At 72.3% G+C, this 46,739-nt stretch carries 50 protein-coding genes and 2 pseudogenes; 24 read left to right on the forward strand and 28 right to left on the reverse strand.

All coding sequences use genetic code 11. The features are described 5' to 3' along the window. The 3 genes from ACIGFK_RS40710 to ACIGFK_RS40720 form a co-directional block, all read left to right on the forward strand. On the forward strand, positions 1-222 hold a 222-nt coding region (locus tag ACIGFK_RS40710), incomplete at its 5' end, for a transglycosylase SLT domain-containing protein (RefSeq protein WP_400055887.1). A 199-nt stretch (positions 223-421) separates the two neighbouring features. After that, on the forward strand, positions 422-1,573 hold the full coding sequence (locus tag ACIGFK_RS40715) for an amidase (protein WP_376657239.1): 1,152 nt from the start codon (positions 422-424) through the stop codon (positions 1,571-1,573). 105 nt (positions 1,574-1,678) lie between these two features. Beyond that, positions 1,679-2,032 carry a PRC-barrel domain containing protein gene (locus tag ACIGFK_RS40720; RefSeq protein WP_376657240.1) on the forward strand — a complete coding sequence of 118 codons (354 nt, stop codon included), beginning with the start codon at positions 1,679-1,681 and terminating at the stop codon, positions 2,030-2,032. A 21-nt stretch (positions 2,033-2,053) separates the two neighbouring features. Here the strand turns inward: ACIGFK_RS40720 and ACIGFK_RS40725 are convergent, their stop codons facing one another. From ACIGFK_RS40725 to ACIGFK_RS40740, 4 genes are all read right to left on the reverse strand, one after another. Continuing rightward, positions 2,054-2,983, reverse strand: a complete 930-nt coding sequence (locus tag ACIGFK_RS40725; RefSeq protein ID WP_400055889.1) for a hypothetical protein — start codon at positions 2,981-2,983, stop codon at positions 2,054-2,056. 231 nt (positions 2,984-3,214) lie between these two features. Next, positions 3,215-4,105, reverse strand: coding sequence for an oxygenase MpaB family protein (locus tag ACIGFK_RS40730; RefSeq protein WP_400055891.1), 891 nt, complete (start codon positions 4,103-4,105; stop codon positions 3,215-3,217). A 91-nt stretch (positions 4,106-4,196) separates the two neighbouring features. Further along, positions 4,197-4,409 carry a hypothetical protein gene (locus ACIGFK_RS40735; protein ID WP_376657243.1) on the reverse strand — a complete coding sequence of 71 codons (213 nt, stop codon included), beginning with the start codon at positions 4,407-4,409 and terminating at the stop codon, positions 4,197-4,199. 99 nt (positions 4,410-4,508) lie between these two features. Continuing rightward, complete coding sequence (locus ACIGFK_RS40740; RefSeq protein ID WP_376657284.1) at positions 4,509-4,907, reverse strand: helix-turn-helix transcriptional regulator; 399 nt, start codon at positions 4,905-4,907, stop codon at positions 4,509-4,511. A 166-nt stretch (positions 4,908-5,073) separates the two neighbouring features. Here ACIGFK_RS40740 and ACIGFK_RS40745 point away from each other — a divergent pair, with 166 nt between their 5' ends. The 4 genes from ACIGFK_RS40745 to ACIGFK_RS40760 all read left to right on the forward strand — a co-directional run bounded on the left by ACIGFK_RS40745 (position 5,074) and on the right by ACIGFK_RS40760 (position 8,393). After that, a complete protein-coding gene (locus tag ACIGFK_RS40745; RefSeq protein WP_376657244.1) occupies positions 5,074-5,982 on the forward strand; it encodes a SigB/SigF/SigG family RNA polymerase sigma factor in 909 nt (302 codons plus the stop codon). A gap of 80 nt (positions 5,983-6,062) precedes the next feature. Next, entirely contained in the window at positions 6,063-6,554 is a 492-nt protein-coding gene (locus ACIGFK_RS40750) for an NUDIX hydrolase (protein WP_400055893.1), read from the forward strand. Further along, positions 6,551-7,030, forward strand: a complete 480-nt coding sequence (locus tag ACIGFK_RS40755) for an NUDIX domain-containing protein (protein WP_376657246.1) — start codon at positions 6,551-6,553, stop codon at positions 7,028-7,030. The genes ACIGFK_RS40750 and ACIGFK_RS40755 overlap by 4 nt, the downstream gene beginning before the upstream one ends. A 64-nt stretch (positions 7,031-7,094) precedes the next feature. Continuing rightward, entirely contained in the window at positions 7,095-8,393 is a 1,299-nt protein-coding gene (locus ACIGFK_RS40760; RefSeq protein ID WP_400055895.1) for a competence protein CoiA, read from the forward strand. Between the two features lie 97 nt (positions 8,394-8,490). Here ACIGFK_RS40760 and ACIGFK_RS40765 read toward each other — a convergent pair whose 3' ends face one another. Further along, entirely contained in the window at positions 8,491-8,955 is a 465-nt protein-coding gene (locus tag ACIGFK_RS40765; RefSeq protein ID WP_376657248.1) for an ATP-binding protein, read from the reverse strand. Positions 8,956-9,362: 407 nt separating this feature from the next. On the opposite strand from ACIGFK_RS40765, the gene ACIGFK_RS40770 reads away from it, so the two are divergent. After that, a complete protein-coding gene (locus ACIGFK_RS40770) occupies positions 9,363-9,710 on the forward strand; it encodes an STAS domain-containing protein (protein ID WP_400055897.1) in 348 nt (115 codons plus the stop codon). Here the strand turns inward: ACIGFK_RS40770 and ACIGFK_RS40775 are convergent. Next, positions 9,705-10,163, reverse strand: coding sequence for an ATP-binding protein (locus ACIGFK_RS40775; RefSeq protein WP_386472279.1), 459 nt, complete (start codon positions 10,161-10,163; stop codon positions 9,705-9,707). The two genes, ACIGFK_RS40770 and ACIGFK_RS40775, sit on opposite strands and share 6 nt — an antisense overlap. A 620-nt stretch (positions 10,164-10,783) precedes the next feature. Further along, positions 10,784-11,197 carry a C40 family peptidase gene (locus ACIGFK_RS40780; protein WP_400055927.1) on the reverse strand — a complete coding sequence of 138 codons (414 nt, stop codon included), beginning with the start codon at positions 11,195-11,197 and terminating at the stop codon, positions 10,784-10,786. 343 nt (positions 11,198-11,540) lie between these two features. On the opposite strand from ACIGFK_RS40780, the gene ACIGFK_RS40785 reads away from it, so the two are divergent. Both ACIGFK_RS40785 and ACIGFK_RS40790 read left to right on the forward strand, forming a co-directional pair. Further along, complete coding sequence (locus ACIGFK_RS40785; protein ID WP_400055899.1) at positions 11,541-12,506, forward strand: LLM class F420-dependent oxidoreductase; 966 nt, start codon at positions 11,541-11,543, stop codon at positions 12,504-12,506. Positions 12,507-12,595: 89 nt separating this feature from the next. Next, positions 12,596-13,681 (forward strand): mechanosensitive ion channel family protein, encoded by a 1,086-nt coding sequence (locus ACIGFK_RS40790; RefSeq protein ID WP_400055900.1) that lies wholly within the window; start codon positions 12,596-12,598, stop codon positions 13,679-13,681. A 267-nt stretch (positions 13,682-13,948) separates the two neighbouring features. Here the strand turns inward: ACIGFK_RS40790 and ACIGFK_RS40795 are convergent, their stop codons facing one another. After that, positions 13,949-14,398: an SRPBCC family protein gene (locus ACIGFK_RS40795; protein ID WP_376657253.1), complete on the reverse strand. Its 450-nt coding sequence runs from the start codon at positions 14,396-14,398 to the stop codon at positions 13,949-13,951. Positions 14,399-14,638: 240 nt separating this feature from the next. Here ACIGFK_RS40795 and ACIGFK_RS40800 point away from each other — a divergent pair, with 240 nt between their 5' ends. Further along, a complete protein-coding gene (locus ACIGFK_RS40800; protein WP_376657254.1) occupies positions 14,639-15,211 on the forward strand; it encodes a hemerythrin domain-containing protein in 573 nt (190 codons plus the stop codon). A gap of 103 nt (positions 15,212-15,314) precedes the next feature. Here ACIGFK_RS40800 and ACIGFK_RS40805 read toward each other — a convergent pair. The 5 genes and pseudogenes from ACIGFK_RS40805 to ACIGFK_RS40825 all read right to left on the reverse strand — a co-directional run. Then, positions 15,315-15,545 (reverse strand): annotated as a pseudogene (locus tag ACIGFK_RS40805) (DUF5958 family protein); the annotation flags it as partial. Between the two features lie 4 nt (positions 15,546-15,549). Beyond that, the gene (locus tag ACIGFK_RS40810; protein WP_376657255.1) at positions 15,550-16,149 is read right to left on the reverse strand and encodes an SMI1/KNR4 family protein; all 600 of its coding nucleotides are present in this window, start codon (positions 16,147-16,149) and stop codon (positions 15,550-15,552) included. A gap of 153 nt (positions 16,150-16,302) precedes the next feature. After that, entirely contained in the window at positions 16,303-16,716 is a 414-nt protein-coding gene (locus ACIGFK_RS40815; protein ID WP_400055903.1) for a hypothetical protein, read from the reverse strand. Positions 16,717-16,892: 176 nt separating this feature from the next. Next, positions 16,893-17,510 (reverse strand): hypothetical protein, encoded by a 618-nt coding sequence (locus ACIGFK_RS40820; RefSeq protein ID WP_386472267.1) that lies wholly within the window; start codon positions 17,508-17,510, stop codon positions 16,893-16,895. 81 nt (positions 17,511-17,591) lie between these two features. Continuing rightward, positions 17,592-17,996 (reverse strand): PPOX class F420-dependent oxidoreductase, encoded by a 405-nt coding sequence (locus tag ACIGFK_RS40825; RefSeq protein ID WP_376657258.1) that lies wholly within the window; start codon positions 17,994-17,996, stop codon positions 17,592-17,594. A 130-nt stretch (positions 17,997-18,126) separates the two neighbouring features. On the opposite strand from ACIGFK_RS40825, the gene ACIGFK_RS40830 reads away from it, so the two are divergent. From ACIGFK_RS40830 to ACIGFK_RS40840, 3 genes are all read left to right on the forward strand, one after another. Continuing rightward, complete coding sequence (locus ACIGFK_RS40830; protein WP_376657259.1) at positions 18,127-18,321, forward strand: hypothetical protein; 195 nt, start codon at positions 18,127-18,129, stop codon at positions 18,319-18,321. A 31-nt stretch (positions 18,322-18,352) separates the two neighbouring features. Then, positions 18,353-18,973: an SMI1/KNR4 family protein gene (locus ACIGFK_RS40835; protein ID WP_376657260.1), complete on the forward strand. Its 621-nt coding sequence runs from the start codon at positions 18,353-18,355 to the stop codon at positions 18,971-18,973. 76 nt (positions 18,974-19,049) lie between these two features. Continuing rightward, positions 19,050-20,303 carry an MFS transporter gene (locus ACIGFK_RS40840; RefSeq protein ID WP_400055905.1) on the forward strand — a complete coding sequence of 418 codons (1,254 nt, stop codon included), beginning with the start codon at positions 19,050-19,052 and terminating at the stop codon, positions 20,301-20,303. A 491-nt stretch (positions 20,304-20,794) separates the two neighbouring features. Here the strand turns inward: ACIGFK_RS40840 and ACIGFK_RS40845 are convergent, their stop codons facing one another. Further along, positions 20,795-23,263 (reverse strand): SpoIIE family protein phosphatase, encoded by a 2,469-nt coding sequence (locus tag ACIGFK_RS40845; protein ID WP_376657262.1) that lies wholly within the window; start codon positions 23,261-23,263, stop codon positions 20,795-20,797. A gap of 122 nt (positions 23,264-23,385) precedes the next feature. After that, positions 23,386-24,243 carry a class I SAM-dependent methyltransferase gene (locus ACIGFK_RS40850; protein WP_376657263.1) on the reverse strand — a complete coding sequence of 286 codons (858 nt, stop codon included), beginning with the start codon at positions 24,241-24,243 and terminating at the stop codon, positions 23,386-23,388. A gap of 116 nt (positions 24,244-24,359) precedes the next feature. On the opposite strand from ACIGFK_RS40850, the gene ACIGFK_RS40855 reads away from it, so the two are divergent. Together ACIGFK_RS40855 and ACIGFK_RS40860 are read left to right on the forward strand one after the other, a co-directional pair. Then, positions 24,360-24,944 (forward strand): TetR family transcriptional regulator, encoded by a 585-nt coding sequence (locus ACIGFK_RS40855; protein ID WP_376657264.1) that lies wholly within the window; start codon positions 24,360-24,362, stop codon positions 24,942-24,944. A gap of 38 nt (positions 24,945-24,982) precedes the next feature. Further along, positions 24,983-25,351, forward strand: coding sequence for a hypothetical protein (locus ACIGFK_RS40860; RefSeq protein ID WP_376657265.1), 369 nt, complete (start codon positions 24,983-24,985; stop codon positions 25,349-25,351). Between the two features lie 861 nt (positions 25,352-26,212). Here the strand turns inward: ACIGFK_RS40860 and ACIGFK_RS40865 are convergent. Continuing rightward, on the reverse strand, positions 26,213-26,650 hold the full coding sequence (locus tag ACIGFK_RS40865) for a glutaredoxin domain-containing protein (protein ID WP_376657266.1): 438 nt from the start codon (positions 26,648-26,650) through the stop codon (positions 26,213-26,215). A gap of 75 nt (positions 26,651-26,725) precedes the next feature. Next, entirely contained in the window at positions 26,726-27,649 is a 924-nt protein-coding gene (locus tag ACIGFK_RS40870) for a zinc-binding alcohol dehydrogenase family protein (RefSeq protein WP_376657267.1), read from the reverse strand. 88 nt (positions 27,650-27,737) lie between these two features. On the opposite strand from ACIGFK_RS40870, the gene ACIGFK_RS40875 reads away from it, so the two are divergent. Beyond that, a complete protein-coding gene (locus ACIGFK_RS40875; RefSeq protein ID WP_376657268.1) occupies positions 27,738-28,178 on the forward strand; it encodes a MarR family winged helix-turn-helix transcriptional regulator in 441 nt (146 codons plus the stop codon). Positions 28,179-28,288: 110 nt separating this feature from the next. Here ACIGFK_RS40875 and ACIGFK_RS40880 read toward each other — a convergent pair whose 3' ends face one another. From ACIGFK_RS40880 to ACIGFK_RS40895, 4 genes and pseudogenes are all read right to left on the reverse strand, one after another. Beyond that, a complete protein-coding gene (locus ACIGFK_RS40880) occupies positions 28,289-28,819 on the reverse strand; it encodes a hypothetical protein (RefSeq protein WP_376657269.1) in 531 nt (176 codons plus the stop codon). A gap of 148 nt (positions 28,820-28,967) precedes the next feature. Next, entirely contained in the window at positions 28,968-29,252 is a 285-nt protein-coding gene (locus ACIGFK_RS40885) for a hypothetical protein (protein ID WP_400055910.1), read from the reverse strand. Further along, positions 29,249-29,713, reverse strand: a pseudogene (locus ACIGFK_RS40890) (sporulation protein); the annotation flags it as partial. The pseudogene ACIGFK_RS40890 and the gene ACIGFK_RS40885, both read right to left, overlap by 4 nt. Before the next feature lie 178 nt (positions 29,714-29,891). After that, complete coding sequence (locus ACIGFK_RS40895; protein WP_376657271.1) at positions 29,892-31,022, reverse strand: NADH:flavin oxidoreductase; 1,131 nt, start codon at positions 31,020-31,022, stop codon at positions 29,892-29,894. A 179-nt stretch (positions 31,023-31,201) separates the two neighbouring features. Here ACIGFK_RS40895 and ACIGFK_RS40900 point away from each other — a divergent pair, with 179 nt between their 5' ends. Then, a complete protein-coding gene (locus ACIGFK_RS40900) occupies positions 31,202-31,720 on the forward strand; it encodes a MarR family winged helix-turn-helix transcriptional regulator (RefSeq protein WP_376657286.1) in 519 nt (172 codons plus the stop codon). Positions 31,721-32,306: 586 nt separating this feature from the next. On the opposite strand, the gene ACIGFK_RS40905 is transcribed toward ACIGFK_RS40900, so the two are convergent. From ACIGFK_RS40905 to ACIGFK_RS40915, 3 genes are all read right to left on the reverse strand, one after another. After that, positions 32,307-32,897 (reverse strand): hypothetical protein, encoded by a 591-nt coding sequence (locus ACIGFK_RS40905; protein WP_400055911.1) that lies wholly within the window; start codon positions 32,895-32,897, stop codon positions 32,307-32,309. After that, a complete protein-coding gene (locus ACIGFK_RS40910; protein ID WP_376657273.1) occupies positions 32,894-33,178 on the reverse strand; it encodes a hypothetical protein in 285 nt (94 codons plus the stop codon). Before ACIGFK_RS40910 ends, ACIGFK_RS40905 begins: the two co-directional genes overlap by 4 nt. Before the next feature lie 85 nt (positions 33,179-33,263). Further along, the gene (locus ACIGFK_RS40915; protein ID WP_400055929.1) at positions 33,264-34,997 is read right to left on the reverse strand and encodes an immunity 49 family protein; all 1,734 of its coding nucleotides are present in this window, start codon (positions 34,995-34,997) and stop codon (positions 33,264-33,266) included. Between the two features lie 185 nt (positions 34,998-35,182). Here ACIGFK_RS40915 and ACIGFK_RS40920 point away from each other — a divergent pair, with 185 nt between their 5' ends. The 5 genes from ACIGFK_RS40920 (at position 35,183) to ACIGFK_RS40940 (ending at position 41,974) form a co-directional block, all read left to right on the forward strand. Continuing rightward, complete coding sequence (locus ACIGFK_RS40920) at positions 35,183-35,746, forward strand: serine hydrolase (RefSeq protein WP_400055913.1); 564 nt, start codon at positions 35,183-35,185, stop codon at positions 35,744-35,746. Between the two features lie 10 nt (positions 35,747-35,756). Further along, entirely contained in the window at positions 35,757-36,668 is a 912-nt protein-coding gene (locus ACIGFK_RS40925; protein ID WP_400055915.1) for an ADP-ribosylglycohydrolase family protein, read from the forward strand. 215 nt (positions 36,669-36,883) lie between these two features. Then, positions 36,884-37,717 carry an SDR family oxidoreductase gene (locus tag ACIGFK_RS40930; RefSeq protein ID WP_400055917.1) on the forward strand — a complete coding sequence of 278 codons (834 nt, stop codon included), beginning with the start codon at positions 36,884-36,886 and terminating at the stop codon, positions 37,715-37,717. Between the two features lie 121 nt (positions 37,718-37,838). Continuing rightward, positions 37,839-39,293, forward strand: a complete 1,455-nt coding sequence (locus ACIGFK_RS40935; RefSeq protein WP_400055919.1) for an SWIM zinc finger family protein — start codon at positions 37,839-37,841, stop codon at positions 39,291-39,293. Beyond that, entirely contained in the window at positions 39,290-41,974 is a 2,685-nt protein-coding gene (locus tag ACIGFK_RS40940; RefSeq protein ID WP_400055921.1) for a DUF6493 family protein, read from the forward strand. The genes ACIGFK_RS40935 and ACIGFK_RS40940 overlap by 4 nt, the downstream gene beginning before the upstream one ends. 29 nt (positions 41,975-42,003) lie before the next feature. On the opposite strand, the gene thpD is transcribed toward ACIGFK_RS40940, so the two are convergent. The 4 genes from thpD to ectA form a co-directional block, all read right to left on the reverse strand. Continuing rightward, a complete protein-coding gene (gene thpD, locus ACIGFK_RS40945; RefSeq protein ID WP_400055922.1) occupies positions 42,004-42,906 on the reverse strand; it encodes an ectoine hydroxylase in 903 nt (300 codons plus the stop codon). A 38-nt stretch (positions 42,907-42,944) separates the two neighbouring features. Further along, the gene (locus tag ACIGFK_RS40950) at positions 42,945-43,349 is read right to left on the reverse strand and encodes an ectoine synthase (RefSeq protein WP_376657280.1); all 405 of its coding nucleotides are present in this window, start codon (positions 43,347-43,349) and stop codon (positions 42,945-42,947) included. A 35-nt stretch (positions 43,350-43,384) separates the two neighbouring features. Continuing rightward, on the reverse strand, positions 43,385-44,653 hold the full coding sequence (gene ectB / locus ACIGFK_RS40955; protein WP_376657281.1) for a diaminobutyrate--2-oxoglutarate transaminase: 1,269 nt from the start codon (positions 44,651-44,653) through the stop codon (positions 43,385-43,387). A 140-nt stretch (positions 44,654-44,793) separates the two neighbouring features. Continuing rightward, positions 44,794-45,336 (reverse strand): diaminobutyrate acetyltransferase, encoded by a 543-nt coding sequence (gene ectA / locus ACIGFK_RS40960; RefSeq protein ID WP_400055924.1) that lies wholly within the window; start codon positions 45,334-45,336, stop codon positions 44,794-44,796. 369 nt (positions 45,337-45,705) lie between these two features. Here ectA and ACIGFK_RS40965 point away from each other — a divergent pair, with 369 nt between their 5' ends. Further along, entirely contained in the window at positions 45,706-46,428 is a 723-nt protein-coding gene (locus ACIGFK_RS40965; RefSeq protein WP_376657283.1) for an esterase/lipase family protein, read from the forward strand. Positions 46,429-46,739: the final 311 nt, after the last annotated feature.

Here is a 46,739-nt window from a genome sequence, read left to right on the forward strand (position 1 = left end):
ATCATTTCGCATGAGAGCGGCTGGGACTACACGGCCACCAACGCCTCCTCCGGCGCGTACGGCCTGGCCCAGGCCCTGCCGGCCTCGAAGATGGCCTCGGCGGGCGCGGACTGGAAGACCAACCCGGCCACCCAGATCAAGTGGGGCCTGGACTACATGAACTCCCGCTACGGCAGCCCGGTCGGCGCCTGGAACTTCTGGTCCGCCAACCACTGGTACTGAACCGGCAGCACACGCACGAAGACGCTCGGCCAGGATCTGCTCCCGGCCGAGCGTCTTCGCGTATCCGGCCGACCTCCGGCAACTGCTGCAGATCTGATTGTCTGAGCACAAGCCCCCGTCTTGCCCGGGGGTTGGCAGGCACTGGCGCGGAGCCGCGCGACCACCCACGCGCCGAGGCCCCGAGAGCAGGAGGGTCCGCATGCTCGACGACGACCTGTACACGTCGCTGTCCGCCACCGGAATCGCCGACCTGGTCAACGGCGGCAAGGTGACGGCGGGAGAACTCGTCGACATCGCGCTGGCCGTGAGCAGCGAACGCGACGGCGCCCTGCGCGCCTTCACCGCGCTGTGGCCCGACTCGGCCCGGGCCCGGGCCGCCGAGGTCGACGCAGCCGTAGCCCGTGGGGAACCCCTGCCCCTGGCCGGGGTGCCGATCGCCGTCAAGGCGAGCGAAGGCGCCGACTCCGTACAGAACCAGTGGCTGATCGCCGCCGGGTGCGTGCCGATCGGAGCGACCTCCGTACCGCGCTCCGGCACCGGCTGGCAGACCTACGGCGCCACCGACCGCGGTCCCACGCTCAATCCGCTCAATTCCGCCTGGTCCCCGGGCGGATCCTCGGCCGGGTCCGCAGCCGCGGTCGCCGCAGGTCTCGTACCGCTCGCCACCGGATCCGACGGGGCCGGATCGGTGCGCATCCCCGCCGCCTGGTGCGGCATCACCGGCTTCAAGCCCACCAACGGCCTGCTGCCCGCCCGGGATCGAGCCGGACTCAACAGCCCCGGCGTGCTCACCCGCACCCCTGCGGACGCCGCGGTCTACCTGCGTACCGTCGCCCCTGACCTTCACCGGGCGGCCGCGGTCGACGGAACGCCCGAGGTGGCCTGGACCCCCACCTTGGGGTACGCCGCCACCGACCCGGAGATCGCGGACACGGCCCGCCGCGCCCTGCACCGGATCGCACGCGCCGGACTGTGCAGCCTCGTCGGGCATCCGGTACGACTGCGCGATCCGGGTCCTGCCTGGACCGCTCTGCGCGCCGGCGCCACCGACCCGGACACCGAGGCCCTGATCCGGGCCAACGGGCAGGTCCTGTACGAGGTCTTCGAAGGGGCCGACCTCATCGCCACCCCCACCACGCCGCACCCCCCGCACGGCCACGAGGGTCCCGGAGCACGCATGAGCGTAGCCCTGACCTGGGCCTTCAACCTCTCGGGCCACCCTGCGCTCACCTTGCCCGCCGGCCGAACACCGAACGGCGAGCCCGTCGGCCTCCAGCTGATCGCCCGCCACCACGCCGACGCAGCACTTCTTGCCGTCGCCGAAGGGTGGCACCGCACGCTGACTGCCTGAGGCTGCCGACGGTGGCGGGTTGGCGGAATCACCGACGTGTATCTCCGGAGAGTCCGGGCAGGCGGGCCATGAACGCACACGGATCGACGAAGGGAGCTGTTCTCCATGACCGAGAACATCTGGGTCTACCGAGCGACCGTCGGCCGCATCGCCGATGTGGACCTGTCCGGGTACAAGGTGGAGGCCACCGACGGCAGCATCGGCAAGGTCGACAAGCATTCCGACGAGGCCGGATCCGCCTTCCTGGTCGTGGACACCGGCCCGTGGATCTTCGGCAAGGAGGTCCTCCTCCCGGCGAGCACCGTCCTCGGCATCGACACCGAGGACGAGAAGATCCACGTCGGGCTGACCAAGGAACAGATCAAGAGCGCCCCCGAGTTCATACGGGACAAGCACCTGCAGGACGAGAGCTACCGGCACGAGCTCGGCGGGTACTACGGCGGCCTGCCCCCGATGTGAGGCACCTCTGCCCCTGGTGGTTCAGCCAGAGCGTGACGGGCCCTCGAGGGCCTGCAGGGCCCCTTGTGCCTTCCGGGCGGCCGTACGGGCGTTCTTCGCGTCCCGGTCCGCCTGCCGATGGTCGCGGACGGCGGCCTGCACGGCGTCGTCGAGGCGCGACCGTCCCTTCCGGGCCTGGTCGAGCTGGTGCCGCAGGCCGGTGATCTGCCCGTCGAGCGCTTCGAGTTCGGCGCGAGCGCGGGTAAGTTCCCTCTCGGCGCGGGCGACGGCTTCTTCGGCCTGTTCCGCGGCCCGGCCGGCCCGGTCCGCCTCCGCCTGCGCTTCCGCCTCCGCCTTCACCCGGGCCCGCTTCTGCTCGCGTGCCCGGCGTTCCGCCTCCGCACGTGAAGCGGTCGTCCGGCCGGCCCCGTCGGCGGGTGTGCCGGCGGCGCGGCGGGGCGGGCCGGGTGTGGCGCCGGGCGCGGGCTCGAGCCCGGCGAATCCGACCGTCCGGGGCGGCGCCTGCGCCAGGACGCCGCGCGCCCAGGTGGCGGCGGTGCCTGGGTCGGCCAGGACGGAGTGCAGGATCTCCTCGACCCCGCGCCGGACGTCCTCGGACACCGCCTGGCCCGCCTCGCCGGCCAGGCGGGACGCCTCGCGGGCCATCGCCTCGATCACCCGGTGCTGCCGGTGCGAGAGCTCCCTGAGCTCCGGGCCCGCCAGCATCCGGTGTGCCTCGCGCAACTGCCGGCCGAGTTCCTGCAGCCGGTCGGCCTGGCCGGGATCCGCGCGGGCGAGGAGGTTCGCCGCCCAGACCGCGAGCGTCGGCTTGCGCAGGGCCGTGATGCGCTTGGCCGCCGGGCCGTCGCCCGCCTTGCGGGCCCGGGCCGCCAGGGCGTCACGGGCCGCCGTGAACTGCGCGGGCGCCAGCCCGTACAGCTCGTACTCCACCGCATCGACATCATCGGCCACCTCACCACTGTCCCCCCAGGGGCTCGACTCCGCCCTCCGCTGCCGGACGGGCTCCTCGATCGAGTACGGGTGGAGCGCGACGGGGCGGGCAGGAGCCCGGTGTCACTCAAGGGGGCGAATGCGGCAGGTGGTGAGGGCCGCGCCGGGGAGCTCAAGATGGCCCGCCAGCTCGTAGATGCCCTCGCCCACACCGGCCCCCGCGCACGCGCCGGTTGACGTGCGCCCGAGCCGTCAGCCGGTGGCAGCCGGCGGCGGCCGGTGCAGCGCCCAGCGGATGGTGCCCGTGACCGCTGCCCCCGCGGGCCGTACGCACCACCGCTCGGTCCGCGGCAGCAGGGGCAGGCCCAGCGGTTCCCGGGCCCAGGGCGGCAGCAGGGACACCGCGGCCGCCGCCAGCATCCCGTACGGCAGCCGCGCCGGCCACGGCAGCGGGGGGTGCACCAGGATGAAGCGGGCCGCGGACCGGGCCGCCTCGGTGCTGCGGAGCTCCGGGCGGTACTCCTCGATCCGCTCTGCCAGCTCGGCCGCCCCGCGGGGCGGCCGGAGCACGCCCAGAGACCGGCCGACCCGGGCCGCGGCGTCGACGTACGCGTCGCATTCGGCCGCGTCCAGGGGCCGGGAGCCGTACTGCTGGTAGGCCCGCAGGAAGCTGTCCACCTCGGCGATGTGCACCCACTCGAGCAGGTGCGGGTCGTCGGCGCGGTACGGCTCCCCGTCGGGGGTCCGGCCGCTCACGCGTGCGTGGACCGCCCGTACGCCGTCCACCGCACGCTGCGCGTCCTCGGCGGTGCCGAAGGTGGTGACGGCCAGGAAGGTGCTGGTGCGCTGGAGCCGGCCCCAGGGGTCGCCCCGGTAGCCGGAGTGGGCGGCGACCGCGGCCATCGCCCGCGGGTGCAGGGACTGCAGGAGCAGGGCGCTCAGCCCCCCGGCGAACATCGAGGCGTCTGCGTGCACCCGCCGGATCGGCTCGTCGGGGGCGAACCATCTCGGCCCCGGGGCGCCGTGGATCCTGGCCCGGTTCTCCGCACCGGACGGACCGGCCACACGGCTGAAGAGGGCGTCGCCCAAGCGGTCGCGCGCCCGCGGCGACACCAGCCGGCTCAGCCCTCCCGACCGGTTCACGGTTCAAGTGTCGCGCGGCGGTCCCGCCCTGGAAAGCCGTCGGCCGTCGGTGCACCTGCGCCGCGGCCGTGTCGTGCGGCCGGACCCCTGGTCAGGTCCGGTCGCGGCTCTCGTCCACGATCGGCAGGGCGGCCGCGCGCCGTCGCCGCATGACGCTCGCGTACACGCCGAGCCCGAGGAACCCGGCGCCCATCATGATCAGCCCGACCACGTCGAGGTTCACGCCGTCCATCTGCCAGTCGCTGGCGAAGGTGAGGGTGGCCCCCACCACGATCAAGGCAATGCAACCGCCTATGCCACCCATACGAGTTGCCTCCTCACGAGAGGGTCGGTTGGTTGCCTGCGCGGCTACCCGCCCCGCCACGGCCGAAACGGGGCCGGGGCGGGCGCACCCTCCCGGCGGCTACCCCGCCGCGCGCGGCGGTCCGTCGCCGGACGCCTCGTACGACACCTGCTCCGGCGCGTCATCGGAAGGCGCCGGCGGGGTGGTCAGCGGGGCGGCGAGGTAGGCCAACAGGCCTGCGATCTCGCGGCCGGCCTCCGCCGGATGGCGGAAGCGCGCGCCGGGGGCGATGACGTAGCGGTTGCGCCGGCCGTCCCTGGTCCGGGTGAGGTACCCGTCCGCCTCCAGGTCCGTGACGATCGTCTGCACGGTGCGCTCGGTGAGTCCGCAGTCCGTGGCGATGTCGCGCAGGCGGACACCCGGGTCTCGCGCGATGGCGATCAGGACCCGGGCGTGGTTCGTCAGGAAGGTCCAGCGGTTCCTGCGGGGATTCGTGTGCTCGCTCTCCACGCCGCCCATTCTTGAGCGAGGACTCACGAAAAGCCAATCCGGAACTGCATTTCCGGTATTGCTTGACGTACGTCCGCGGGCCGGGCAGGGTGCTGTAGAGCCGAGCGGGGTCCCCCCGTTCGGCCGACCGCTCGCGCTACGCACCGCAAGCCCCCGTGCCCAAGGAGCGAAAACGATGACTTTCACGGCCGCAGCCGAGGCCCGGACCCGTACGACCCCCACCGCCCCCGCCGGTGGTGTCGCAGGCGCCCCCGAACTGAGCGGGCTGCCGGACGTGCCCTGCCCCTCCGAGCTGCCGACCGGTGAGGCCCGACAGCTGACCCGCGTGTTCTTCGAACGGCTGCGGAGTCTCGAAGAGGGCACTCGTGCGTACCAGTACGTACGCAACACGCTGATCGAGATGAACATCTCGCTGGTGCACTTCGCCGCGCGCCCCTTCCGCGACCGGCCCGGGGGCCCGGAGAACGACGACATCGTGCAGGTCGGCATCATCGGCCTGATCAAGGCCATCGACCGCTACGACCCCGACCGCAACACGCAGTTCAGCACGCTCGCCCTGCCGTACATCACGGGCGAGATCAAGCGCCACTTCCGGGACGCCACTTGGGCCGTACGGGTCCCGCGCCGCTGCCAGGAACTGCGCTCGCAGCTGGCCGGGACCACCGAGGAGCTGACCTCCGTACTGGGCCACGCGCCCACTCCGGCGGAACTCGCCGCACACCTGGACCTCACCGAGGAGGAGGTCCGCCAGGGTCTCGTCGCGGCCAACGGATACTCCGCCCAATCCCTGGACGCGCCCGCGGATCCCGCAGCCGGAGCCGGGGGGCCTCACGGACAGGACGCGCGCAGCCTCGCCGAGACCCTGGGCGACGTCGACCCCGCCCTGGAATCCTTCGAATACCGGCACGCCCTGGCGCCCCTGCTCGCCGAACTGGACGAACGCAGCACCCGCCTCCTGGAGTTGCGCTTCGGCCAGGAGATGACCCAGGCGCAGATAGGTGAGGAGCTAGGCCTCTCCCAGATGCACGTCTCCAGACTGCTGGCGCGCACCCTGGGCGCCCTGCGCGAGCAGATCCACGCCTGATAGGCCGCCACTTCGGCCTGGACCGGTCGGTGCGGATCGCCTTCCGTCTCTGCGATCGTTGCACGGAAAGGGAGGTGCGAGTGGGCGACTGGATCCCCCGCGCGGAGTGGGTGAAGACGCAGCCCCAGGCGCTCGTGGCGTCGTGCGTCATGCTGCTGGACGAACAGGACCGGATGCTTCTGCTCCGCTACGGCCCCGGCCAGGAGGAGGCCAGCGGGACGTGGTGGCTACCGGGCGGGATGCTCGACGCGGGCGAGAACCCGTGGCCGGCGGCCCGCCGGGAGCTGGACGAGGAGACCGGCATCGTGCTCGATTCGGAGCCATGCCTCCTCATCGGCATCGACCACAGGGCCGACGTCCTCGGCACGGGCCCGGTCGTGGACTACTTCTTCGCCGCGCGGTTCCCCGCCGGCCGGCGGATCCGGCTCAGCGCCGAACACGACCGGCACGCCTTCCACCACCCCGACGGCCTTCCGGACCCTCTCGCGGCGCACCGCCGTACGCTCACGGCGCTCCACGCCGCCGCCCTGGCCGGCCGCGCCGTCCACCTGCAGGAGGGGATGCCCGCATGAACCGCATCCGCACGGCCGCGACCGGCCTGGTGGTCCGCGACGGCCACGTCCTGCTCGTCAGGGGCAACTGGCCCCAGCCGGACACCTGGCTGCCGCCCGGCGGCGGACAGGAGCCGGGCGAGCCCCTGCACCGCACCGCCGAGCGGGAGGTGCTGGAGGAGACCGGAGTGACCGTTCGCGCCGGGCAGCTGCTGTTCCTGCGGGAACACATCCCCGCCCATCACGAGGTAGGCCCCATCGCGTACGACCGCAACCACCGCGTCGATGCGCTGTTCTGGTGCGAGGTCGTCGCGGAGCCGTCCACGCTGGGCGGGAGCATTCCGGATCCGACCCACACCGGGGTCGAGTGGGTGCCGCTCGCCGAGGTCGGCGGCCTGCGGATGATCCCCTTGTACCTGCGCGACCGGCTCACCGACGTCGCCGCCCGGGCTGCGGCCGGTACGTGGCAGACGCAGTACCTGGGCGACATGGCCTGATCGGATGAGGCGTGATCCACTCCCGGACGGGGGACGCTGACGAGGTGGCGAATGAGGGGGGCTGATGGGGTTTACCGCCGTACACCCGTCATGGGGGAGGCTGGACGCGTCGCTGGACGATCTCGGGTGCGGTCGCGCCTGGACGGACGTCCATCGCGTCAAGGAGCTGGAGCTGGCGTGCCCGGAGTGTCGGGGACGGGTCTTCGCCCGGGTCTCCCAACGCAGTGCCCGCCACTTCTACCACCAGGTGCGGCCGAAGGACTGCGAACTGGCGAACGAGTCGCCGGAGCACCACCTGCTGAAGCTGGAGCTGGCCATGGCGGCCAGGGCCGCCGGGTTCCGGGCCGACCTGGAAGTGAGCAGCGAGTCCCGCAACTGGCGCGCCGACGTCCTGGTCTACGACGGGGACGGCCGGCCCTTCATGGCGCTGGAGGCGCAGCTGTCGCCGATGACGCCGCAGGACGCGCGCATGCGCACGGACCGCTACGCGCAGGACGGGGTGGCGGTGTGCTGGGTCGCCCTCCAGGACCGGCCGTGGGAGCGCGTCGTGCCTTCGCTGCGCGTGCACTTCCCGCACCGGCGCGGCGAGAACTGGACGGTGTGGCACGGGATGGTGCGCTACGCCTGGGCGCCGCGCACCCTGAAGGCGAAGGCGAAGTGGGAGCACATAACCTGCTCGCTCGGTGACGCGGTCAAGTGGATCCTCGAGGAGCGGGTTCACGCCCACACCAACGTGAGCGGCACCGTGTGGTGGACGGCTCCCGCGTACGAGCATCTGGCCGTGGCCCGCGCCCGGTTGGAGGCCGAGGCCGAAGCCGTCGAGCGGGCCGCCGACGCCGAACGCCGCCGCCGGGAAGCCGAGGAACGGGCCCGTGCCGCCGTGCAGCGTCGCCAGGCAGCCGAGGAGCGCGCGAGGGCACGGAAGCTGGCACGGCAAGAGGAGTTGCAGCGGCTGGCGGGCTTCTTCGAGTACGCCGGACTGGACGCCTCGGCATGGGAGTCCTTCACGCAGATGGTGCGGTCCGCTTCGGGCAAGGCGATCACGTACGGCACTCGGAGTCCGGCCCACGGCAACGGGCTGCTCGTCTACTCGCGGGAGAGATGGGCAGGCAGCGGATTCAAACTGGCCGGTGTGGTGTGCCCTGATCCGATGGCTCTCGCCCGGTGGCCGGCGGACCTGACGATACTGGTACCGGACCGGACGTGGCTCTCCCGCATCCAGGCAGCCGCGAAGAGCCCTCTCAAGGTCGCGGTGCTGAACCCGGTCACCGGGCGCAGCCGCTTCGTACGTGTCGGCCCCGATGGCGCGGCGGGTTCACCCGTGGGGTCCGTCGGGTCCGACGGGACCAGCCGGGCGGTGTGAGTACGAGGCCGGACGCCGGAAACCGGCCGCGGCATCCGGAGCAGCGGCGATGACGTGACGGCGGCGAGGGGCGAGGGCCCGGCCGTTCCGGGCGGGGTCACCGGCCCGTGGGCCTGCCCGAGGTCAGCCGGGACGCCTCGATCTCGGCCCAGACGGCTTTTCCGTTCTCGTGGGTACGGGTGCCCCAGCGGTCGGAGATGCGCTCCACGATGTACAGGCCGTGCCCTCCGGGGAGGCCTCGCTGTGGGGCGGGGTTGGGGCGGGGCGGCGTCGTCGTGCCGTCGTAGACCTCGATCCGCAGGACCTCGCCGGCCGTGAGCGCGAGCTCGATGCAACCACCCGCGTGCAGCGATGCGTTGGTGAGCAGCTCGGACACGAGGAGCAGGACGTCCTCTGCGGTCTCGGTCCCGTCCCAGCCCCAGTCCAGCAAGGCCTGGCGCGTGAAGTCGCGGCCCTTGGCCACGTGGCCGCGGACGCCGGACAGGGAGAGCCGGCGGCGCTGCCCTGCGGCGGAAAGCCCGGTGCGCAGCGGATCGCCGGCTGCGGACCCGATGGTTTCCACTGTGGTCTCCCACCCCCCGTCGTTGACGCTGATCCTGCTCGCGAGAACCGTTGCCACCCGCCCGAACAGGTCCAGACAGTCTAGGCGACCGCCGCCCTCGACCGCCGCCCTCACGGGACGGCATCACCGACTGCCCATTCCGTGAACAGACCGGCACGCAGCCGGGTCAGGGCGGGTGGAAGTCCTCGAACAGCTCCATGGCCGGGTCAGGCCCTTCCTTCCCGATCGACTGACGGCTGCCCGGGCGCGCCTGCCCGATCCCCTCGGCCCCACACACTCCACGTCGAAGATCGCGTGTTCGGCCACCTCGGCCCGTGTGCCCGCGGCCCGGGCGGCCGCCGGCCGTCGACGAGCAGGCATACTCCCTTGCGGAGGCGGTACACGTGACGATCCGGGGAGGCGCGGACATGACCGGAGCGAGGGAGGCCGACCACGAAGGCGTGGTCGGGGACGGCTACCCGGCGGGCGCCGGCTGGGTGGTGGCCGCGTACGGCGAGCTCGACCAGGACACCCTGGGCCCCCTGGAGGAGGCGCTCGCGGCAGCCGCGGACCAGTACCGGCTGGTGGTACTGGACGCAGGCTCCGTCACCTTCGGCGACTCGTCGTTCCTGAACCTGCTCCTGCAAGTGCACCGCCTCACCACCCTGCGCATCGCCGCCCCGGGCGATCAGCTCCGCCGCCTCTTCGCCCTGACGGGGGCCGATACCGTCCTCTCCCTGTACCCGAGCGTCGAGGACGCCGTCCGCGCGTCATGACGGGCGCGCCCCGCCCCGGCCGGGAGGCCGGCCGGTGTGGGGGAAGGATCCGCCCCGGGGGCGGAAACACGCGGTGATCGCCTTGCCGCCGTGGAACGTGTGGACGTCCCAGGAGTCGGCCAGGGTGGCGACGATGTCCAGCCCGCGGCCCCCCGTGGCGTGGGCGTCGGCCGCGCGCGGGCTGGGCAGCCGGGGATCGGAGTCCGCGACGCTGACATGGAGGCAGCTTCCGTCCCACGTCAGCACGAGGTGGGCGGTGCACGCCGCGTGCAGGTGGGCGTTCGTGACGAGTTCGGAGACGGTCAGGAGCACGGAATGCGCCGTGTCCGCAGCCGAGTCGTCCCACGGGAGCAACGCCAGGTGCCAGGCGGTCCACTGCCGTGCCGCCCGCACTCCCTTCGAAACCGGAAACGAGCGCGCCCAGCCCACTGCCCTGACCGCCAATGCCCTCACCTCACTTCATCGGTGGTGTGTCGTTCGCCGCCGATTCGTCTACCCGCAGTCCGGGAGGGCACCCGCTGCACGCGCTGTTTCCGCAGCCTCGCCAACGGGGTGCTGGCGATCTTCCCGGCCCTCCTGGTCCTCGTGTACCTGCTGGGCATCGCCGGCGGGTCGACGAGGCAGCGCGTGCTGGCCATCCTGCGGAGGCCGGCCCCGGCCTCGGCCCGGGACGTGCTCGGCGACGCCGTGACACGGCTGCAGGGACACAGCGGCGTCGGATCACTGGTCGCGGTCGTCGGGCTGATCGTGGCCCTGTGGTTTGCGTCCGGCCGCCAACTGCCGGGCGAGGCGTCATCGAGGTGCAATTGTCTTCGGTATGCATCCATTCATTCCCCGGAAGCGGGGAACAATTCAATTGCAGGGCCGGGGGAGGGGTCGAGGGTGGCGGTGTCCGGGTTGCGAACGTCCGGGCCCGGATGTCGGAGATATGATTCCCTGGGTATTTATGAACATGATTCCTTCTTCCGGATGGACTTGCGGGCCGGGTTTCGTCACGCAATCGACGGCGGGAACGCGAACGAGAACGAGAACGGGAAGGGGAGTGGGGGTGGGAGCGGGAACGCGTCGGCTGCTCAATTTGCTCGGGAGTAGTGGACCGAGTCGGTCCAGATGCGTTCGAGCCGCACGCGGGTGCCGGGTTTGGGGGCGTGCCAGATCTTGTCCTGCCCCGCATAGATGCCGACGTGGCCCATCGTGCCCCCGTTGGGGAAGAAGACCAGGTCACCTGGGGTGCGTTGGGAGCGCGAGATGTGCTGTGTGTTCTCGTACTGCGCGTCGGCGGTGCGGGGAAGGGGCCGGCCGGCCTTCCGGAACGCGTAGAGGGTGAGGCCCGAGCAGTCGAACTCTCTGGGCCCGGTGGCGCCGTAGACGTAAGGGGCACCCTTTTTCGAGGCGGCGACGGCGACGGCCTTTGTGCCGTAAGGGGAAGCGGCCTGGGCGGGGCTTGCGGGCGCGAACAGGGCGGTCACGGAAATCACGAGGATCAAGGCTGGACAGCGATGCGCCGCGCGGCTCTTTTTTATTTTCGGCAATCGCGATACCTCCGCATTCAGATACAGGAACAAGACCTTGGTGCTGGCTGTTCTCGGTGACTGCGTTACGGCTCCCGACGACCGCCTATTTTTGCCCGAAAGGTTCACGCTCGGGGGTGTCAGACACGGCCGGAAATGTATCGGTTCGGCAAAGTGCCTGGAGATGATATGCCGGACGTTCATATGAAAAGTCCGCGCAGGAGGGAAAGCCGCGACATCGGGACAGGTCAGGGCGCCTTCCACGGGGCTTCCGCTCGGTAGCGGGTTTGGGCGGGCCGGATCGTGGCAGGCGCCCCGTATGGTGCGCATCGGGTACACGATGATGACCGAGCAGGCCGGACCCCGTGAGCTCGTGTCCCACGTGGTCGGTGCGGAGAACGCCGGATTCGACTTCTCCGTCATCTCCGACCACTCCTTCCCCTGGCTGGACGCACAGGGGCACGCGCCCTACGCGTGGAGCGTCCTGGGCGCCGCCGCGCAGGCCACGTCACGGATCCCGCTCATGACGTACGTGACCTGCCCGACCTTCCGCTACCACCCTGCTGTCGTCGCACAGAAGGCGGCCACGATGCAGGTCCTTTCCGGCGGCCGGTTCCGGCTGGGGCTGGGCTCGGGGGAGAACCTCAACGAGCACATCGTCGGAGCCGGCTGGCCCGCCGCCCCCGTACGGCTGCAGATGCTGGAGGAGGCCGTCGACATCATCAGGCGCATGCTCACCGGGCAGAACGTCAGCCACCACGGTGCCCACTTCGACGTCGAGAACGGCCGCCTCTGGGACCTTCCCGACCAGCCGCCCCCGCTCGGCATCGCAGTCTCCGGCCCCCGGTCCTGTGAACTCGCCGGCCGCCTCGGCGACCTGGTGATCGCCACGGAACCGAAGCCGGACCTCCTGGAGGCGTTCGACGCGCACGGCGGCGCGGGCAAGCCCCGCATCGGCCAGCTCCCCGTCTGCTACGACACCGACCGCGACGCCGCAGTCGCCCGTGCGCACGACCAGTTCCGGTGGGCCCTGGGCGGGTGGCGGGTCAACGCGGAGCTCCCCGGCCCCGCCGGCTTCGACCAGGCCGCCCGGTACGTGCGGCCCGAGGACGTGGCCGGGGCCATCGCCTGCGGTGACGGAGTCGACGCGTTCGTCGACGCCGTACGGCCTTACGCGGAAGCGGGGTTCACCGAGGTCGCACTCGTCCAGATCGGAGGCGACCACCAGCAGCCGTTCCTGGAATGGGCCGAGGCGAAACTGCTGCCCGCCCTGCGCGACCTGTGAAAGCTGTGATTCCGCATACCCCTCGTGTCAGTTCCCCGGCTCGGGGCAGGGGCATGGAAGTCCCTGTCGCCTACACCTGCTGAGGAGCTATGAACAGCGCTCTTCGCCTGCTGACCGTCCTGGGGGGTTCGCTCCTGCTCACCGTCGCGGCCGGCTGGGCAGTCGACCGGCTGCTCCGCCGAGCCGACGCACGTCACGCCGAAACGCCCCTGTGGAACCTGCTGCGCCGCTGCCGCCCGGCCTTCCAGATCGTGCTGCTCGCCGCACTCCTCAGGGGTGCCTACCGGCAGACCGCCTGGCAGCCGCTGCAGGACAACGCCGCCACCGCCGGCCGGATCCTCTCCCTCGTCCTGATCGGCGCCGGTGCCTGGCTCATCGTGGGGGTGGCCTCCGCGGTCGTCGAATCCGGCTACGCCCGCTACGCGACCGGCACCCGCGATCCGGCCCGGGTGCGCCGGGTCCGTACGCAGGTGAGCCTGATCACCAGGGTCTTGACCGCCGTCGTCGGCGTCGTCGCGGCCGCGGCCATGCTCCTCACCTTCCCGAGCTTCCGCGCCCTCGGCACCTCCATGCTGGCCTCCGCCGGGATCATCGGCATCGTGGCCGGCGTTGCGGCCCAGTCCACCCTCGGGAACCTGTTCGCCGGCTTCCAGATCGCGTTCGGCGACATGGTGCGCCTCGGAGACACGGTCGTCGTCGCGGGGGAGTGGGGGGTCGTGGAGGACATCACCCTCACCTTCCTCGCCGTACGCACGTGGGACGAGCGCCGGATCACCATGCCCGTCTCGTACTTCACGACCCGCCCCTTCGAGAACTGGTCGCGCGGCGGCGTCCAGATGACCGGCACCGTCTTCCTCCACTGCGACCACAGCGCCCCCGTCGACCTCATGCGCAACAAGGTTCAGGAGATCCTGCACGCTTGCCGGGAATGGGACGGCCGGGGCTGGGACCTCGCCGTCACCGACACGACACCGTCCACCATCGTCGTACGGGCCATCGTCACGGCCAAGGACGCCGACGACCTGTGGACCGTGCGGTGCGCGGTACGGGAGCAACTGGTCGCCTGGCTCGCGGAGAAGCACCCGGACGCCCTGCCGCGCGTCATCGTCGGCCCGCAGCGGGACGGCGACGACAGCGCGCAGGAGGCACAGCGCACCTCTACGCTGCGCGACTGAACTGCCGGTACCTGCGCGGCGAACGGGGAGGACGCCGAAGTGCGCGGGGCGCCGTCGGCCGAGAACTCCGCCGGTGTTGCCCGGGCGTGGGCACGGCACCAGCACCGCGTGGACGTGTCCGTGTCCATGCCCGGGCGACCAACGGCCTGTAGTGCGGGTGTCCCGGCACCCGGCACCCGGCACCCGGCACCCGGCACCCGGCACCCGGCACCCGGCACCCGGCACCCGGCTCCCGGCCGCCGGAGCGCGGCGCGCGATGGCCGCGCGTCAGATCTCACCGCGCCAGCTGCCCGTCTCGACGCCCCGCGCCTCGATGAAGAGCTTGAACCGCTTCAGATCTCCGGCGACCTGGCGCCTCACGAAACCGAGCTTGTCGGCGGCGGCCTCGGCCAGTCCCGTGGGCACCCAGTTCATGTGCAGGACGACCTTGGTGGTGTGCGCGTCGATCGGCTGGAAGGTGACCAGCCCGGCCTGGCGGGCATCACCGTCCACCGTCATCCAGGCCACGCGCCGGTCCGGGAGCTGCTCGGTGATCTGCGCGTCGAATTCACGCTGTACACCGTTCACGTTGGTCACCCAGTGGGTGAGCGTGTCCGTGCGCTGCTCGATGCGTTCGACCCCTTCCATGAAGGCGGGGAAGTCCTCGAACTGCGTCCACTGGTTGTAGGCGGTGCGTACGGGAACGTTGACCTCGACGTACTCTTCGACGTGCGACATGTGCGAACCTTCCGTGTCGTCGTCGACGGCGGACCGCCGCACCTCATTCGGTGCTGCCGGTCGTCGCCGCCCTCAAGTCCCTTTCAGGGCCCGGCTACCCGGCCCCGAGTGCACCATGTGCCGGCGGCCGACGGCCGACGGGTTCACCGAGGTCCGTTAGCGCCGTGCCATCCCGGGTACCCGCGCAACGACCGGCGAGCACCGACCGGTCGAGGCCGATCGAACGGGAAGGGTCATGGCATGGGACAGGGACAGGGACGTGCAGGGGCGGCGGACATCATCGCCGAACTGACCGCCGACCACCACGAGGTGGCCGCACTGTTCGACAGGATCGAGCACACCACCCCGGCGGGCGAACGGCAAAGGGCGGCAGACCAGTTGACCATCGAGCTGGTACGGCACTCGGTTGCGGAGGAGGAACACCTCTACCCGGTGGTCCGGGAGCACTTCCCGGACGGAGACCTCATCGCGGACAAGGAGCTGGCCGACCACGCCCACGTGGAGAAGCTGCTGAAGGACCTCGAAGGGCTGGACGCCGCAGGCCCCGCGTTCGACCAGCTGATCACCGCGCTGAAGGCGGAGGTCACCGCCCACGTGCACGACGAGGAGGAGAACCTCTTCCCCAGGCTCCGCCAGGCGTGCTCCCCCGAAGCCCTGGCGAAGCTGGGGGCCAAGGTCAGGCGGGCCAAGAGGCTCGCGCCGACCAGGCCCCACCCAGGCGTCCTCGCCTCGCAGCCGCACAACCGGCTGCTGTCCGCCGGTACCGGACTGGTCGACCGGGCGCGGGACTTCGCCACCGGCCGCGGCGACTGACGCCGGCCTCCGGCGTCACGGCTGCTCGCGGTCCGGGTGCAGGTTGTGCCAAGTGTGTCCGCAGTCGCCCTTGCAGTACCTCTCCCTGCGGCGGGTTGGCCGTGGGCTGCATCCCGGACCGGACCACTCCTGCCCGGCCGTTCGCGGCCGTGATGTGCGCTTGCATCGCGTAGCCGGTGACCTCTTGGAGCGCCTCTGCCCGGAGCGCCGGGGAGAGTCCGGAGAACCAGGCCGTCCCGTCCTCCAAGGTGCGCAGCTCCTGGGCGACTTCGTTGACGACCCGTTCGGTCTCGCGCCGGATGCAGCGGCCGTCCGCACTGTTCGGTTCGGTCATCTTGCTACATGCCCCGGTCGGGTCCGTACCAGGGCTCGGGGAGGTCGCCGGGGGACATCGGGAGGTGCTCCAGTCGCACGGGGCCGGGGTAGAAGGCAGAGCTCCCGGGGCCGGCCATCTCCTCGCCGACCAGGTAGCGATAGAGCCATTCTGCGAAGGACATGTCGTACCGTGCCCAGCCGCCCTCCCCGTCTTCGACCAGGAGCCATGGGGCTGCGGAGTCCGCACCGACCAGAAAGACCGTCTCGCCCCGGTCGCTGCTCGCGATCGGCCACAACCCGTCGCGGGTGCCGAAGCACAGATCCTCGAGTCCGCACAGCAGGCGCGGGTCCTCGTCGGGGTCGAGGCCGTCCCAATCCACCTCGGACCAGGCACGGACCGAGTCGCGGATGCCCTGACCCAAGTTCCAGCGCCCGGTTGCGGGATGGTGCAAGTACAGGTGGCAGTTGAGGCGGACGGGAGCGTACGCGTCCACTACGGCCCGGTAGTCGGACGGCAGCAGGATCCCGAGGTCGGAGTGGAGCTGCTCCCAGGCCATCGGATCGGCGTAGCGGTACCGGGCAGGGCCGAGCATCGTCATGGCAGCGGCCAGGTGGTCGGTCATGGAGTCCCCAACAGGTGTACGGGCGCGCCCGTACACGGGCATCCGGTCGTGCCCTGGATCATAAGGGTCGGCGGGCTCTTCCACTCGACCTGCTGAGGCCCGCCGCGGCCGCGCTGCCGCAGCCCCACCCCCCACCGCCGGTCAGCTTCGGCTTCAGGTGAAGGGGAAGAAGGCGCCCGGTGTCGCGGTGTAGGTGGGGACGACGTATTCGCAGTTCCCGCCGTCCGGGCGGCCGGTGGCCGCTGCCGCCCGGGCGAGCTCTTCGCCGTACGCGTCGGTCGCGTCCGCGCCGCTCAGCATCAGGAGGACGGCGGCCAGACAGGCCGCGCCCGGGAGGACGGTACGGGGCCGCGTCCTGGCGAGGACCAGGGCGCCGACCAGGGAGGCGACGAGCGCGCCCGCTATGAGGGCGAGGGCCGTCCACGTCACCCGGTCGATCTCCGGGTGCGTGTGGCAGAAGACGTAGAGCCGTCCGTCCGTCCGTTCCACCAGCGCGCCCAGGACGAGCGCACCACCGAGAACGGCGACCGCTGCCGGCATGAATCTTGCTGCACGTCTTGTGTCCACGGCGCTCTCCACGATGGATGTACGGGTCTCTTCCCCAAGAGATCATCCGTCCCCATCCGGTTCCGGTGTCCGGCCGGGACGCTCCGGGCGGCGGGCACGACGCGGCGGACCAACGGCTCGCGGCTCCGTCCACGCCGACACGACCGCTCCCGGCAAGAAGCACTCCACGATCACCGTCAAGCGTTGACGTCAGGGCGCAGACCGGCATGCCTGAGCGCCACCCGGGACAGGTCGTTGATGACCTGTTCGTCTCCCCGGCGCCAGGCATCGGCGAGGCCGCCTGGCGGAACGGGGACCCTGGCGAGGTCCTTCATCGGCCCGGTCAGGGCCCGCAGGGCGAGCAGATCGGTGCCGCCGGGGGCGTCGAGAAGGCCTTGGATCAGAGCGCTGCGCCGGATCCAGCGCACGCGCAACGGAATCCAGAGCACCAGCACGACGGCCACCGAGGTGACGATCAGTGCGAATGCAGTCAGGTTGGCGACGCGGCCCACCACGTCCTGCATGGACTGCCCGGCGTCGGAGAGCCCGTTGCTGGCATCGGCGGCGGACTGCAGCGGCTTCTTGAGGATGCCCCCGACCAGCGGAACGTTCGAGGCCGCATCCCCTGCATCGCCGAGGCCGGAGGCGAGACTCCCGCCCGCGTCCTCCACCTTCCGCCCCGGTTCGGCCAGCAGCATGATCCCGTCGTGGACAGCCAGCGCGAACCTCACTGCGGCTGCGATCACGAGCAGAGCGAGGCAATCGGCGAGCACCTGTCGGCAACGACGTGCTCGGGTCTGGGCGTAGAGGCGCATCGCTGTGCTCCTGTTCCGGCGACGGTGCCGTTCCTGTGCCCCGTAACCCTTCCGGCCACACGGGGCACAGGAACGGGGGAATCAGAGCTGACCGACGATCTTCCTCGGGGTGATCCGGACGACCACGCGCGGCGCGTCGTCGACCGAAGCCGGGTTGAATTCGCGGTACTTCTTGCCGCTGTACTTCACCGAGAGCTCGTCGATCAGCTCCTGGCCGCCCTCGGTGGTGAGCTCGGCGGTGCCGCGGATCTCCGCGTACCCGTACGGGGCGTCAAAGGGCTGGAGCAGCACGGTGACGCGCGGGTCACGGCGCATGTTCTTCTCCTTCTGCCGGCCCACGGTCGTCGAGATCAGCACGTCGTTGCCGTCACGCATCACCCAGACGGGGGACACTTGCGGGCTTCCGTCGGGCTGGATGGTGGCGATGTTGACGAAGACGGGGGTGTCGAGCAGTTCCTTGAGCCGCTCGCTGAGCTCAGCAGACACGATGGGTCCCTCCGTACTGGTGCGGATGTCACCTCCCGTATATCTCAGTTCGTGGGGCTTTCGTCGCATCCGGCAGACCGTCACCGGGGCGGCGTGTTCGTCGATCCGTGCCGAGGAGCCGTTCCAGGGGATGCCCCTCGTCGACGGCACGACGGACGAGCTGGCGCAGGTCGCCAGGGCCGCCCGAGCCTGGCGGGAGGGAGCGGCCCTGCAGGACATCGGCCGGTTCGCGACGGCGCACGAGGCAGTGGCGGAGGCGGTGCGCCGGCTGCCGTCCGGCCTCGGCCGAACCTCGCTCGGTGCTGTGGCGTTCAGGCGCGAGTAGAGTGTCGGCGGACCAGAGAAGAGATCCGCCGATGGACTCCCGCACAGCACGTATACGCTCCAAGCTGGCGAAGACGCCGTACCTGCCGCAGCGCAGCCACTCGATGGGCGCCGAGCGCCATCAGTTTCGCGTCGGACCGCGCGCCCGTTCCGCGGACGTGGACGCCTTCGAAGCCGAACACCACATCGCATTGCCGCCGGCCTACCGGGAATTCCTCGTGGAACTCGGAGGCAGCGGTGCCGGTCCCTTCTACGGTCTGCTTCCGCTGAAGGACTGCAGGCTGTTCACGATGGACCGGCAGCCGCCGGACGGCGCCCCGCGGGGATTCCACCACGTGAACCGCCCGGAAGCGCTGCAAGGGGACAGGTTCCTCCACATCGTCGAGATGGGCTGCACCGACCTGTGCCTCATCGGCGTGACCGGGCCCCTCACCGGCCGCATGGTCACGGGCAACGCCGACGGCTTCTGGCAGGCGAACGTCTCCTCGGCGCGGGACTTCCTGAGCTGGTACGAACGCTGGCTCGACCACATGCGGGACGGCAAGGACAACCGGGCTCTGGGACTCACCTCACCCGCGACCGTCGCAAGCGCCCCCTGGGGCCCCCGGGCCACGGTCCGGGGAACCCGGTGGCGGTACGCCGGGCGGGGCTGAGGGGAGAGGGCCACCGGCCGTCGGCCGGAGCCGCTGCTAGCCTGCGGCCATGATCAAGGGGAGATCGTCCGGCCGCATGGCTGCCATGGCAGGGCGCAACAGGTCGGAGCGGGTGCTGATCCTGGCCAGCTTCGTGAACCGCGTCGGCAACGGGCTCTTCAACACGGCGTCGGCGCTCTACTTCACGCTGGTCGTGGGTCTTCCGGCAGTGCAGGTCGGCGCCGCCCTCACCGTCGCCGGCCTGATCGGTCTGCTCGCGGGGATACCGGGAGGCCATCTGGCCGATCGGCGTGGGCCGCGCACGATCATGATGCTCGCTCTGGCGGTTCAGGCGCTGGCCATGTCCGCTCTCGTGCTCGTCGAGAGCTGGGCCGGCCTCACGGTCATCGCCACCGTCGACCAGCTCGCCGCGGCAGCCGGCGGCGCAGCGTGGGGGGCCCTCGTCGTCCGGGTCGGGACGGACCGCCCAGCCCTGTTCAGGGCGAAGCTCCGGACCTACGTCAATCTGGGCGTCGTCCTGGGAACCGTGGGTGCCGGGTTCGCGGTCGCCGCGGATTCCCGTACCGCCTACACCGTGCTGATCCTGGGCAACGCGGCCAGCTTCGCACTGTGCGCCCTCCTGCTGTTCCTGCTCCCCCCGTACGAGGCACTGGCGGCGCCGGCGGCACCGCAGGAGCGCCGCTGGATCGCGCTCACCGACCGCCCGTTCGTGGCCTTCACGGTCCTCTACGGTGCGATGGGGCTGCAGTACGCGACGGTGTCCCTGATCCTGCCGATCTGGATCTCGGAACACACGGACGCCCCGCGCTGGACCGTGGCCGCGGTGTCCGCGATCAACTCCGCAGTCTGCGTCGTCCTGCAGACCAGGATCGGATCCCGGATCGAAACGCTTCGCGACGGCGGCAGAGCGTTCCGCACGGCAGGGCTGCTCTTCCTCCTCAGCTGTCCGTTGATGGCCCTGACCGCGCACGCTCCCGTGTGGGCGGCCGCCGGCCTCGCGGTCGTGGCGATCTTCGTCCACAGTCTCGGGGAGATATGGGAGTCGTCGGCCTGCTTCGCCCTCGGCTTCGGGCTGGCGCCCGACCATGCCCAGGGCCAGTACCAGGGACTGCTTGGGATCGGTTTCAGCGCAGGCCAGGCGCTCGCCCCCGCCATCCTCACCACCGTCGTACTCGGAGCGGGTACGGCAGGCTGGCTGCTCCTCGGCGTGTTCTTCGCCGCTGTGGGCGCCACGGGCCCCTCGCTCGAACGCTGGGGCACCCGGACCCGGGCGCGCGAGGGCGCTGCCGTCGCGGAACCCAGCCGAAAGCCGGACGAGGCGCACGCATAGCCCCGGGGTTCGCCGCCGCCCTGCGCGAGGGCCGCGAACCGAACGCTCCTCGCCCGGGTGCCGCCCTGCTACCAGGGGCCGGCGGCTGCGCGCCGATCGCCTCCATCGTGCGCGTCACGTCTTCGTCCGTCGTGGACCAGTTGCTCACCGAGACCCGCATGACGCGCCGCCCGTGCCAAGTCGCCGCGCAGGCCCATCGCCGCCCGGACCGCGCCCGCGTCGCGCACGATGCGAGGCCGCAGTCGGAGGGGACGTTCAGGCCCGTGAGCCCGTCGCGCGCGACGTTCCACCCGGCGCGCCGCAGTATCGCGTCGCGCCCGGCGGCCAGGCACGTGAAGTCGGCCATCGTGGCGCTCCTGGTGAAGCCGACGGCGCCGTCGCCCGGCAGGCCGAGGAGGTCGACGACGTCGGCGGGGACGCCGGGAGCCGACCCGGGCACGGTCGGTGTCCTTCCCCGTCCGTACCGTCGGCCCGGCCCGGGGCAGGGTCCGTCAGCCGAGGGGCAGGTGCTGTTCCGACCAGACGGTCTTGCCGCCCAGCGTGCAGCGGCTGCCCCAGCGGTGCGAGAGCTGGGCGACGATGTACAGACCGCGGCCGCCTTCCTCGGAGTTCTGCGCGCGCCGCATCCTCGGCTGTGTGTTGCTGGAGTCCGAGACCTCGCAGGTCAGCGTGTCCGCTCGGATCAGACGGAGCCGGACCGGGCCGCCGGCGTGACGGATGGCGTTGGTCACGAGCTCGCTGACGATGAGCTCCGTACTGAAGGCGAGTTCGTCGAGGTCCCAGGCGGTCAGCTGATCCAGGACGAGGTGGCGTGCGTCGCCGACGACCGCCGGGTCGGCGTCGAGCCGCCACGTGGCGATGGAGTCGGCGTCCACCACACGCGTGCGGGCCAGCAGGAGGGTGACGTCGTCCTTCAGCCTGCCCGGCGGCAGGCCTTCCATCACGTCGTGCCGGGCCTGCCGCAGCGGCCGGCCGAGCACGTCCGCGCGCAGCAGGCGGTCCGCGAGGTCGCTCATGCCCTGGTCGATGTCCCCCTCTCCGCGTTCGATCAGGCCGTCGGTGTACAGGGCGAGGACGCTGCCCGGCGGCAGAACCCGTTCCACGGGCTCGAACGGCCAGCCCCCGACCCCCAGGGGCGGACCGGGGCTGAGGTCGACGTACTCGACGGTGCCGCCCGGGCTGACCACGGCCGGGGGCGGGTGTCCGGCACTCGCCATGACGCAGCTCCGGGTGACCGGGTCGTAGACGGCGTACAGGCAGGTGGCCCCGGCCGGACCGCGGGGTACCGGCGTGCCCACCACACCGTCCTCGAGGCCGTCGCTCTCGGCCTCGGCGACGACCTGCAGGACCATGTCGTCCACGTGCGCCAGGACTTCTTCCGGTTCCAGCTCCAGGTCCGCCATCGCGCGTACGGCACTGCGCAGGCGCCCCATCATGGCCGTGGCGTGCAGCCCGTGACCGGTGACGTCCCCGACGACCAGGGCGACACGGGCCGACGACAGCGGGATGACGTCGAACCAGTCGCCGCCCACTCCGCTGTCCGCTTCGGCGGGCAGGTAGAGGCTGGCGGCCTCCAGTGCGGGCGTTTCCGAGGTGGCCGGCGGCAGGAGGCTGCGCTGCAGGCCCACGGCGGTGCGGCGTTCCTTGGTGTACCGCCGCGCGTTGTCCACCGCAACGGCTGCACGGGCGGCGATCTCCTCCAGGAGCGCCAGGTCGTCCTCGTCCAGCGGGCGGGTGTCCCCGGTGCGCCAGAGCGTGAGCCGTCCGAACCGGATGCCCCGTGCGGACAACGGCGCCGTCATCGCCGAATGCGTACCCGGAACGGCGGCGGCCCACTGCGCGGCGGCATCGGTCCCGGGCTCCGCGGGCCGGGTCCCGAGGCCGGTGACCAGCTCTCCCCGGCACTCCGGCGCGCCGGGCGGGCCCGGGGAGAGAGGCGCCATGAACTGGGCCGTACCCGTACGCAGCACGTCTGCCTCCGCTCCGGCGACGGCCAGGCGGAGCAGGGGGAGCGTGAGGTGTGCGTCAGCGGGTGGTTCGCCACCGGTCAGAACGGTCTCCGCGAGGTCCACCGCGGCGCAGTCGCCGAACGAGGGCGCCAGGACCGTGACCAGGTCCTCGACGGTGCGCAGGACGGACAGGGAACCGCCCAGCGCGCCGGTCGCGCGGTACAGGAGGTCCAGGCGGTCACGCGACCGCTCGTGGTCGGTGACATCCGTGAAGACCGTTGCCACACCCATCGGATCTCCGCCGGGTTCCTGGAGCCGGAACGCCTGGATGGTGACGACCCTGCCGCCTCGCGGGTCGTCCAGGGTGCGTGCGGTCGTCTTGAAACCGATCAGCGGCTCCCCGCTGCGCAGGACCTCGCGCAGCCGGTCGTCGACGACCCGTGAGTCCTCGGCCCACAGGAAGTCGGCCAGCCGCCGGCCCTTCAGTTCGACGGGCACGCCGGTGTACGGCAGCAGGTGCGTGTTGGTCCGCAGCAGGCGCAGGTCCGCGTCGAAGACGGCCAGGCCGACTCGGCCCTGCAGGAACAGTTCGTCGGTGAAGGCGTGGTCCTGCCGCCACTGGGCGACCAGCTCCAGCGGTGCACCGAGTACGAGGCGGCGGGGCGTGTCCCCCTGCGCGCCGCCGTTCAGCGGGATGACGCGGAAGCCGAGCTCCAGCTCGCGGCCCGTGCCGTGCCGCAGGGTGGCCCGGCCTTCCCACCCGTCGTGTCGGCCCTGCCTTCCCTGCCTTCCTTGCCCGCCCCGCCCGCCCTGGGCCAGAACCGCTGCCCAGCTGCTCGGGTCGGCCAGGAGCTCCCGTACCGATCGGCCGCACACCTCTGCGGACGGGCGCTCCAGGAGGGCTTCGGCCGCGGGTGTCCAGGCCAGGACCGTCCCGGTGTCGTCCAGCAGCGCCGCGGCCGTGTTCGTGACAGCGAAGGGATAGGCCTGGTTGCTCTCAGTGGCGCGCATGCGTGCCCATCTCGTCGGCCGGTCCCGCTGCCCCCATGCTGGTCGATGTCCGGAACGAGGGCCAGGGGCGTTACGCCATCCGGCACTGCTTCGGCGGTGTGCCGGACCGGCCCGTGCACCGGTCAGCGCGGTGCGGCCTCCCCGCGTACGGCGGTGACCAGCCAGGCACTGCTCCGCAGCCACACCCCGCCGTCCGCCTCATGGCGCCGCAGGGCGGCCGTCAGAGCCGCGCGCGCCTCGGCCTGCCGGGGTGGCGTCACCTGGTCGAGCAGGTGGCGTCCGGGACCGGAGTCCAGCAGGAACGCGGCGGCATCCGCAGCGTCGACGCCCCACCTCCCCGGCACCTCGACGCGCTGCACGCCGGCATCGGCGAAGCCTCCGGCGCCGAGCAGCTCGCGGATGCGGCCGGGATCGGTCAGCGAGAACATGCCGGGACCGCCGGGCTTCCCGAAACCGCCGAGCGGCAGGATGCCCTCGAGCGAGGCCAGTGCCGCAAGCCACTCGTTGGCCTCGGCCTCGGCCGCGCAGACGAAGGCCAGCCGGCCGCCGGGGCGCAGCGCACGGTGGAGGTTGGCGAACGCGGCGACGGGGTCGGTGAAGAAGGTCATGCCGTACCGGCTGATGACCGCATCGAACCCCTCGTCCGGCAAGGGGTGGACCTGGGCGTCCCCCTGCACGAAGGCGACGTTCGCCACCCCTTCGCGCAGAGCGCTCTCCCGGGCCCTGCCCAGCATCGGATGGGACAGGTCCAGTCCGAGCGCCCGGCCGAGGCCGGCGCGCCGGGCCGCGAGACGGGTGGTACGGCCGGCTCCGCAGCCGACGTCCAGGACGGAGTCGGTCTCCGCGATGGCCGCGGCGTCCAGGAGGGGCTGGTTGAAGCCGTCATTGACGGCGTCCCAGCGCTCCTGGCTGCGGGCCCACTGCTCGCCCTCGTAACCGTTCCACGCTTCGGCCTGCACGGTGTTGGCGAAGTCCCCCATGGGTGAACTCCCTCCCGCCGGGGCGCGGAAGGGCGCCCCGGCCCTAGTATGGGCAAGTGCCCAAACAGTATGGGCGAACGCCCATACTTTCAACGGGCTGATGGAAAGGGGATGTTGTGTCACCTCGTGGAGTGGCGATACCGGACTTGCGCGAGCGGCTGTTCGCGGCGGCGGAACGGGTGGTCGCCCGCGACGGCGCCTCGGCCCTGACCAGCCGCGCGGTCACCGCCGAGGCGGACTGCGCCAAGGGTGTCCTGCACACGCACTTCTCCGGCCTGGACGAGTTCGTCGCCGAGCTGGTCCTGGACCGCTTCGCGCGCAGCGCCCACCAGGCCGAGGCCCTGCAGGGCCGGGTGGGGCGGGCCACGGTCGCGGAGAACCTCCAGGAGGTCGTCCTGGCCCTGCTGGACTCCCTGCCTCCCGCAGTGGTGGGACTGGCGATGACCCGCCCGGCCGCCGCGCTGCACACCCGCGAGGGCTTCGCGTCCGGCGCGCCCGCGTTCGACGCGATCCAGCACTCCGTCACCGCCTACCTGCAGGCCGAGCAGCGCGGCGGCCGACTGCCCGCCGGCGGCGACGCCGCCACCATCGCGCTGGCGCTCGTCGGAACGACCCACCACCTGCTGATGACCCGCACTCCCGGTCAGGGCGAGGACGCCAAGGCGACCACCCAACGTCTGCTGACCGTGCTCCTCGGCTGAGGAGCCGGCGCCCGGAGGACAAGCCGAGACGGGATCTCGTGAACGACACCTCGAACTGGCCCGCAGACAAACTGACCGCACTGCGCCTCGGGCGCCGGCTCGTGGCGGAAGTCCCGGCCACGCGTGCTGGCCGCCGGGCGTTCGTGGACATCACGCCCAGGGAGACTCCACGTGATTCCGAAGCGCACGGGCAAGGCTGGGTGCGCGGGCAGACGGATCGCACCTTCCGGCTGGCGCACTGGGAGTACGACAGCGAGCGCATCGACGGCTTCGACTACGACATCGGGGCGACCCTCATCGCGTCCGCCGAGGCAGTCGGCGAAGCGGAGCTGATGTCCGTCCTCACCGACTGGCGGCTCGGTCCGCGCCAGTTCGCCCACCCCTGGGACACCCAAGACCCCAAGTAGCCACACCTGGGCGGCGGTACGAGCCCGCCCCGGAGCCGAGCCATGCCCTGCCTCACTGCACCCGCCCGACGCCCGGTGACGGTTGGTCAGTACGGACAGGACGGGGACGACGTCATCGACGCGGCCCTGCGCCGGCCGGCCAGCGGGATCCGCGGCGCGCTCGCCCGCAACCGGCACGTCGACCCCGCACGACTCGCCCCGTTGGCAACGGACCCGTCGGGGATCGTGCGCGGTCGGCTCGTCGGCGGCCCCCATCCCCGCCCACGACGGGTCCGACCGCTGCCGGACACCGAGGGGCTCGTCTCCTCCTGGCAGATCCCGCTGTCCTTCTGCCACTCCACGGCCGGGCACGTGCACCCCGCGCTCCGCATACGCGCCACCTGGAGATGGCAGTCGCTCACCCCCGCACAGCGGGGGCCCTGCTCGACGACTCCGACCCGGCCGTACGGAGCGCGGCGCAGGCGGATGAGCGCACGCATCCACCCCTTCCCCCGCACCTGGCCCGAGTACTGGGCGATCCGCCAAATCATCGGGCACGGCCCGGACCGCACCTGCCCGATCACCGAGCCGGTCGCCGAGCCGTCGCCCGGCTGGTACGCCGCCCGCGCGGCGCCCGGGGAACCGGTGCTCCGCCGGGCCGCCGCCAACCCCAGCCTGGCCCCAGGGGCATTGGAGGAGCTCCTCTCCGACCCGTGCACGGCAGAGGGCGCTGCGGCCAACCCGCCCCTCCCCGTCCCCCCGCATGCACGAACTCCTCGACCGCTGCCTGAACTCAGGCTGAACCGGCCTCTCCGGGGCTACCAGTCGAACTGTGGCTGCCCGACGATCCGCGCGGGCTGCCGGGAGGAGACGGTCCGCGCGTCACGCGGAAGGGGAGAGCTGTTCGCGTACCCACGCGGGATCGGGGTTGGTGTGGGGCCGACCTGCCACGACGACGGTCGGCACGGTCTCGTTGCCGTCGTTGGCTGCTCTCACCGCTGCGGCTCCCGCCGGGTCGCGCCAGATGTCGACCCAGTGCACCTGGCGGGCGTTGCGGCCCAGCCGGATGCGCAGCCGTATGCAGAACTTGCAGCCCGGCCGCCAGAAGACGACCGGTCGGCCGTCGACCGCGCTGCGGCGCTGTGCCTCCTGCGCGCCGATCGACTTCGGGAAGATCAGGGGTGAGTTCACGCCGGCGAGCGCCAGGAACGCCAGCAGGAGTGCTGCGGCCGTGCCGGGGCTCCCCTTGGCGATCTGCCCGGTCGCGACGGCCGAGCCGCTGAGCACGAGCAGTACCGGCAGGATCCAAGCGCGCATCATGGTGACGCATGCTATCGGTGAGTCGAAAAGCCCCTCGAACCAGGCCGCTCACCCCGGTGTTCGACCGGACAGCGGCTACGGGACGAGGACGACCTTGCCGAGGTTGCGGCGCTGCTCGATGAGGGTGTGGGCGCGGGCGGCGTCGACGAGGGGGATCTCCTCGTGCACGGCGGTGCGCAGGACGCCCGCGTCGCGCATCTGCCAGAGCTCGCTCAGCCAGCGGCCGTAGAGTTCGGGCTTGCCGGCCGCGATGGCGCGCATCTGGAATCCGATCATCGAGGCACCGCGGACGAGGAGTTCGTACGCCTCGACCGTGCCGCCGCCGGAGCTGAAGGCCACCAGTCGGCCGCCCGTCGCGAGGGCGCGTACAGCGCGGCCGAGAAGGTCGCCGCCGACGCCGTCGAGGATCACGTCGTACGGGGCGCCCCAGTCTGCGTCCGCGTAGAGGACGACCTCGTCCGCCCCCAGCCCCCGGACGAAGTCGGCCTTGCCGGCGCTGCTGACGGCGGCGACGACGCGTGCCGCCCCGCCGGCCTTGGCGTGCTGGAGGGCCAGCGTGCCCACGCCGCTGGCCGCCGCCGTGACCAGTACCGACTCCCCGGGCTCCACGCGCGCGGCCTCGTAGGCACCGCGCGCCACCAGACCGCTGCGGACCAGGGCGACCGCCTCCACGGCGGTCGCGCCGTCCGGAATCGGGGAAGCCATGGCGGCGTGCAGAACCGCGAACTCGGCGTAGGCGTCGGCGAAGCAGAGCCCGGTGACGCGGTCTCCCACGCCGAGGCCGGTGACTCCCGCACCCAGGGCAACGACCTCCCCGGCGATCTCGCCACCGAACGAAACCGGCCCGCCGCCCTCCCGTACCTTGCGCACGGTGGGCAGGGTCACCCCGACTGCCTCGACCCGGACCAGCACCTGTCCGGCGCCTGCCCCGGGTCGCTCGACCTCCTCCGCGAACAGCACTTCGGGCCCGCCGTCGACCTCATGGCGCATGCGCAGCACAGGACCTCCCCCATCCGAACTCATTGGACATCCCAACGATAAGGTGAATGTCATTGGGATGTCCAACGACTTTGGGTAGGGTGAGGCCATGACCTCGGACCTCCAGCGCATCCAGTCCCTGCCGACGTGGCTCGTCGGCCGTGTCGCGGCCCGAGGCCGGGGGATGGTCGCCGACGCACTCGCTGCGGAGGGGTTGAAGCTCATGCACCATGCTGTACTGGCCGCCACGGCCGAGTACGGGCCCGTCACCCAGGCCGATCTGGGCCGTCGTCTGGCGGTCGACCCCAAGGACATGGTCGGCATCCTCAACCACCTCCAGCAGCAGGGCCTCGTCCTGCGCGCCCCCCACCCCTCCGACCGCCGCAAGAACGCCGTCACCGTCACTCCGGAAGGCGCGGCCGTCCTCTTCCGCTGCGGAGCCCTGGCCGAAGCCGCCAATGCCGAACTCCTGGCACCACTTGCCCCGGACGAGCGGAAGCAGCTGCTGGCCCTGCTGACCCGGCTCCACGAAGCGGCGGAGAGCTCCTAGCCGGTTGTGCCGATGAGGCTGCGGCGTCGACCGCGGCAGGCCGGGCAGGCCGGGCCGTTCGGGGCGGTCTGCTCGCAGTGCTTCGAGCCGGCCCCCTGGTCTTCACGGCATCAGACGCGTCGCCGGCGCTTGGTCTTCGCGCGCACGCGCTCGCGGAGCTCGGCCTGGTGGAAGGCGGCTTCGTCCCCGCCCAGCCCGAAGGACTCGAAGATGTCCGCCACCGTTTCGGCGTCTTCCGCGGTCCCTGTGAGCCCGATCTGCACCAGCCTCCAGAACCCCTCCTGCACATGGCGCCTCGACTCTTGGCCCGGGCCCTCGTCCCCGGCCGTCGGGTCGTGGCCGCCGGAACCGGCAGCCACGTACCACAACGTCTGCAGCAGCACGTCCCGGGCCAGCGCCGAGAGTTCACCCGCCAGCGCGGCCATGATCACACCGACCGCCGGCCCGGTGCACTCGAAGTTGACCGAGCTTTCCTCGACATGGCCGTCGAGCGTGTATCCGATCATGTCCCGGGGCGTCTCGGCGGTGATGATCGCCTCGAAAAGGAGCGGTACGTGCCCCGCAGAATCACCGCAGCCACACTCCAACGCCGCCCAATCGACGCGCCGTAGCTCTGCACGCACCAGCTCACTGACCACCACCACGGACCCCTCACGTCATGCCGGCGCCCTGCCCCGGCCCAGAGATCAAACACCAGCGGCGCCTGCGGTCTTCGCTGCCCCCCCGTGTCGTTCCGGCAGCCGAGAGCCCGTCATGGCGCAGGGCGCGGACCGGGAGGTGGCCCGGGGCCTACGTGTCGAGCCACACCCGGGGGCTGCCGAGGTCGTATTCGATCCTCTCGCGATCGTCGACGGCCTTCTCGGGCAGGGCCGCGACCTCGTCGATCCACTGCCGGACCCGCGCCTCGAAGTCCACCTGGCCGACCTCGTGGTGGGCCGCCACGTAGCGCAGGGCGGGCGGCTTCTTCCACCAGCCCTTCTGGTGCAGGGCGGCCTTGCGGACGTAGATCTCGGAACCGACCGCATCGGTGTGGAAGTTCACCTCCAACTGCTCCGGGCGGTCCGGCCCGGTCACGGCCCGCGTGTCGACGAGGCGGAAGCTCTGCCGCATGTAGAGGATCTGGCGCTCGGTGCGGGGAATGTAGTCGTCCTCGGTCCTCGCGGCCCGGCAGGAATACCCCGCCGCGGCGTCGCGCCGATGCGCAGCGGGTCGCTGTCCGTGCGGCCCTCGATCCCGCTGGCCTCGACGGACGTGTAGCCCCCCAGCCGCATCCCGTCGAGCCGCTGCCCCCGGACCTCGGACACCGGCCTCTCCCACCGCAGCCGGAACCGCAAGGGAACCCGCGTCTCCTGCCCGTTCGCGACGGTGAACCGGCTGGTTACGGGGAAGTGCGCGAACGTGTCGCCCGACCCGGTGTCGACGACGTCGTGCTTGCCGACGGCGGGCGAGGTGTTGGCGACGAGCTTCACGTTGACGGTCCGCACCACCGCATCCCGGTCGGGTGCACGCAGCACGATCTCCCCGCGCAGGATCCCGCCGTGCGGGCAGGCGTCTCGAACTCACGGATCCGATTCCAAGCCAAGTCGCCCGAGGCTCGGCGATCTCCGACGAGGGTGCGGCCGCCCCGTGGCCTCGGTGGGTCGAGGTCACGGGGCGGCCGGGGCAGGGGGCCGGGCGGCTGCCGGCTGCCGGCTGCCGGCTACCGGCTGTGGGTCAGCGGCTGAGGGACTTGAGGGCCGCCGCGTCGTACGGCTTCAGCTCGTCGAAGCGGTTGCCGAGGACCTTCGCCGCCCACTGCGGGTCCTGGAGCAGGGCCCGGCCGACGGCGACCATGTCGAACTCCTCGCGCTCCATGCGGTCCAGGAGGTTGTCGATGTCACCGAGTGCCGCACCCTCGCCGACGAAGGAGCGCAGGAAGTCGCCGTCGAGGCCGACCGAGCCGACGGTGATGGTCGGCCGGCCGGTGAGCTTCTTGGTCCAGCCCGCCAGGTTCAGGTCCGAGCCCTCGAACTCCGGCAGCCAGTAGCGCCGGGTGGAGGCGTGGAACGCGTCGACGCCCGCCGCCGCCAGCGGGGCCAGGATCGCCTCCAGCTCCTCCGGGGTCTGCGCGAGCCGGGCGTCGTAGGCCTCCTGCTTCCACTGCGAGTAGCGGAAGATCACCGGGAACTCGGCCGAGACGCGCTCGCGGACCGCCGCGACGATCTCCGCGGCGAACTTCGTGCGGGCCACCGCGTCGCCGCCGTATGCGTCGGTGCGGCGGTTGGTCCGGTCCCACAGGAACTGGTCGAGCAGGTAGCCGTGGGCGCCGTGCAGCTCCACGCCGTCGAAGCCGATCCGCTCGGCGTCCGCGGCGGCGTCGGCGAAGGCCCCGATGACGTCGTCGAGGTCGGCGCCGGTCATCGCCTTGCCGGCCCCCTCGGTGCCGTCGACGCGGATGCCGGAGGGGCCGACGGCGGGCGCGTCGGGGTACGGGGCCTCGCCCTGGTTGCGCACCATGCCTATGTGCCACAGCTGGGGCACGATCGTGCCGCCCGCCTCGTGGACGGCCGCGGCGACCTTCGCCCACCCCGCCAGCTGGTCCTCGCCGTGGAAGCGCGGTACCCGGTCGCTCTGCCCGGCGGACTCGTGACCGACGTACGTGCCCTCGGTGACGATCAGGCCCACACCTGCGGCGGCCCGGCTGGCGTAGTACGCCTGCACGTCCTCGCCCGGCACGCCGCCGGGGGAGAACATCCGCGTCATCGGAGCCATCGCGATGCGGTTGGGGACGGTCAGGCCGTTCAGCTCGATGGGCCGGGACAGGATCTCGGCCGCGCGGGAGGCGGTGGACGTGGTGGGGGTCATGCGGGTCCTCCGGGTTGAGGCTGTGGCTCGCCGGGTGACAGCGAGAAGTGCATAGTACACAGGCTATGTATCATGCATATTGCAGCGCCCCGGCCGGGTCCGCCGGTCCACGGGTCGGAGATAATGGAGCGCCGGAAGGAGCGGGAGGCGCAGTGCTGGAGAAACTGGAGCGGGAGCTGATGCTGCTCTCGCGGCACCAGGTGCTGGCCCGGCGCGAGCGCGACCCCGAACGCCTCGAGCGGTCGGCGTACCTGCTGCTCAGCCGGATCGACACCCAAGGCCCCATGTCCATCGGGCAGTTGGCGGAGGCCTTCGGGCTCGACACCTCGACCGTGAACCGCCAGACGGCCGCACTGCTGCGCTGCGGGCTGGCCGAGCGCGTCGCGGACCCGGACGGCGGCATGGCCCGCAAGCTGCGCATCACCGCCGAAGGCGGGCGCAGGCTCGCCACGGACCGCGAGGTCAACCGGTCCTGCCTGGCCCGGGTGGTCGCCGGCTGGTCCCCCGAGGAGGTGCGGGAGCTGGAGGACGTCCTGGTCCGGCTCAACCGCAGCGCCGAGGCCCTCGAAGGACGGTTCTGGCCGCGAGCGGAGGAGGACGACACCCGCGCCGGGTGTCACCCGCCGGTCCCGCAGGCATCCCCGTCCCCTCCTGCTCCGTCCCCTGCTCCGCAGGCACCCGCGACGCCGGCCCCGTAGGACCGGGGACCCGTTTGCGGCCCCCCGTGCTTCGCCTGCGGTGCCGTGTCCACCGACCGGTGGACACGGGGTTCAGTCCGTAGGACGTCATGCGCGGCACACCCCGCCGCTCGTGATCCCCACATGACCCGACTTCCCGTACGCATAGCACGCTGGAGCGCCCGGCGCGCCGGGCGGGTCATCGCCGGCTGGTTTGCCTTCGTCCTCCTCTGCCTCGCTGCCGGCCTCACGGTCGGCACCCATCAGGCCACCTCCGAGGACTTCCGCGTCGGCGAGGCCGGCCGGGCCGAGGAGATCGCCGCCGCAGGCGGTCCGGAGCGCCTGCGGCGGCGAGCAGGTCCTGATCCGTGCCCGCTCCGGCGCCGCCCTCGACCCGGCGGCCGCCGACGCCGCCGCCCGCGACGTCACCGCACGGATGCGTGCACTGCCCCAGGTCGCTCAGGTGGCCGCGCCGGTCCGCTCGGCGGACGGTACGGCCCTCATGGTCGCGGTGGTCATGCGCGGACCCGAGCTGGAGGGGAGGGGGAACGTCGGCCCGCTCCTCGAACAACTGTGCCGTGCCCGGGCCGGGTCTTCTGTCTCACCCTCAGGTGCCGGGGTGGACGGGCCGCTTGTAGTACCGCCACGGGAACCATCCCGCGCCGACCGGGATCCAGCCTTCGGATTCCATGCGCCGGTGTCGCGCGAGGGAGGGGAGCGTGACCCGGCAGTGCTCCCAGGGGTGGCCGGACGCCTCCACCTCGTGGAAGAAGGGGCCGTAGCCGACCATGTGCCAGCCCTCGCGGCCCGCCTCCTCCAGGGCGGCCATCTCGTTGAACGCGGACAGCCCGCCGAGGGTGCGGCGCTTCGGGGTGTTCGGCCCGGCAGCGGGCGGCGCCGACCCCGTGTCCGCGGCCTTGGCCGCGAAGCGCTGCTGGGCGGCCTGGCGGCTCACTCCGAGGACGCGGCCGACCGTGTCCCAGCTGTGGCCGGCGGCCCTGGCGCCCTGGACGGCCTCCCGCAGCAGCCGGCTCGCCTCCTCGGCGCCGACGCGGGAGGCGTCCACCAGGCGCAGGTACCCGAAGGCGTCGTGCTCGAGCGAGTCGGCCAGTCCCTCGGGGGCGCCGAGGACGGCAGCGGCGATCCCTTCCCGGATCCGGTCCATCTCCGCAGGGTGGAGCAGCGGTTCGTTGCTCATCGGCGGAGTCCGGCGAGGGGTTCGAGGGCGTCGAGGACCGCCTCGTCGCGGCGCGCCTGCTCGGCGGACTCGCGCGCCGCCGCCCGGGCGGCCAGGCCGGCCGTGCAGGCGATGAGCGCGAGGCCCACGAGGACCAGGGAGATGGTGGCGAACGCGCCGAGCCGGTCGCCGAACATCACGCTCGTGGCGGGCAGGCTCACGGAGAGGGGCAGTGCGACGGCCATGGACGGGGTGGCGGGAAGGAGGTTCCGGTGCCGGTCTTTCGACTTCAAGATCAACATGCGTCAAGGAAACCTTGACAAGGTCTACTTGTCAAGAATTCCTTGACGCCTGCGTTCCGGACCGGCGCCTTCCGCCTTCCCGGTGTCAGAAGGGTTCAGCGGCCCCCAGGAGTTCCTGCGGCAGGTAGGGGGACTCGACGCGGATGCCCCAGCCGCGGCGGCGGGCGTGGCAGGCCAGGGCGAGGATGTCCAGGTTGACGGAGGCGTCCAGGTCATCGGCGCGGTCGGCGACCTGGTAGTACGCGCGGTGCGCCTCCAGCGCGTCGGCCAGGGCGAGGTTGAAGCTCTCCTCGTCCCCCTCCACCAGTTGCGACAGCAGCACCGCGGGCGGCATGGGGAAGCCCCAGTCCTTGGCCTTCTCGGCCTGCTGCAGCGCCCGCTGCGCGGCGCCTTCGGGATCGTCGCCCTTCAGGTAGGCGTGCAGGGCTTCGCGGTACGGGCCGAAGGCGGACTCGTCCGGCTGCGCGAAGGTCGGGCCGGTGAGGACCAGCGGGACGAGGTCCTCACGCACCCCGGTGATCAGGGCGAAGGCGGCGGCCTTCTGCCAGTTGCCGGCGTTCGCCGCCTTCCGTTCGGCCGAGAAGCGCAGTGTGCGGCCGTCGACGGTCACCTCGGTCTCGGTGCCCGGCTCCACGAGGGCGATGCGGAACAGGGCCGCCCCCATCCGGGAGGCCAGCCTGAGGTTGGCGAGCTGGGCACCCGTCAGGCTGCCGGGGTCACCCGCCCGCCGCCTGAAGAGGCGCTCCTGATCGCCCATGACGCTGCCGAGCGGCCAGACGGCAAGGGGCTCTTCCCCGGCCGGAGTCAACACCCCCCGGGCGTTCTCCGCGTACCGGGCCTCCATCTGCGGGTTCATCGCCCGCTCGCAGTCCGGCCGTTCGACCACCAGCGGGCCCGCGGCGAGCGCCGCGACCGCGTCCGGCCGCCGGTCCCTGCCGAAGCCCCCGACCCGCGGGGGCCGGGCCTCGAAGCCGGTGACCAGCGCGTGCGGCAGGTAGTCGGTACGCACGGCAGGCTCCCACCCCAGCGTCCGGTACGCGAGCGCGGAGAGGGCAATGGGCACGAGCGGGAGGAGGCTGCTCGTGGAGGTCGTCGAGCCGTGCAGGGCGTGGTGCCGGGTCAGGAGGCCGGCCAGCGCGGCATCGAAGGCGTCCCGCTCCTCGGCGGCCAGGGCCCGCAGCGTCTGCAGCGCCGCACTGTCCGGCCGGTCCAGGAGGGGCTCGCCGCTCTCCTCGGCGCGGGCCCGGATACGGCCCAGGGCCGCGTCGACGGCGGCGAGCTTGGCCTGCGGGCTCGGCGGGTACTCCTCGTCGTTGCCGGTGTCGTCCAGGACCACGGCCATCAACCCCGTGGCGAGCTCGCCGGTGGGCGTGCCCTGCACCCGCGCCGCGAACTTCTCGCGGGCGAAGTGGAAGGCCTCGCCGTGCCACTTGGCCTTGTCCCTCAGGAGCGTCAGGCAGAGCGCGTCGATCCACTCCCCGGGCGTGACGCTCTCTTCGGGGGCGTCCTCACCCGGGTCGTAGCTCATGCCGAAGTTCACGTAGTCCAGGAAGATCTGGAAGCTGCAGTGCGGGTGGTACGCGGCGTAGGCGACGGCCCCGGCCGCAGCCTCGGAGGCGTCCTTGAGGGCCGCCTTCGCCTCCGCGGTGTCCAGGTCGGGCGTCTCGACGGAGAGGGCGCCCAGGTAGTCGAGGAACTCGTCCGCGATCGACTGCCACTCGTACGTGGCCATCCGGCCGCCCCTCGACATGGACCGCACCTGACCCCCGATCCGGTTCGTGAAGTCCTCGCGCGCTGCCGACACGGCGGCCTCGCCCACCTGGTGACGCTCTATCTGCACTGACCTACTCCTTGATCGAATCTCTGCGGCACAGCCTAGGCGCGGGGTACGACACTCCGGCGCGCCCTCGCCGTCCCGGTGCCGGCTCTCGCGGGTAACCTCGGCGCTGCCCCGACCCGAGGTCCGAAGATCAGTCCACGCAAGCGCGGCGCGCCGTCCTGGGGTTGCTCGCTGCGCTCGCCGCACTTCCGCTCGCGGCGTGCGGTCACGACGACAGCCGGGCGGCCCCCGCTCCGGCTCCTGCCGCGACGCAGGCGGATCCTGCCGCGAAGCAGCCCGGCGCCGACTTCGAGGGGCTGGAGCGCAAGTACGGTGCGCGGCTGGGCGTTTATGCGGTCCACACGGGTGATGGGCGAGAGGTGGCCCACAACGCCGACGAGCGGTTCTCGTACGCCTCCACGTTCAAGGCGTTCGCCGCGGCTGCCGTCCTGCGCAAGTACACCTTGAGCGGCACGGACCGGGTCGTCCGGTACTCCCGGGACGATCTGATCGACCACTCTCCGGTGACCGGGAAGCACGTCGACGGCGGGATGACCCTACGGGACCTGTGTGATGCGGCCGTCCGCTACAGCGACAAGACTGCGGCCAACTCTTGTCCGACGCACTGGGCGGGCCGAAGGGCCTGGCCGATGCCCTCGCGGCGGACCTCACTGCGCCTCGGCCTCAGTGTGGCAGCCGAGCGCATGCACGCCGGAAATCGCAGTGCAGGGGCTGCCGGTGCCCGGTGATACTCGCTCCATGATCAAGCTGCCTCCCGCCGTACTGGACTCGTTGGCCGGGCTCGCCTTCGGCGATGCCTTCGGTGACCGCTGGTTCGGCATCCTGCGCCGCGAGGGCCCGGAATCCCTGGAGGCACGGATCCTGCCCCCGGAGCCGCTGTGGCAGTGGAGCGACGACACCGCCCAGGCGCTCGTGCTCTGCCGCGAGCTCGCCGAGGGCGGCGGAACCGTCGACCAGGACCGCCTCGCCCTGCGTCTCGCCGAGGCCTACGCCGAGGACACGCACCGCGGTTACGGGGCCTCGATGCACGACGTACTCCGGCGGATCGGCGCGGGCGAAGCCTGGCGCGGCGTGGTCGCGGGACAGTTCGGCGGCCAGGGCTCCTGGGGCAACGGCGCCGCCATGCGGGTGGCCCCGCTCGGCGCCTGGCTCGCCGACGACCTCGAGGCCGTCGTCGAGCAGGCGGCCGGGCAGAGTGAGGTCTCGCACCACCACCCGGAAGCCGTCGCCGGAGCGGTGGCGGTGGCCGTGGCCGCGGCGCTGGCCACCCGCAGCCGGGGCGGTCCCGCCCCGGCACGGCAGGACTTCCTCCGGGCCGTCGCCGAACGGCTGCCCGTCGGCGACGTCCGGTCCGGGGTGCGGATCGCGGCGCGCATGCCGGAGCACACCTCGGTCCGGCACGCCGCGGAGGTCCTGGGCTCCGGCTACCGGATGTCCGGGCCCGACACCGTGCCCTACGCCCTCTGGTGCGCGGCGGCCCACCTCGACGACCTGCACGAGGGCCTGTGGTCCACGGTCGCCGGGCGCGGGGACATCGACACGACGTGCGCCATCGCGGGCGGGGTCATCGCCGCCCGCACGGGCGTCGCCGCTCTGCCGCCCGCCTGGCACGCAGCCCGTGAGCCGCTGCCGGTGGTCGTACAGGCGTAGGCACCGGGTCGGGTCCGGTCGGGACGGGGCGCGGAGGTCCGGGGCGCGGCGGGTCGGCTCGGCTCGGGGCGCCCCGGGCTCGGCGCACGCCCGGTCGTGCGCCCGCACGCCTCCGTGCGCCCCCGCAGGACGGATGGCCGACCGGCCCGGGCCCGTCGACCATGAACTCTCGCTGTCCGGCGAACACCGCGCATCGCAGACGCATCGGGGGCACGATGACACGACGCTGGCTGGTCACGGGATGTTCCTCAGGCCTCGGCCAGGCCCTGGCCGCCGCCGCGGCCCGGGCCGGCGACGAACTGGCCGTCACCGCACGCAAGACCGCCGATCTGGAGGAACTCGCCGCCGCCTGGCCCGGCCGCATCGTCCCCGTACCGCTCGAACTCCGGGACCCCGACTCCTGCTCCGAGGCGGTGCGCACGGCCGCCGAGCGTCTCGGCGGCATCGACGTACTCGTCAACAACGCAGGCGTCGGGCTGTTCGGGGCGGTCGAGGAGGTCTCCGACGCCGAACTGCGCGACCAGCTGGAGACCCTGGTGGTGGGCCCGTGGCGGCTGACCCGCCTCGTCCTGCCGCTGATGCGGGCCCAGGGACGCGGCCACATCGTCAACGTCTCCTCCATCGTCGGCCGCACGGCCCTGCCGGGGTTCGCCGCCTACGGGGCCGGGAAGCACGCGCTGGAAGGCATGAGCCAGGCCCTGGCCATCGAGGCGGCACCGCACAACATCCGCGTCACCGTCCTCGAACCCGGCATGTTCGCGACCCGCTACGGCACCTCCATGTCCGAGTCGCACCGCCGGATCCCCGCCTACGACGCCACCAACCGGGAGATGCTCGAAGGCGCCCGCGGCATCGCGGAGAACGCCGGAACCGGCCGCCCGGAGGACTTCGCGGCGCGGGTCCTGGACATCGTCGGCTCCGACACCGCAACCCCCCTGCGGATCCCCATCGGCGACGACGCCTACGGATACCTCGACGAGGCCGAACAGGCCTACCTCGCGGAGTTCGCCGCCGCCCGGATCATCGCCCAGGGCCCACCCTTGACCTGACCTGACCTGACCTGACCTGACCTGACCTCAGAAGGCCGCCCGCGCGCCCCGGTACCGGTGGGGGCCGCGGGGCTGCAAGGGCCGGGCGCCGTTGTCAGTGGTCCCGCTTAGCGTTCCGAACATGACGCGAACCGCACACACCTTCGCCTACGCGGGCTCCTCCTCGCTGACCACCGCCCCCGGCACGGGGCGGATGCTCGGCCTGGAGACGGCGGGCGGCCTGACGCCGGCCGGGGCCGAGGCCCACCCCCAGTTCTTCGCCGGGTTCCTGAGCAGCCCTCAGGCCGCGGCCCGCGCCCTGCTCGCCGTCGCCGACGTGGCCGCCGCCCGCTACTACCGGCGAACCCTGCGGGCCTCCCTCGACCCGGTGGTCACCGGCAACGGCGACCGGCTGCGCTTCGAGTCCTTCTCCGGGTGCTGCGGGGTGTACGCCCGGCTCGACGTGCTCCCCGACGGCCTGGGCGGCGCCGACACCGGCCACGGCACCACCAACGTAGACGTCAACAACCCGCTGCGCGAAGCCCTGTCCCGGCTGACCGGCGACGACCCGCTGCACCTGCGCGTCGGCCCCGACGAGCTGACCGTCACCACCCTTGAGGGACCGGTCGTCGAGAAGAAGGTGCCGCTGCCCGACCGCTGGCTGCGCGGCTTCGCCGAATCCCAGGCCATCACCACCGGCTTCGACCTGCGCGCCGAACTCACCGCCGCCGAAGCCGTACGCTTCCTGCGCTCGCTCCCGCGCACCCCCGCGGGCGGGAGCGCCGCGAGCGCCGCCCTGTGGGTGGTGCCCGCGGGCCGTACTCTGCGCCCCACCACCCGCCCCGTGCCCGGCGCGGTCTGCCTGCCCGGACCGGACCGTCTCGCCGCCCTCCAGCGGGTCCTGCGCAACGCCACCGGCCTGCGCGTGTACGGGCCCGTGCCCGACGGCGCGGCGCCCACCGCCTCCGCCTGGGAGGTCTCCCTGCCCGGCATGCGCCTCACCCTCACCCTCTCCCCGGAGCCCGACCGCGGGTTCTCCGGCGAGGGAGGCGTCCTCGAAGCCCTCGCCACCGACACGGCCGCCGAGGACGCCGACCTGATCTCCGTACTGCTGGCATGGGAGCCGCGCATCGACCCGGCCGACCTCGCCGAGCAGTCCGGGCTCCCCGTGGAGCGCGTACGGGCCGCCCTCACGCACCTCGGCACGGCCGGCCGCGTCGGCTACGACCTCGCCGAAGCCGCCTACTTCCACCGCGAACTGCCCTACGACGCCCGCCGCGCGGAGCGCCACAACCCGCGCCTCGTCGCCGCCCGAGCCCTGCTGGCGGCGGGCGCGGTCACCCTGGATCCCGGTGCGGGCACTGCGGTCGTCACCTCCGGGGAACGCCGCTACCAGGTCCGCGGCGCCGGCGGCGCCCTCAGCTGCACCTGCCAGTGGTGGGCCGACTACCGGGGCCGCCGGGGCCCCTGCAAGCACGCCCTCGCCACCCGCATGGCCCGCCGGGCCGCCACGCACACCGGCCCCACGAACGAGAGCACCACCACCGCGAACACCACCACCGCGAACGCCACCACCCCTGCCGGAGCCGCACGATGAACACCACCGCCCAGAACACCACCGCTCCCGCCGCCTCGCAGCCGCAAGCCCCCGCGCGGGAGATCCTCACCGCGGTCAAGCTCGGACGCGTCGCCACCCTGCCGGGACTGCTGAAGCCCCTGGACCGCGCGCAGCGCCGGGGACTGCTCGCCGAGTTGAAGGTGCTGCGGGCCGACCTGCGCTCCCAAGGCTGGGAGAACTGGCGGGAACGGGATCTGGTGAGCCCGGCCCTGGTCGTCGCCGGCGCCGCGTGCACCACCGGTGCGGCGGCCGCCGCCTCCTGGATCGCCGCCCGCGACCTGCGCCGCTGGCGGGCCCTCCCGACCGGCGCCCTGCTCGACGTCCTGTCCGACCGGGAGCCGCGCCTGCTCGGCGACCTCGCCCACCGCCTCGCCGCGCGGTCCGCGACCGCTCAGCAGGACTACCCGATGATCCGCGCGCTCGTCGGCCTCGCCGGATGCGCCATGCCCACCACCGACGGGTGCCTCGAAGGCTGGGCCGCGTCGCTGCCCGCCCAGCGCGTACCCCTCGCCGACGCCCTGCGCGCAGACCCGTACACCGCCGAGCTCGTCCCGCACCTCTTCGAGACCGCCGAGCCGATCGCCTCGCTCAACTGGCTGGGCGAACCCACCGGTCCGCACCATTGGCCGACCGCAGTCGCGACCCTCACGGCGGAGGGCCTCCTCGACCGCACCGCCCTCCTGGACGGGTGCACGGCCCGGCTGCTCCGCGGTGGCACGGGCCCCCACCTCAAGCCGTACCTCGCCTTCCTGCAGGCCCTGCAGCCGACCGCCGAGGAGGAGCAGGAGCGCGCCGCCGACTGGATCGCGCTGGCTGCCGATGCCCCCTCCGCCGTCGCCGGGCACGCCCAGCAGGTCCTCGCCCGGCTCGCCGCGGCCGGTGGCCTCACCCCCCGCCTGCTCGCCGAGATGTCGTCGACCGTCCTCTTCCGCCCCGAGAAGAAGCTGGTCCGCGCCCAACTGGTGCTGCTCGGCCGGGAACTGGTCCGCGATCCGGCTGCCGCCCCCGAGCTGCTGCCCGTACTCGGCGAGGCCTTCGGGCACACCGACACCGACATCCAGGAACGGGCCCTCAAACTCGCCGCCGCGCATCTCGTCCCCGACCCGGAGGTGCGAGCCGAACTGGCCGCCCAGGCACACCTGCTGAGCCCCCTGCACCGGCCCCGGGCCGTGGAGGTCCTCGGCCCGGACGCCGCCCCCGCTGCCGAGGCCGCCCCCTACCGGGAGATCCTTCCGCCGCCCCCGGCCCGGACCCCCCTCGCACCCGCCCCGGAGAGCATCGAGGAGACCGTCGAGCTCGTCGCGGCCGTCGTCAACTCCCGCTCCGCAAGCGTAGAGGAGTACGAACGCGCCCTGGACGGCCTCGTACGGCACGCCCACCGGGACCGGGCGGCCCTCGCTGCGGCGCTGCGCCCCGCCCTGGCCGGTCGCTGGTGGCTGGACCCCGAACAGTTCCGCCACCACACCCGCGACCTGCCCGGCATCGAACACGTCGCCGCCGCAGTCCTGGACGTGCACCCGGCGACGCCGGTCCACCCGCCGCAGCTCCCGTCCGTGTCCTGGCGCAGCGACTGCCACCATCCCGCGTTCCACGTCGCCGCCCACGCCCGCCTGGCCGAAGCGGCCCTGCACATCGCGGACCGGCCGCTGCCGTTCCTGCTCGCGCTCCCCACCCACACGAGCGGCTCCCTGGACCCGCACACCCTGACCGAGCGCCTCGCCGCGTACGCACGGCTCGGCGAGACCCCCGGCCCGGCGGACTTCGCCCAGGCCCTGCTGCGGACCCGCCGCGACCCCGCCGCCATCCCCGGCGCAGCGGCCCTGGGCACACCCGAAGGGGACCGGCTCGCCGCCTGGCTCGGCGAGGACGGCCTGCCCGCCACCGTCACCCGCCGCACAGCGCCGGCCGTGGTGCGCAACTACGACGAGTGGCCGTCGCACGTCACCCTGGACACCGCCGAACGCCGGGCCGTGCTGCACGGGTTCCCCGAGCCGTTCCGGGAGCTGGGACGGGCGCGCACGGCGACCGGCCGCTGCTGGGACGGCGACGGCAACGGCGAAGCCGCCATGGTCGCCGCCCTCCCCGAGGACCGGGAGACCCTGGCCGCCTGGTCGCTCCCGGGCATCACCTCCTGCGCCCTCCACGAAGGCCGCGGCGCAGCCGCCGTACTGCCCCTGCTCGCGGCCGCGGGCGGCCCGGCCGGCCCGGCGCTCCACCTCGCCGTCGCCACCGGACTCGGTGCCCGGCACGCCGAGGACCGGCTCCGGGCCGTCGACGCGCTCCTGGCCCTCGCCGCCCGCGGCGAACTGGACGCGGAACGCCTCGGCTCCGACCTGGGGGAGGCGCTGACCCTGGGCACGGTCAAGCCCAACCGGCTCGCCGACTCGCTGCGCACCGCCGCCGCGACCGGCGCCTGCACGACCACCTGGGCCGTGCTGGCGGCCGCCCTCCCCGCCCTGCTCGCCGGCACCGCCGAACCGCGCGGAGCCGGCGACCTCCTCGAGATCGCCGCCGACTGCGTGGAACAGTCCCTGGCGGCCGCCCCGCACCCGGCCGGCCTCGCCGACGTCGCAGCCCGCGGCGGCCGGTCCCGCCTGGTCACCCAGGCCGTCCGCCTCGCCAAGGCCCTCGACCGGAACGAGGATCCGGCGGCCGCGTGACCTGCTGCCGGGGTGGGCAGCCGGGCGCGTCAGGGCAGGGGCGTGACGTCCTGCGAGGCGATGTACGCGGGGCGGCGCACCGGGGCCGCGAAGGGCTTCGCCGGGCGGTTCTCGACGCTGTTGAAGACGATGAACACGTTGCTGCGCGGGTACGGCGTGATGTTGTCCCCCGAACCGTGCATGGCGTTGCAGTCGAACCAGGTGGCCGAGCCCGCCTTGCCGGTGAAGAGCTTGATGCCGCAGGCCGAGGCGAACTTGGTCAGCGCCTCGTCCGACGGCGTGCCGGCGTCCTGCATCTGGAGGGACTTCTTGTAGTTGTCCTTCGGCGTCGCACCGGCGCAGCCCAGGAAGCTCCGGTGGGAGCCGGGCATGATCATCAGCCCGCCGTTGGTGGCGTGGTTCGGGGTCAGGGCGATGGACACCGACACGGTGCGCATGTGAGGCAGGCCGTCTTCGGCGTGCCAGGTCTCGAAGTCCGAGTGCCAGTAGAAGCCGCTGGCGCCGAAGCCGGGCTTCACGTTGATCCGGGACTGGTGCACGTACACGTCGGAGCCCAGGATCTGCCGCGCGCGCCCCGCGACGCGCGGATCGGCGGCGAGGGCCGCGAACACCTCGCTGATCCGGTGGACCTCGAAGACGGAGCGCACCTCCCGGGACTTCGGCTCCACGATGGACCGGTCGTCGGCCAGCGTCGACGGGTCGCGGAGCACCCGCTCCATCTCCGTGCGGTACGTGTCCACCTCGTCGGGTGTGATGAGTTCGTCGACGGAGAGGAAGCCGTCGCGCTCGTAGCCCTCCAGCTCGTGGGCCCACATGGGGCCGGGCGTGCCGGGCTCGGACCAGACGACGGGGTCCGACCGGCCGGTGAGCACCTCCTGGGAGCCCCGGGTCGGATAGAGGTCGTTCACGGTGCGGGTGGATGCGTGGGTCATGGTGGTGCCTGCCTCTCCTCTCTGTGCGTGTCGGTACGTCAGCCGTGGCCGGGTTCGGTGAGCAGCGGGTACACGCCGTTCTCGTCGTGGTCCTCCCGGCCCGTCACGGGCGGGTTGAAGACGCACAGGCAGCGGAAGTCCCGCCTCACGCGCAGGGTGTGCCGCTCGTGGCCGTCGAGGAGGTACATGGTTCCCGGCGTGATCGTGTAGCTCCGGCCCGTCTCCTCGTCCGTGAGTTCGGCCTCGCCCTCCGTGCAGACCACGGCCTCCACGTGGTTCGCGTACCACATGGACGTCTCGGTGCCGGCGTACAGGACGGTCTCGTGCAGGGAGAATCCGACGCGTTCCCTGGCCAGGACGATGCGCTTGCTCTCCCAGGTGCCGGAGGCCGCCTTCACGTGGCGGTCGGTTCCCTCGATGTCCCGGAACGATCGGACGATCATGGTGGTGCCCTTCGTGGTGTCCGGCGGTGTGCTGGTCAGGCGGCTGCGCGGAGACAGCGGGCCAGGATGGCGAGGCCTTCCTCGAGCTCGTCGCCGGTGACGGTGAGCGGCGGGAGCAGCTTCACGACCTCGCCCTCGGGGCCCGAGGTCTCGAGGAGGAGCCCCTGCTCGAAGGCCCTGCGGCACACTTCCGCCGCATGCGCCTTGTCGGTGAACTCGATGCCCCAGACGAGTCCGCGGCCCCGGTACGCGGCGCCGAGCCCGGCGTGTTCGGCGCACAGTTCGCGCAGCACGCTCTCGATGCGGCGGCCCAGGATGTGGGTCCGCTCGCGCAGGACGCCGTCGCTCCAGTACGTCTCCAGGGCCGCGGTCGCGGTGACGAAGGCCGGGTTGTTGCCGCGGAAGGTGCCGTTGTGCTCGCCCGGCTCCCACAGGTCCAGTTCCGGCTTGAACAGGCACAGGGACATGGGCAGTCCGTAGCCACTGATGGACTTGGACAGGGTGACGATGTCGGGGGTGATGCCCGCGTCCTCGAAGGAGAAGAACTCGCCGGTCCGGCCGCAGCCCATCTGGATGTCGTCGACGATCAGCAGCATGTCGCGGCGCCTGCACAGGTCCGCGAGGGCGCGGAGCCATTCCGCCCGGGCCACGTTGATGCCGCCCTCGCCCTGGATCGTTTCGACGATGACCGCTGCCGGATGGTTGAGGCCGGAGCCCTGGTCCTCCAGCAGGCGCTCGAACCAGAGGAAGTCGGGAGTCCTGCCGCCGAGGTAGTTGTCGAACGGCATCGGGGTGCCGTGGACCAGGGGGATGCCCGCACCGGCCCGTTTGAAGGCGTTGCCCGTGACGGCGAGCGAGCCGAGCGACATGCCGTGGAAGGCGTTGGTGAAGGACACGACCGCCTCGCGGCCCTTGGCCTTGCGTGCGAGCTTCAGTGCCGCTTCCACGGCGTTGGTGCCGGTCGGCCCCGGGAACATCACTTTGTAGGGCAGGCCGCGGGGTTCGAGGACGCGGGACCGGAAGGTCTCCAGGAAGGCCCGCTTCGCGGTCGTCGACATGTCGAGCGCGTGAGTGATGCCGTCCCGCTCGAGGTAGTCGAGCAGGGCCCGCTTGAGGACGGGGTTGTTGTGGCCGTAGTTCAAGGACCCGGCGCCCGCGAAGAAGTCCAGGTAGCCGCGGCCGTGTTCGTCGTACAGCCGGCTGCCCGCGGCGCGGTCGAAGACGACGGGCCAGGCCCGGCAGTAGCTGCGGACCTCGGACTCGACTGTCTCGAAGACGGACAGGACCGGCTCGGTCATGGTCAAGGCGGTTCTCCAGTGGTGTGGGGGTGTACGTGTGGTGGCGCCGACCCGACGGCTGCCGTCAAGGCACTGCACGGCGTGGCGCTGCGCTGCACACGGCATGGCGGGGCGCGGCGTGCGGAGGGCCGTCGGAGGGGAGAGGGTCAGAAGTGGAGCGGCCCGATGCGGTGCAGGACCTCCGGGTCGTGCCCGCCGTCCGGGAACTCCGCCCCGGCGAACAGCACTTCGCGCGTGACCGTGGCCCCGTGCCGGGTGGCGTAGGAGTCGAACAGTCGCTCCGACGCCAGGTTCCCGGGGGAGATGGTGGTCTCCAGGGACTTCAGACCGTACTCCGCCGCCACGCGGGTGGAGAGGCCGTCGAGCAGGGCGCCGGCGATTCCCAGGCCACGGACGGATTCGTCCACGGCGATCTGCCAGACGAAGAGGGTTCCGGGGCTCTCGGGCCGCATGTATCCGCTGACGAATCCGACGGCCCGCCCGGACGCGTCGCGGGCGACAGCCGAGGTGCCCGCGAAATCACGGCACCAGAGGAGGTAGCTGTACGACGAGTTGAGGTCCAGGGTCCTGGAATCGCGGGCCAGGCGCCACAGCAGCGGGCCGTCACCCGGGCGAGGCCGGTCGATGTGCGTGGTCGTGGTGGTCGGGAGGGTCTTCCTGTAATGGGCCAGTTCTGCATGAGCAGTCATGCGGGCCGAAGTTACCCAGAGCTGGAGCAAAATGCATGGCCTCAAGGGGTTACGGAGCCGGGCTGAAACGTGATAGTTGCAGGCGGCTTGCCGAGAGTGATGAAGTGCATGAGATGGGCCCGGATGATGATGAAAAACCATGACATTTCCACCCCACCCCTGCCAATATAACGAACTGATAACGTCTTTGCCTTGTCTCACTTTTACCACTTGAAATGTGACGTCTTCCTCGCCCGGCCGGGGTTTCGTTCACGGCAGTGCGGTGAGGGCCGCGCCGAAACGTTCCTGGGGTGAACGGCGGCAGCCGGACGGGTGACGCCTTGCGGCTCACGCCCCGGGCGGGGTGGCCTCGACCGCTACAAACGGCCCGTGAACGTGCCGATGCCCCGCGTCCTTCCCGCCGTCCTGATCGCGCTGGCCTGCTGCGCCGCACCTGCGGCGCCCGCCGCAGCCGCGGCCCCTCCTCCGCCCGACCCGGTCGTCTTCGTGCACGGCTGGAACAGCGACGGCGCGGCCTGGAACACCATGGCCGGCCGGTTCCGCTCGGACGGCTGGCCCGTTGACCGCCTGCACCAGTGGACCTACCCGACCTCGCAGTCCAACGCCACCACCGCGGCGCAGCTCGCCTCCGTCATCGACCGTGTCCTGGCCTCGACCGGAGCCGCCAAGGTGGACGTCGTCACCCACTCCATGGGCGCCCTGTCGTCCCGCCACTACCTGAAGAACCTGGGTGGCGACGCGAAGGTGGACGCCTGGGTTTCCCTGGCGGGCCCCAACCACGGTACGGAGACCGCCCGTTGGTGCGGCGGGGCCTCCTGCGTCGAGATGCGTCCGGGTTCCGCCTTCCTCAAGGCGCTCAACACGGGCGACGAGACACCCGGACCGACCCGCTACGCCACCTGGTGGTCCTCCTGCGACGCAATCATCAACCCCGGCAGCAGCGTCGCCCTCACCGGTGCGGTGAACACACAGACCCCGTGCCTGCTGCACACGGCGTTCACAGAGAACGCCGGGGTCTACCGGCAGGTACGGGAGCACATCACCGGCGCGGCGCCACAGAAGTCTCCGGAGGAGACGTTTCGGCCGGGATGAGCGCCGAAGCGCGGTGGTCCGCCCGATGGCAGGGCCCGGTCGGGCACGCCGCGACCCCGCTGCGCACGCCCCGTGACGTGGAGGCAGTACTTGCAGAGCGTGGCGCAGGTGTGGCAGCCGGAAGGGCCCGCCGCCGGGGGCACGGCGTTCGGCCATGCGCTCCCGTACGCCCGCGACGGCGACGTTCCTCCCCGGTGGTGGGGGGGGGGCCCCGCGGGGGGCCCCCCCCCCCCCCCCCCCCCCCCCCCCCCCCCACAACACCCCCCCCCCCCCCGAAGAGAAGACAACAGGGGTGTGGCCCGCCCCCGCCC

Source organism: Streptomyces sp. NPDC085524 (genome assembly GCF_044541755.1).
Classification (GTDB): domain Bacteria; phylum Actinomycetota; class Actinomycetes; order Streptomycetales; family Streptomycetaceae; genus Streptomyces.

Excerpts from the sequence above, each read along its gene's own strand:
- ACIGFK_RS40715 (WP_376657239.1), top strand. The coding sequence starts at position 422 with ATGCTCGACGACGACCTGTACACGTCGCTGTCCGCCACCGGAATCGCC.
- ACIGFK_RS40720 (WP_376657240.1), top strand. The coding sequence starts at position 1,679 with ATGACCGAGAACATCTGGGTCTACCGAGCGACCGTCGGCCGCATCGCC.
- ACIGFK_RS40735 (WP_376657243.1), bottom strand. The coding sequence starts at position 4,409 with ATGGGTGGCATAGGCGGTTGCATTGCCTTGATCGTGGTGGGGGCCACC.
- ACIGFK_RS40740 (WP_376657284.1), bottom strand. The coding sequence starts at position 4,907 with ATGGGCGGCGTGGAGAGCGAGCACACGAATCCCCGCAGGAACCGCTGG.
- ACIGFK_RS40745 (WP_376657244.1), top strand. The coding sequence starts at position 5,074 with ATGACTTTCACGGCCGCAGCCGAGGCCCGGACCCGTACGACCCCCACC.
- ACIGFK_RS40755 (WP_376657246.1), top strand. The coding sequence starts at position 6,551 with ATGAACCGCATCCGCACGGCCGCGACCGGCCTGGTGGTCCGCGACGGC.
- ACIGFK_RS40760 (WP_400055895.1), top strand. The coding sequence starts at position 7,095 with ATGGGGTTTACCGCCGTACACCCGTCATGGGGGAGGCTGGACGCGTCG.
- ACIGFK_RS40770 (WP_400055897.1), top strand. The coding sequence starts at position 9,363 with ATGACCGGAGCGAGGGAGGCCGACCACGAAGGCGTGGTCGGGGACGGC.
- ACIGFK_RS40785 (WP_400055899.1), top strand. The coding sequence starts at position 11,541 with ATGGTGCGCATCGGGTACACGATGATGACCGAGCAGGCCGGACCCCGT.
- ACIGFK_RS40790 (WP_400055900.1), top strand. The coding sequence starts at position 12,596 with ATGAACAGCGCTCTTCGCCTGCTGACCGTCCTGGGGGGTTCGCTCCTG.
- ACIGFK_RS40795 (WP_376657253.1), bottom strand. The coding sequence starts at position 14,398 with ATGTCGCACGTCGAAGAGTACGTCGAGGTCAACGTTCCCGTACGCACC.
- ACIGFK_RS40800 (WP_376657254.1), top strand. The coding sequence starts at position 14,639 with ATGGGACAGGGACAGGGACGTGCAGGGGCGGCGGACATCATCGCCGAA.
- ACIGFK_RS40810 (WP_376657255.1), bottom strand. The coding sequence starts at position 16,149 with ATGACCGACCACCTGGCCGCTGCCATGACGATGCTCGGCCCTGCCCGG.
- ACIGFK_RS40820 (WP_386472267.1), bottom strand. The coding sequence starts at position 17,510 with ATGCGCCTCTACGCCCAGACCCGAGCACGTCGTTGCCGACAGGTGCTC.
- ACIGFK_RS40830 (WP_376657259.1), top strand. The coding sequence starts at position 18,127 with ATGCCCCTCGTCGACGGCACGACGGACGAGCTGGCGCAGGTCGCCAGG.
- ACIGFK_RS40835 (WP_376657260.1), top strand. The coding sequence starts at position 18,353 with ATGGACTCCCGCACAGCACGTATACGCTCCAAGCTGGCGAAGACGCCG.
- ACIGFK_RS40840 (WP_400055905.1), top strand. The coding sequence starts at position 19,050 with ATGGCTGCCATGGCAGGGCGCAACAGGTCGGAGCGGGTGCTGATCCTG.
- ACIGFK_RS40845 (WP_376657262.1), bottom strand. The coding sequence starts at position 23,263 with ATGCGCGCCACTGAGAGCAACCAGGCCTATCCCTTCGCTGTCACGAAC.
- ACIGFK_RS40850 (WP_376657263.1), bottom strand. The coding sequence starts at position 24,243 with ATGGGGGACTTCGCCAACACCGTGCAGGCCGAAGCGTGGAACGGTTAC.
- ACIGFK_RS40865 (WP_376657266.1), bottom strand. The coding sequence starts at position 26,650 with ATGATGCGCGCTTGGATCCTGCCGGTACTGCTCGTGCTCAGCGGCTCG.
- ACIGFK_RS40875 (WP_376657268.1), top strand. The coding sequence starts at position 27,738 with ATGACCTCGGACCTCCAGCGCATCCAGTCCCTGCCGACGTGGCTCGTC.
- ACIGFK_RS40895 (WP_376657271.1), bottom strand. The coding sequence starts at position 31,022 with ATGACCCCCACCACGTCCACCGCCTCCCGCGCGGCCGAGATCCTGTCC.
- ACIGFK_RS40900 (WP_376657286.1), top strand. The coding sequence starts at position 31,202 with ATGCTGCTCTCGCGGCACCAGGTGCTGGCCCGGCGCGAGCGCGACCCC.
- ACIGFK_RS40905 (WP_400055911.1), bottom strand. The coding sequence starts at position 32,897 with ATGAGCAACGAACCGCTGCTCCACCCTGCGGAGATGGACCGGATCCGG.
- ACIGFK_RS40910 (WP_376657273.1), bottom strand. The coding sequence starts at position 33,178 with ATGTTGATCTTGAAGTCGAAAGACCGGCACCGGAACCTCCTTCCCGCC.
- ACIGFK_RS40925 (WP_400055915.1), top strand. The coding sequence starts at position 35,757 with ATGATCAAGCTGCCTCCCGCCGTACTGGACTCGTTGGCCGGGCTCGCC.
- ACIGFK_RS40930 (WP_400055917.1), top strand. The coding sequence starts at position 36,884 with ATGACACGACGCTGGCTGGTCACGGGATGTTCCTCAGGCCTCGGCCAG.
- ACIGFK_RS40935 (WP_400055919.1), top strand. The coding sequence starts at position 37,839 with ATGACGCGAACCGCACACACCTTCGCCTACGCGGGCTCCTCCTCGCTG.
- ACIGFK_RS40940 (WP_400055921.1), top strand. The coding sequence starts at position 39,290 with ATGAACACCACCGCCCAGAACACCACCGCTCCCGCCGCCTCGCAGCCG.
- thpD (WP_400055922.1), bottom strand. The coding sequence starts at position 42,906 with ATGACCCACGCATCCACCCGCACCGTGAACGACCTCTATCCGACCCGG.
- ACIGFK_RS40950 (WP_376657280.1), bottom strand. The coding sequence starts at position 43,349 with ATGATCGTCCGATCGTTCCGGGACATCGAGGGAACCGACCGCCACGTG.
- ectA (WP_400055924.1), bottom strand. The coding sequence starts at position 45,336 with ATGACTGCTCATGCAGAACTGGCCCATTACAGGAAGACCCTCCCGACC.